53 protein-coding genes (1 of these 53 running past the window's edge) are annotated in these 57,226 nt (G+C 65.2%); 23 read left to right on the plus strand and 30 right to left on the minus strand.

What is annotated here, in order from left to right:
* From EP380_RS14800 to EP380_RS14820, 5 genes are all read left to right on the plus strand, one after another.
* Positions 1-172, plus strand: the final stretch of a protein-coding gene (locus EP380_RS14800; RefSeq protein ID WP_127599156.1) for a hydantoinase B/oxoprolinase family protein. It extends 1,589 nt beyond the left edge of the window; 172 of the gene's 1,761 nt are visible here — the last part of the coding sequence; its start codon lies beyond the left edge, outside the window; its stop codon occupies positions 170-172.
* 130 nt (positions 173-302) lie between these two features.
* Entirely contained in the window at positions 303-1,409 is a 1,107-nt protein-coding gene (locus tag EP380_RS14805; protein WP_164749870.1) for a sugar ABC transporter substrate-binding protein, read from the plus strand.
* Positions 1,406-2,956, plus strand: coding sequence for a sugar ABC transporter ATP-binding protein (locus EP380_RS14810; protein WP_127599158.1), 1,551 nt, complete (start codon positions 1,406-1,408; stop codon positions 2,954-2,956). The genes EP380_RS14805 and EP380_RS14810 overlap by 4 nt, the downstream gene beginning before the upstream one ends.
* Entirely contained in the window at positions 2,943-3,905 is a 963-nt protein-coding gene (locus EP380_RS14815) for an ABC transporter permease (protein ID WP_106571884.1), read from the plus strand. Before EP380_RS14810 ends, EP380_RS14815 begins: the two co-directional genes overlap by 14 nt.
* Positions 3,902-5,152: a M20 family metallo-hydrolase gene (locus tag EP380_RS14820; RefSeq protein WP_127599159.1), complete on the plus strand. Its 1,251-nt coding sequence runs from the start codon at positions 3,902-3,904 to the stop codon at positions 5,150-5,152. The genes EP380_RS14815 and EP380_RS14820 overlap by 4 nt, the downstream gene beginning before the upstream one ends.
* A gap of 122 nt (positions 5,153-5,274) precedes the next feature.
* On the opposite strand, the gene EP380_RS14825 is transcribed toward EP380_RS14820, so the two are convergent.
* From EP380_RS14825 to EP380_RS14860, 8 genes are all read right to left on the minus strand, one after another.
* Entirely contained in the window at positions 5,275-6,267 is a 993-nt protein-coding gene (locus EP380_RS14825) for an LLM class flavin-dependent oxidoreductase (protein ID WP_127599160.1), read from the minus strand.
* Between the two features lie 12 nt (positions 6,268-6,279).
* Complete coding sequence (locus EP380_RS14830) at positions 6,280-6,774, minus strand: (2Fe-2S)-binding protein (protein ID WP_106571887.1); 495 nt, start codon at positions 6,772-6,774, stop codon at positions 6,280-6,282.
* Positions 6,771-7,595: an FAD binding domain-containing protein gene (locus EP380_RS14835; RefSeq protein WP_127599161.1), complete on the minus strand. Its 825-nt coding sequence runs from the start codon at positions 7,593-7,595 to the stop codon at positions 6,771-6,773. Before EP380_RS14835 ends, EP380_RS14830 begins: the two co-directional genes overlap by 4 nt.
* Entirely contained in the window at positions 7,592-9,934 is a 2,343-nt protein-coding gene (locus EP380_RS14840; RefSeq protein WP_127599162.1) for a xanthine dehydrogenase family protein molybdopterin-binding subunit, read from the minus strand. Before EP380_RS14840 ends, EP380_RS14835 begins: the two co-directional genes overlap by 4 nt.
* 34 nt (positions 9,935-9,968) lie before the next feature.
* On the minus strand, positions 9,969-11,288 hold the full coding sequence (locus EP380_RS14845) for a TRAP transporter large permease (protein WP_106571890.1): 1,320 nt from the start codon (positions 11,286-11,288) through the stop codon (positions 9,969-9,971).
* Positions 11,281-11,772, minus strand: a complete 492-nt coding sequence (locus EP380_RS14850) for a TRAP transporter small permease subunit (RefSeq protein ID WP_106571891.1) — start codon at positions 11,770-11,772, stop codon at positions 11,281-11,283. The genes EP380_RS14845 and EP380_RS14850 overlap by 8 nt, the downstream gene beginning before the upstream one ends.
* Positions 11,773-11,833: 61 nt before the next feature.
* Positions 11,834-12,901: a type 2 periplasmic-binding domain-containing protein gene (locus tag EP380_RS14855; protein WP_164749871.1), complete on the minus strand. Its 1,068-nt coding sequence runs from the start codon at positions 12,899-12,901 to the stop codon at positions 11,834-11,836.
* Positions 12,902-13,007: 106 nt separating this feature from the next.
* Positions 13,008-14,285 carry a threonine synthase gene (locus EP380_RS14860; protein WP_127599164.1) on the minus strand — a complete coding sequence of 426 codons (1,278 nt, stop codon included), beginning with the start codon at positions 14,283-14,285 and terminating at the stop codon, positions 13,008-13,010.
* Positions 14,286-14,433: 148 nt separating this feature from the next.
* Between EP380_RS14860 and EP380_RS14865 the strand changes: the two genes are divergently transcribed.
* Positions 14,434-15,231: an IclR family transcriptional regulator gene (locus tag EP380_RS14865; protein ID WP_164749872.1), complete on the plus strand. Its 798-nt coding sequence runs from the start codon at positions 14,434-14,436 to the stop codon at positions 15,229-15,231.
* A gap of 35 nt (positions 15,232-15,266) precedes the next feature.
* On the opposite strand, the gene EP380_RS14870 is transcribed toward EP380_RS14865, so the two are convergent.
* Positions 15,267-16,475: a M24 family metallopeptidase gene (locus EP380_RS14870; protein WP_164749873.1), complete on the minus strand. Its 1,209-nt coding sequence runs from the start codon at positions 16,473-16,475 to the stop codon at positions 15,267-15,269.
* 218 nt (positions 16,476-16,693) lie between these two features.
* On the opposite strand from EP380_RS14870, the gene EP380_RS14875 reads away from it, so the two are divergent.
* The 8 genes from EP380_RS14875 to EP380_RS14910 all read left to right on the plus strand — a co-directional run bounded on the left by EP380_RS14875 (position 16,694) and on the right by EP380_RS14910 (position 26,472).
* Positions 16,694-17,698, plus strand: a complete 1,005-nt coding sequence (locus tag EP380_RS14875) for an LLM class flavin-dependent oxidoreductase (protein ID WP_127599167.1) — start codon at positions 16,694-16,696, stop codon at positions 17,696-17,698.
* A 42-nt stretch (positions 17,699-17,740) separates the two neighbouring features.
* Positions 17,741-18,421, plus strand: coding sequence for an NADPH-dependent F420 reductase (gene npdG / locus EP380_RS14880; RefSeq protein WP_127599168.1), 681 nt, complete (start codon positions 17,741-17,743; stop codon positions 18,419-18,421).
* Positions 18,421-19,197, plus strand: a complete 777-nt coding sequence (gene cofE / locus EP380_RS14885; protein WP_238719880.1) for a coenzyme F420-0:L-glutamate ligase — start codon at positions 18,421-18,423, stop codon at positions 19,195-19,197. Before npdG ends, cofE begins: the two co-directional genes overlap by 1 nt.
* On the plus strand, positions 19,194-20,171 hold the full coding sequence (gene cofD / locus EP380_RS14890) for a 2-phospho-L-lactate transferase (protein WP_127599169.1): 978 nt from the start codon (positions 19,194-19,196) through the stop codon (positions 20,169-20,171). Before cofE ends, cofD begins: the two co-directional genes overlap by 4 nt.
* Positions 20,168-20,866: a 2-phospho-L-lactate guanylyltransferase gene (cofC, locus tag EP380_RS14895; RefSeq protein ID WP_127599170.1), complete on the plus strand. Its 699-nt coding sequence runs from the start codon at positions 20,168-20,170 to the stop codon at positions 20,864-20,866. Before cofD ends, cofC begins: the two co-directional genes overlap by 4 nt.
* Positions 20,863-23,319: a 5-amino-6-(D-ribitylamino)uracil--L-tyrosine 4-hydroxyphenyl transferase CofH gene (gene cofH / locus EP380_RS14900; RefSeq protein ID WP_127599171.1), complete on the plus strand. Its 2,457-nt coding sequence runs from the start codon at positions 20,863-20,865 to the stop codon at positions 23,317-23,319. The genes cofC and cofH overlap by 4 nt, the downstream gene beginning before the upstream one ends.
* Before the next feature lie 121 nt (positions 23,320-23,440).
* On the plus strand, positions 23,441-25,015 hold the full coding sequence (locus tag EP380_RS14905; RefSeq protein ID WP_127599172.1) for a Re/Si-specific NAD(P)(+) transhydrogenase subunit alpha: 1,575 nt from the start codon (positions 23,441-23,443) through the stop codon (positions 25,013-25,015).
* Between the two features lie 14 nt (positions 25,016-25,029).
* Positions 25,030-26,472, plus strand: coding sequence for an NAD(P)(+) transhydrogenase (Re/Si-specific) subunit beta (locus EP380_RS14910; protein ID WP_127599173.1), 1,443 nt, complete (start codon positions 25,030-25,032; stop codon positions 26,470-26,472).
* 75 nt (positions 26,473-26,547) lie between these two features.
* On the opposite strand, the gene EP380_RS14915 is transcribed toward EP380_RS14910, so the two are convergent.
* From EP380_RS14915 to EP380_RS14930, 4 genes are all read right to left on the minus strand, one after another.
* Positions 26,548-26,925, minus strand: coding sequence for a RidA family protein (locus EP380_RS14915; RefSeq protein WP_127599174.1), 378 nt, complete (start codon positions 26,923-26,925; stop codon positions 26,548-26,550).
* Between the two features lie 186 nt (positions 26,926-27,111).
* Complete coding sequence (locus tag EP380_RS14920; RefSeq protein ID WP_158264380.1) at positions 27,112-27,828, minus strand: GntR family transcriptional regulator; 717 nt, start codon at positions 27,826-27,828, stop codon at positions 27,112-27,114.
* A gap of 243 nt (positions 27,829-28,071) precedes the next feature.
* Positions 28,072-28,566: a DUF4149 domain-containing protein gene (locus tag EP380_RS14925; protein ID WP_127599176.1), complete on the minus strand. Its 495-nt coding sequence runs from the start codon at positions 28,564-28,566 to the stop codon at positions 28,072-28,074.
* A gap of 1 nt (position 28,567) precedes the next feature.
* Positions 28,568-29,038 carry a group III truncated hemoglobin gene (locus tag EP380_RS14930; RefSeq protein ID WP_127599177.1) on the minus strand — a complete coding sequence of 157 codons (471 nt, stop codon included), beginning with the start codon at positions 29,036-29,038 and terminating at the stop codon, positions 28,568-28,570.
* A gap of 213 nt (positions 29,039-29,251) precedes the next feature.
* Between EP380_RS14930 and folE the strand changes: the two genes are divergently transcribed.
* The 5 genes from folE (at position 29,252) to EP380_RS14955 (ending at position 32,409) form a co-directional block, all read left to right on the plus strand.
* Positions 29,252-29,926 carry a GTP cyclohydrolase I FolE gene (gene folE, locus EP380_RS14935; RefSeq protein ID WP_127599178.1) on the plus strand — a complete coding sequence of 225 codons (675 nt, stop codon included), beginning with the start codon at positions 29,252-29,254 and terminating at the stop codon, positions 29,924-29,926.
* Positions 29,927-30,007: 81 nt separating this feature from the next.
* Positions 30,008-30,439, plus strand: coding sequence for a DUF5602 domain-containing protein (locus EP380_RS14940; protein WP_106571908.1), 432 nt, complete (start codon positions 30,008-30,010; stop codon positions 30,437-30,439).
* Positions 30,436-30,957, plus strand: a complete 522-nt coding sequence (locus EP380_RS14945; protein WP_127599179.1) for a plastocyanin/azurin family copper-binding protein — start codon at positions 30,436-30,438, stop codon at positions 30,955-30,957. Before EP380_RS14940 ends, EP380_RS14945 begins: the two co-directional genes overlap by 4 nt.
* A gap of 28 nt (positions 30,958-30,985) precedes the next feature.
* Positions 30,986-31,687, plus strand: a complete 702-nt coding sequence (locus EP380_RS14950; protein ID WP_127599180.1) for an RNA polymerase sigma factor — start codon at positions 30,986-30,988, stop codon at positions 31,685-31,687.
* A complete protein-coding gene (locus EP380_RS14955) occupies positions 31,684-32,409 on the plus strand; it encodes an MOSC domain-containing protein (protein WP_238719881.1) in 726 nt (241 codons plus the stop codon). The genes EP380_RS14950 and EP380_RS14955 overlap by 4 nt, the downstream gene beginning before the upstream one ends.
* 27 nt (positions 32,410-32,436) lie before the next feature.
* On the opposite strand, the gene EP380_RS14960 is transcribed toward EP380_RS14955, so the two are convergent.
* Together EP380_RS14960 and ctaD are read right to left on the minus strand one after the other, a co-directional pair.
* Positions 32,437-33,036, minus strand: coding sequence for a Tim44/TimA family putative adaptor protein (locus EP380_RS14960; RefSeq protein ID WP_127599182.1), 600 nt, complete (start codon positions 33,034-33,036; stop codon positions 32,437-32,439).
* 70 nt (positions 33,037-33,106) lie between these two features.
* The gene (gene ctaD, locus EP380_RS14965; protein ID WP_127599183.1) at positions 33,107-34,702 is read right to left on the minus strand and encodes a cytochrome c oxidase subunit I; all 1,596 of its coding nucleotides are present in this window, start codon (positions 34,700-34,702) and stop codon (positions 33,107-33,109) included.
* A 319-nt stretch (positions 34,703-35,021) separates the two neighbouring features.
* Between ctaD and EP380_RS14970 the strand changes: the two genes are divergently transcribed.
* Complete coding sequence (locus tag EP380_RS14970; protein ID WP_127599184.1) at positions 35,022-35,912, plus strand: LysR family transcriptional regulator; 891 nt, start codon at positions 35,022-35,024, stop codon at positions 35,910-35,912.
* Positions 35,913-35,934: 22 nt separating this feature from the next.
* Here the strand turns inward: EP380_RS14970 and EP380_RS14975 are convergent, their stop codons facing one another.
* From EP380_RS14975 to EP380_RS15015, 9 genes are all read right to left on the minus strand, one after another.
* Positions 35,935-37,110, minus strand: coding sequence for an iron-containing alcohol dehydrogenase (locus EP380_RS14975; RefSeq protein WP_127599185.1), 1,176 nt, complete (start codon positions 37,108-37,110; stop codon positions 35,935-35,937).
* A gap of 82 nt (positions 37,111-37,192) precedes the next feature.
* Positions 37,193-38,578, minus strand: coding sequence for an aldehyde dehydrogenase family protein (locus EP380_RS14980; RefSeq protein ID WP_127599186.1), 1,386 nt, complete (start codon positions 38,576-38,578; stop codon positions 37,193-37,195).
* A gap of 20 nt (positions 38,579-38,598) precedes the next feature.
* Positions 38,599-39,018: a type II toxin-antitoxin system VapC family toxin gene (locus EP380_RS14985; RefSeq protein ID WP_127599187.1), complete on the minus strand. Its 420-nt coding sequence runs from the start codon at positions 39,016-39,018 to the stop codon at positions 38,599-38,601.
* A complete protein-coding gene (locus tag EP380_RS14990; RefSeq protein WP_127599188.1) occupies positions 39,015-39,431 on the minus strand; it encodes a DUF7662 domain-containing protein in 417 nt (138 codons plus the stop codon). The genes EP380_RS14985 and EP380_RS14990 overlap by 4 nt, the downstream gene beginning before the upstream one ends.
* A gap of 75 nt (positions 39,432-39,506) precedes the next feature.
* On the minus strand, positions 39,507-40,877 hold the full coding sequence (locus tag EP380_RS14995; RefSeq protein ID WP_127599189.1) for a glutamine synthetase family protein: 1,371 nt from the start codon (positions 40,875-40,877) through the stop codon (positions 39,507-39,509).
* 117 nt (positions 40,878-40,994) lie between these two features.
* The gene (locus tag EP380_RS15000) at positions 40,995-42,047 is read right to left on the minus strand and encodes a TRAP transporter substrate-binding protein (protein ID WP_106571920.1); all 1,053 of its coding nucleotides are present in this window, start codon (positions 42,045-42,047) and stop codon (positions 40,995-40,997) included.
* A 119-nt stretch (positions 42,048-42,166) separates the two neighbouring features.
* The gene (locus EP380_RS15005) at positions 42,167-43,489 is read right to left on the minus strand and encodes a TRAP transporter large permease (RefSeq protein WP_127599190.1); all 1,323 of its coding nucleotides are present in this window, start codon (positions 43,487-43,489) and stop codon (positions 42,167-42,169) included.
* Entirely contained in the window at positions 43,489-43,995 is a 507-nt protein-coding gene (locus tag EP380_RS15010) for a TRAP transporter small permease subunit (protein ID WP_106571922.1), read from the minus strand. The genes EP380_RS15005 and EP380_RS15010 overlap by 1 nt, the downstream gene beginning before the upstream one ends.
* A 27-nt stretch (positions 43,996-44,022) precedes the next feature.
* Positions 44,023-44,811, minus strand: coding sequence for an N-formylglutamate amidohydrolase (locus EP380_RS15015; RefSeq protein ID WP_127599191.1), 789 nt, complete (start codon positions 44,809-44,811; stop codon positions 44,023-44,025).
* 146 nt (positions 44,812-44,957) lie between these two features.
* Between EP380_RS15015 and EP380_RS15020 the strand changes: the two genes are divergently transcribed.
* The 3 genes from EP380_RS15020 (at position 44,958) to EP380_RS15030 (ending at position 50,299) form a co-directional block, all read left to right on the plus strand.
* Positions 44,958-45,788, plus strand: coding sequence for a MurR/RpiR family transcriptional regulator (locus EP380_RS15020; RefSeq protein ID WP_127599192.1), 831 nt, complete (start codon positions 44,958-44,960; stop codon positions 45,786-45,788).
* A 194-nt stretch (positions 45,789-45,982) separates the two neighbouring features.
* Positions 45,983-47,164, plus strand: a complete 1,182-nt coding sequence (locus tag EP380_RS15025) for an efflux RND transporter periplasmic adaptor subunit (RefSeq protein WP_106571924.1) — start codon at positions 45,983-45,985, stop codon at positions 47,162-47,164.
* A 15-nt stretch (positions 47,165-47,179) separates the two neighbouring features.
* Positions 47,180-50,299: an efflux RND transporter permease subunit gene (locus EP380_RS15030; protein WP_127599193.1), complete on the plus strand. Its 3,120-nt coding sequence runs from the start codon at positions 47,180-47,182 to the stop codon at positions 50,297-50,299.
* 177 nt (positions 50,300-50,476) lie between these two features.
* Here EP380_RS15030 and EP380_RS15035 read toward each other — a convergent pair whose 3' ends face one another.
* Genes EP380_RS15035 through EP380_RS15060 form a run of 6 tightly spaced genes read right to left on the minus strand, consistent with a single transcriptional unit; the run spans position 50,477 to position 57,191 of the window.
* Positions 50,477-51,652, minus strand: coding sequence for an ABC transporter substrate-binding protein (locus EP380_RS15035; RefSeq protein ID WP_106571926.1), 1,176 nt, complete (start codon positions 51,650-51,652; stop codon positions 50,477-50,479).
* Between the two features lie 26 nt (positions 51,653-51,678).
* Positions 51,679-53,589, minus strand: coding sequence for an AMP-dependent synthetase/ligase (locus tag EP380_RS15040; RefSeq protein WP_127599194.1), 1,911 nt, complete (start codon positions 53,587-53,589; stop codon positions 51,679-51,681).
* 24 nt (positions 53,590-53,613) lie between these two features.
* A complete protein-coding gene (locus tag EP380_RS15045; protein WP_127599195.1) occupies positions 53,614-54,426 on the minus strand; it encodes an ABC transporter ATP-binding protein in 813 nt (270 codons plus the stop codon).
* Positions 54,423-55,211, minus strand: a complete 789-nt coding sequence (locus EP380_RS15050) for an ABC transporter ATP-binding protein (protein WP_127599196.1) — start codon at positions 55,209-55,211, stop codon at positions 54,423-54,425. Before EP380_RS15050 ends, EP380_RS15045 begins: the two co-directional genes overlap by 4 nt.
* Entirely contained in the window at positions 55,208-56,308 is a 1,101-nt protein-coding gene (locus tag EP380_RS15055) for a branched-chain amino acid ABC transporter permease (RefSeq protein WP_106571930.1), read from the minus strand. The genes EP380_RS15050 and EP380_RS15055 overlap by 4 nt, the downstream gene beginning before the upstream one ends.
* A 7-nt stretch (positions 56,309-56,315) precedes the next feature.
* Positions 56,316-57,191, minus strand: a complete 876-nt coding sequence (locus EP380_RS15060) for a branched-chain amino acid ABC transporter permease (RefSeq protein WP_106571931.1) — start codon at positions 57,189-57,191, stop codon at positions 56,316-56,318.
* Positions 57,192-57,226: the final 35 nt, after the last annotated feature.

The following is a 57,226-nucleotide window of genomic DNA, read 5'->3' on the forward strand; positions in this document are numbered from 1 at the left end:
GTGCGGCGGCGGCTACGGCGACCCGCTGGAACGCGAACCGCAGGCTGTTCTCGACGACGTGCTCGACGGCCTGATCGATGCCACCTCGGCGCGCGCCGACTACGGCGTCGTCGTGGACGGACAAGGCGTGGACGAGGCTGCGACGCGGGCGCTGCGCGCCGGCCGCGCCTAGGCGCGGAGCGGACCCGGGCCTACCAGCTGCCAGGACCGTCAGGCCCGCAAAAGGAGACGACCCGCGATGCGGCTCGCATGAGCCCGTCTCGAGGTCAAAGGGGATCCAACGCGTAACAAGGGAGAATGGCATGACACGCCTGAAAACACTGACCGGCCTCGCATCCGCCTTCGTCCTCGCCAGCCTGCTGCCCGCCGCGGCACAGGACGGCGTCGACCAGGCGCGCGCCAATATCGAAGCCTATTCGGGCATTCCCGATTTCGAGGCGCCGGGCGAACCGTTCGACGCCAAATCCTGCATGGCCGGCAAGAAGATTTTCACGATACCCGCCTCCAGCTCGATCCCGTTCATCAAGACGATCAGCGATCACAAGGGCAAGCTCGCCGCCGAGCTCGGCTTCGAGCACATGGAGTGGGAAAATCAGGGCAATCCCACCCAGTGGATCCAGGGCATCGAGCACGCCACCAACAACGGCTACGACCTGGTGAGCCTGCTCGCCGGCGCCGATCCCCGTTTCTTCGAGCCTCAGGTCGCCCAGGCCCAGGCCGCGGGCGTCAAGATCGTCACCTCGCACCTGACCGGGCTGGAACAGGACGCGCCCGCCGGCGTCGATGCCGCGGTGGCGATCGACTACCGCAAGGCCGGCGAATTGATGGCGGACTGGACGATCGCCCGGACCGGCGGCAAGACCAATGCGCTGGTTCTGGTGTCCAACGAGGCGCTGTCGACGGATTCGATCGTCAGCGGCCTGAAGGAAGCCTTCGACACGCGCTGCCCGGAATGCACATACGAGATCGTCAACGTGCCGATCACCGACTGGGCGACGAAGATCCAGCCGACCGTCGCCGGCGCGCTGCAGGCCGATGCCGGGCTGAACTACGTGATCCCGATCTATGACAGCATGTCGAGTTTCGTAACGCCTGCGATCGCCATCGCCGGCCGCACCGACCAGGTCAAGGTCGCCACCTTCAACGGCACGCCCTTCGTGCTCGACCTGATCCGCGCCGGCGACGTGGAGATGGATATCGGCGAGAACCTCGACTGGATCGCGCACGCCATGCTCGACGCCGAGATGCGTCTGTTGTGCGGCAAGGAAACGATCCGCGATTCCAAGGTTCCGCTGCGCGTCTTCGACGCGGACAATATCGGCGAGGTCGGCGAGCCGGCCGACGCGGCCAAGGGATACGGCGACGCCTATGTGGCGGGCTACCGGAAGCTGTGGCAGCTCGCTGAGTGAACGAGCGGCATCCTCCGAGGCTGGCGATCAGGGGACTGTCGAAGTCGTTTGGCGGGGTCCACGCGCTTTCGGGCGCCGACCTTGCCGTGATGCCTGGCGAGATCCACGGGCTTCTCGGCAAGAACGGCTCCGGCAAGTCCACGCTGATCAAGATCCTGTCCGGCTTTCACAAGCCGGACGGGGGCACGCTCGAGATCGACGGAAAACCGGTTCCGCTGCCGATTCCGCCCGGTCGCAGCGAGCGTATCGGACTGTCCTTCGTCCACCAGAATCTGGGCCTGCTGCCCGAGGCCACGGTGCTGGAAAACCTGATCGCCGGCGATCATGAGCGGGTCGCGTCCTGGTTCATCAACTGGCCGGCGGAAGCCGCGCGGGCGCGCCGGCTGTTTGCGGAGCACCACCTCGACCTCGATCCCTGGGCCGCGGTCGAGGAGCTGACGCCGGTCAAGCGCGCCCAGCTCGCCATCATCCGCGCGGCCGACCGCGTCGGCTCGCACAACGAGCAGGCCACGCCGGGACTTCTGGTTCTGGACGAACCGACGCCCTTCCTGCCGATCGAGGACGTTCGCGAACTCTTCGCCATGATGCGCCGGCTCAAACAGTCCGGGGTCAGCATCATCTTCGTCTCGCACGACATCGACGAGGTGATGGAGATTACCGACCGCGCCACCGTGCTGCGCGACGGCCAGGTGATCGGCAGTTTCGAAACCAGCCGCACCGACCGCTCCGAAATCGTCGCCGCGATCGTCGGCCGCTCGATGAGCCAGGCCAGGCTCGTCGGCGATCCGCCCTCCGGCGATCCTCCGGCGGCGTCGGTAGCCGGGCTGCGCGGCCGGTTCGTCGACGATCTCGACCTAAGGGTTGCGCCCGGCGAAATCCTCGGGCTGACGGGACTGATCGGTTCGGGTTACGACGAGGTCCCCTATCTGCTGTCGGGCGCGGCGGCGGCGATGGCCGGAACGCTCGCCATCAACGACGGAAACTACCCTCTGAGACATTTCAAGCCGGCCGAGGCGGTCGCGGCCGGAATCGTGTTCATTCCCGCCGACCGCCAGAAGGCGGGCCTGGCGCTCGATCTCACATTGACCGAAAACGCCATGTTGCCAGCGACGGTGCAGGGTGGCGGTCGCCTGCGGATAGATCATCGCGGCAACAGGACGATAACGGCGGAACTGATGCGCCGCTTCGTTGTGAAGGCGCAGTCGCCGCAGCAGGCGGCCTCGGAACTGTCGGGCGGCAACCAGCAGAAATTGCTGCTTGCGAAATGGCTGCGCCTCGACCCGAAGCTGATCCTGCTCGACGAGCCCACGCAGGGCATCGACGTCGGCGCGCGCCGGGAGATCTACGACCGGCTGCTGGAAGCCTGCGCCCGGGGCGCGGCCATCCTCTGCGCCACATCGGAGTTCGAACAGCTCGAAATGATCGCCCACCGGGTGCTTGTGTTCGAGCGCGGCCGCGTCAAGGCGGAGCTGCGAGGGGCGGCGGTCACGAAATCGTCCATCGAGGCGGCGTGTTACGGGGAGAGCAGAATTCATGCGTCAGTCTAGTGTCGGCTATCAAGTCGAGCGGTTTGGGCTCGTTCTGGTGTGGCTGGCCGTCATCGCGCTCTTCGGCGCCATGCGCCCGGAGACATTTTTGACCTGGTCCAACTTCTCCAGCATCTTCGGCTCAGAAGCCGTGCTGGTGATCGTCACCCTCGGCCTGATCATTCCACTCACCGCCGGCGACTTCGACCTGTCCATCGCCCAGACCCTGACTTTCGTGTCGATGCTGACCGCGATCTTGAGCGCGCGCCTGGGCGTGCCGCTCGTCTACATCATTCCGATCGCGCTCGCCGCCGGCGCGTTGGTCGGCGTGGTCAACGGCACGATCGTGCTGTTTTTTCGCGTTCATTCGCTGATCGTCACGCTCGGGGTGGGAACGTTCCTGCACGGCATCACGCTGTGGATGAGCGACAGCCAGACGATCAGCGGCGTCTCGCGCATGCTGATGCAATACGTGATCATACACCGGATTTTCGGCATCCCGATCAGCTTCTATTACGCGGTCGCGCTGGCCGCGATCGTCTGGTACGTGCTTTCCTACACCGCCTACGGGCAGCAATTGCTGTTTACCGGGCGCGGGCGCGAGGTCGGCCGCCTCACCGGCGTGGCGGTCGGGCGCGTGCGCATGATCGCCTTCGCCGCGTCGGGCATGATGGGGGCGGTTGCCGGCATGCTCTATACCGGCACCACCGGCTCGGCCAATCCGAACTCTGGAACGACCTTGCTGCTGCCCGCCTTCGCCGCGGCCTTTCTCGGCGCGACCTGCATCAAGCCGGGCCGCTTCAACGCGTGGGGATCGGTGATCGCGGTCTATTTCCTGGTGACGGGCATTAACGGGCTTTCGGTTCTTGGCTTCCGCACCTATGTGCACGATCTCTTCTACGGCGGCGCCCTGGTGCTGGCGGTGATGATTTCTCAGCTCGTCAGCGGGCGCAGGGAGAAAACGCTTTGACCGAAATTGCCAAAGATGCCCTGCCCTTGCTGCGCATCAACGCCGATCGGCTGTGGGCACGCCACATGGACATCGCCCGGATCGGGGCGATCGCTGGCAACGGGTCCTGCCGTCTGGCGATGACAGCGGAGGACGCCGAGGCGCGCGCCCTGCTGGCGTCCTGGTGCCGCGACGCCGGTCTCGAGCTGAAAATCGACCGCGCCGGCAACATGGTCGCGATCCGCCCCGGCAGCGATCCGGCGCGCGGCATCGTCGCCTCGGGAAGCCATCTCGACACCCAGCCGCACGGCGGCCGCTTCGACGGCGTCTCGGGCGTGCTGGCAGCCCTCGAGGCGGTGGAGACGCTCAATGACGCGGGCGTCGCAACCGCCGCGCCGCTGGCTGTGGTCAACTGGACCAACGAGGAGGGCGTGCGTTACGCGCCGGGCCTGCTCGGTTCGGCCTGGTATGCCGGACTGCTAACGGATGACGCGCTTTCCGACACCCGCGCCGCCGACGGCATGCTGTTCGACGACGAGGCGCGGCTGCGCGGCTGGCTCGGAAATTCTTCGGAAAAAATCTCGCTCGCGGCATTCCTCGAACTGCATATCGAGCAGGGACCGGTGCTGGAGCGGGAGGAAAAGCAGGTCGGCATCGTCACCTCCGTCCAGGGCCTGACCTGGCTGGACGTGAGGGTTTCGGGCACCGACGCTCATGCCGGCACCACGCCCCTCGATCACCGGCAGGACGCGCTGCTGGCGGCCGCCCGGATGCTGGCGGCGCTCAACGAGGCCGGTCTGGAATGCGGCCCGGCGGCCCGCGTCAGCGTCGGCCGTCTGACAACCGCCACCGATGGGCCGAGCACCGTCGTCGGCGAAGCCGCCTTCGTGATCGACATCCGCCACCCCGACGCCGGAACGCTGGCCGAGTTGACCGCCAGATGCAGCGCGATCTGCGAAACCCTCGCCGCCAAATCCGGATGCACGGCAGCCGTCACCCGGCGGATCCAGGTTTCGCCGACCCAGTTCGACGCACGCTGCATTCGCGCGCTCGAGGCCGGCGCCCGGCGGCGCGGCTACGCCTATCGCAAGATCGCCAGCGGCGCGCTGCACGATGCCGCCAATGTCGCCCAGGTTGTGCCCACGGCGATGGTTTTCGTGCCGTGCCGGAACGGCATCAGCCACAACGTCAACGAATACGCCTCGCCGGAAGACCTGGCCGCCGGAACCAACGTGCTGCTCGACGCCCTGCTTGACCTGGCGCGGTAGCTCAAGCCGGTCTTGCGACGACCGGCCTGTTTCAACAGGGCGGCCGGCAAGAACGTACGAGTGAAGCGTCCTCGCGGCCGACGATCCGGCCGGCCCGAGGATTTCGGTTCGCCGGGCCCCGGCTAGCGCACCGCGCCCCACAGCCGGTGCACCATCGCCTCGTAGTCGAACCGCTCGAGCACCTCGAGGCTCGGACGCAGGCCGAAAATATCGGCTCCCGCCGCCGCCAGGTCCTGAATGCCGGCCCGACATTCCTCGGCCGAGCCGATCACCGCGATCCGGTCGATATAGTCGTCCGGAATCAGGTCCGGTCCGACCTTGGCCGCGCCGCCGCGCATGACGGCGCGGATCTTCTCGACCTCGTCCTTGTCGATCCCCAGGATCCCCGTCACCTTGCTGTGCGAATTGGCGATGGTGCGCGCGGTGATCAGCCGGATCGTGTCGTACATGGCCGATTTCTCCTCGCCGCAAAGGGCAAAGTTCCAGGCCACGATCTTGACGTCGTCCTCCGGCCGGCCGGCGGCGGCCGCCGCCTCGCGGATCCACCCCGTCACCGTCCTCATCGCGTCGGGGCGTCCGACATTGCCGACGATCACGCCGTCGGCGACCTCGCCGGCCATGCGGAAAGCGCGCGGATGGGTGGTGGCGACATAGATGTCGACCGGGTTCTTCGGCTTGAACTCCATATGCGCGTTGTCGAAACGAAAGACGTCGTTTGCCACTGAATGATGTTCACCCGCCAGCACCGCCTTCATCGCCACGATGGCGTCGCGGGTGGTTTCGGTAAAGTCCCCGTCCGGCGCGGCCATCGCCTTGCGTGTCGGTTTCAGCCCCGCGCCGATGCCCAGCACCACGCGGCCCTCGCAAAGATCGGCCACCGTGCCCACGGCCCGGGCGATCTGGATCGGGTGCCGCGTATAGGGATTGGCGATGCCAACCCCGAGCCGGATCGTGGTCGTCTTGGCCGCGATCGCGCCCAAAAGCACGTACGGGTCGCGCATGAAGGTCTCGTCGGGCACCCAGACCATGGGGATGCCGGCATCCTCGGCCCGCTGCACCATCTCGATGACCTCGGCCGCGGTCTGCCGTGGCAATGCGCAAAATGAAAAATCCATACCGTCCTCTCGTTAGGTGGTTCCGGCTTTCGCCGCGGTAGCTTGGCTCTTGGTCTCGATGACACGCGCGATCGCGCGGACGATGCCGCGATAACCGGTACAGCGGCAGATGCAGCCGGCGAGCTCGGCGCGGATCTGCTCGGTATCGGGCCGGTCGTGGCGCAGCACGATGTCGCGCGCCGTGGCCAGCATGCCCGGCGTGCAATAGCCGCATTGAAGCGCGTGCTCGTCGCGGAAGGCCTGGCGCAGCCGGGTGACCACCGGGTCGTCGTCGAAACCTTCGACCGTGGTGACCCGCACGCCCTCGCACGACGCCGCCAGCGTGATGCAGGAGCGCATCGGCATGTCGTCCACCACCACCGTGCAGGCCCCGCAGGCGCCATGCTCGCAGCCGAGATGCGTGCCTTTCAGCGCCAGGTTCTCGCGCAGAAAATCGGCCAGGCTGAGCCGCGGATCGATCTCGGCGCGCACCGGCTCGCCGTTGACGGTAAGCGAAAGCGTGGTCACGACGAAACCTCCTTCATGGCACGGCGCAGGCAGGTGGCATGGATCTGCATCTCGTAGCGGTCGAGATCGGGCTCGCGCTCAGCAAGCGCGGCGCGGATCGTTGCCTCCGCGGCCAGGCTTCCGGACGCGACAGCCCCTTCGAGGGCCTCCAGCCGGCAGGGCCCGCCGACCGCGCTGCTGCCGGCGACGACGCGGGTGAAGCCGCGCGCGGGATCGTGCACCACCGCCGCGATCGCCTCGCCGAAGGCGCCGGCCTTCTTGCGCATCTTACGGTAGGACCAGCGGGCCGAAGGCGACAGTTTCGGCAACCGGATCCCGGTCAGCATCTCGTCCTCTTCGAGCGCCGTCGTGAAAACGTCGACGGAAAAGTCCTCGCTTGCCAGCGCCCGTTCGCCATCGGGACCGGCAAGCTGCACGGTGGCGCCGAGCGCCATCATGGCCACCGGCCAGTCGGCGGCGGGGTCGGCATGGCAAAGGCTACCGCCCAGCGTGCCGCGATTGCGCACGGCGCGATAGGCGATGTCGCGGGCGACGAAGGCGAGCATGCCACACCAGTGATCGCCCGAGGCGCCATCCTCGAGCGTGGCGTGGGTGACGCCGGCCCCGATCAGCACGGTTTCGCCCTCGTCCGAGACGGCACGCAGGTCGGCGATCGCGCCGATGTCGACGAGCGTCTCGGCGAAGGCGACGCGCAGGTTGAGCATCGGCACGAGCGACTGGCCGCCGGCGAGTATCCGCGCACCGCCGGCGCCTTCGGCGAGCGCGGCAACGGCCTCGGCAATGCTGACGGGACGCAGATAGGCGAACGCGGGAGCCTTCATCGCGCGGCCTCCTTCTTGCCGGCGGCGCGGTCCTGGGCATCGAAGATCGCCTGCAGCACCCGGCGCGGCGTGGCCGGCACCGCGCACAGCTCCGCCCCGGTGGATCGAAGCGCGTCGTTGATGGCGTTGACCACGGCGGCCGGCGGGGCGATGGCACCGCCTTCGCCGACGCCCTTGACGCCGAAGCGCGTATAGGGCGAGCGCGTTTCCATATGGTCGAGTCGGATCATCGGAATCTCGCTCGCCGCCGGCACCGAATAGTCGCCAAACGTGGTTGCAAGCGGCTGTCCCTGGTCGTCGAAGGGCACTTCCTCGAACAGCGCCGTGCCGATCCCCTGCGCGACGCCGCCCAGCACCTGGCCGTCGACGATCATCGGGTTGACCCGGGTGCCGCAATCGTCGACCGCGACATAGTCGAGCACCTCCACGGTTCCCAGTTCCGGGTCGACCGCCACCCGCGCGGCATGGGCGGCATAGGCAAAGGGCGCCCGGTCTCCGTCGGGCCGATAGCCGCCGGTGACCTCCAGCCCGTCGCGCAAAAGCTCCTCGGGCAGGTCGAAGGGACGGAAATGCCAGATCACGGCTGCTTCCTCGATCGTCATCGAGGCGCCCGGCCCGACGAGTTCGCCGGCCTCCAACCGCACATCGTCGGCCGTGCACTGCATCATGTGCGCGGCGATCTCCCTGAGCTTAAACGCAAGCTTGTCGGCGGCGGCCGCGACGGCGCCGCCGGTCATGACGATGGCGCGCGAGGCGTAGGTGCCGGTCGAATAGGGCGAAAGCGCCGTATCGCCATGGCGCACCGACACGCGTTGCGGGTCTATGCCCAGCACCTCCGACGCGATCTGCGCCAGCGTCGTCTCCATGCCTTGCCCGTGCGACTGCACACCGACCCGGATCTCGAGGCTGCCGTCCGGCTGCATGAGCGCGGCGGCCTGCTCGAAGCCGGGCATCATCTGCACGCCGATCTGGGAGATTGTGGCGGTGGAGACCGCTGTGTGCTCGGTATAGACGGCATAGCCGGTGCCGATCAGCCTGTCGGGTCCGGCATCTGCCGACACCGCGTCGACCATCGCGCGCGCCCGGCGCAGCGAGGCCGGATAGTCGCCGCTGTCATATTCCTTGCCGGTGATCGCCTTGTAGGGCATCGCCGCGGCGGGCACGAGATTTTCCAGCCGCACCTCGACCGGGTCGCGGCCGACCGCACGCGCCACGGCGTCGACAAGGGTCTCCATGGCGAAGCAGGCGCCGGGGCGCGCGACCGCCCGGTAGGGCGAGAGCGGCGGCTTGTTGGTCGCAACCGTCATCGTGCGCACCCGGTAGCCGCCGATATCGTAGGGGCCGGTCAGGATGCCGCTTGCCTGGATGGCGTCGAAGCCATTGGTGTGGGGCCAGATCGAATAGGCGCCGGCATCGGTGGTCAGCACCGCGTCCAGCGCCAGGATGCGGCCGCGATCGTCGGCATGCGCCGTCATCCGGTAGCGATGCTGGCGCGCGTTGGCGCCGGCGGTCAGGTGCTCGAACCGGTCTTCCAGCCAGCGGACCGGCCGTTTCAGCCGCAGCGCCAGCCAGGCGACGATCACCTCCTCGGGATGCAGGATCGCCTTGTAGCCAAAGCCGCCGCCGACATCGGGCGCCACGACACGTATCTGGCGCTGCTGCAGGCCAAGGCACTGGCAGAGCGCGTTGCGGATCATATGCGGTGACTGGGTGGAGGAATAGACCACGAGCTGGCCGTCTCGGGCATCGTAATGGGCGAGCGCGCCCTTGCCCTCGAGCGGCACCATCGCCTGGCGCGCCATGTCGAGCGTGCGTGTCACCTGGACGGTGGCGCGCGCCACCTGCTCCTCGATGCCGCTGTCGAAGCGGGTTTCCATCGATAGATTCGTGCCCCAGTCCGCGTGCACGAGCGGCGCGCCCTCAGCCATCGCCGCGTCGATCGAGGCCACCACAGGCAGTTCCTTCAGGTCGGGGACCACCCGCTCGGCCAGATCCTCGGCCTGCGCCCGGTTCGGAGCGAGGCAGGTGGCGATGATCTCGCCGACGAAACGCACGCGGTCGAACGCCATTGGCGGGCTGCCTACGATCCGGTGTCCGGCCACGTTGGAGGTGGGGCGGATCGGAACGACGCCATCCATGTCGCGGGCGGTGAAGACCCGCTCGCCGGCCTCTTCCGGTTTTTCGATCCCCACGATCTCGGCATGGGCGAGCGGGCTGCGCACGAACGCCACGTCCAGCATGCGCGGCATCTCGATATCCGCGAGGTAGCGGCCGCGCCCGTGAAGAAAGCGGTCATCTTCCTTGCGCGGGAGAGACGCGCCGACGCCTGTGTCTGTCATGGGATTTTCCTTCGTTCCTTAGCTCCGGTCGCCGTCAGATCCCGACAAAGGAGGTGAGCCACAAGGCGGTCGCCGGAAAGAAATAGACGATCAGCATCACCAGCACCTGGCAGGCCACGAACGGCATCACGCCGAACGCCATCTGGCGATAACTCATGTCCGGCGGCGCGATCGAGCGCAGATAAAACAGCGACGGCGCCATCGGCGGGGTCAGATAGCTGGTCTGCAGGGCGATGATGGCGAGCACCGCGAACCAGACCGGATCGATGCCGGCGGCACGCAGGAGCGGATCGTAGATCGGCACGCAGATCAAAACGATCGAGATCCAGTCCAAGACGAAGCCGAGGATCATGATGATCAAAAGCACGATCAGGATCAGTTCGCCCGAGGACAGGTCCATCGCCAGGATCGTCGACTGGATCAGCTGACGGCCGCCATTGATCTGAAAGATGCTTGTGAACATGGTTCCGCCCACGACGATAAGCATCACCATCGCAGTGATCACCAGCGTCGCGCGCGTCGCCGACCACAGCACCTCGATCGAGAGACGCCGGTAGAACAGTGTCAGAATGATCGTGCCGAGCGCGCCGACGCCGGCGGCTTCGGTCGGCGCGGCGATCCCGGCGATGATCGACCCGACCACCGCCAGAACCAGCGCCAATGCCGGCAGCAGCGAGGTCAGCGTGATCCAGATCTTGTCGCGCATCGGCATCGCGAAGTCCTCGTCCGCGACCGGCGGGCCGTCCTGCGGGCGCAGCGCGCAGCGCGCCAGCGCGTATCCCAGGAAGCAGGCGACCATCAATATGCTTGGAATGATGACCGCGGCGAACAGGTCACCGATCGAAAGCTGTCCCTGCGTGGCGTAGACCACAACGACGATCGACGGCGGGATCATGGTGCCGAGCGAGCCGCCGGCGCAAATCGTGCCGGCGATCAGGTCGTTGGAATAGTTGTATTTCTTCATAGCCGGAATCGCCATCATGCCGACCATGACCTCGACCGCGCCGACAATGCCGGTTCCGGCGGCGAAGATCGCGCACATCGACAGCGCCGCGAGCGACAGCCCGCCCGGCAACCGGCCGAGCCACAGCCGCATCGCCTCGAAAAGGCGCGCCGCGATCCCGGAGCGTTCCAGCATCGCGCCCATGAACACAAACAGCGGGATGGCCGCGAACGTGGGCTGGGAAGCGACCTTGTCGACGAAGCGGTAGAGCTGTGCCGGCGCGATGTCGCCAAAGGCCAGAAGCGCGAAGCCGAAGGCGGTAACGATCAGGCTGAACGCGACCGGCAGGCCCAGCAGAATGAGAAGAAAGAGGGTCGGAAACATCAACCCCGCGAGCAAGGGATCACCCATGACGCCCTGCCGCTTTCAAGCTGGCGCGAAGGCCGGTCACGAGAATCTGGGCTGTCAGCATCACCATGCCCGCCGCCAGCGCGGCGTAGAAGGGCCATAATTGCGGCGCGAACGCGCTGACCGGGTCGACCTCGCCCTTTTCATAAGCGCGCAACGCTTTGGTCACCGCGACATAACTGATCGCCGAAAAAGTCGGCAAAGCGAGTGTGAGAAGCAGTACGGCACCGATGCCGGAGCGCAGGCGATCGGGCAGCATCAGCACGAGGAAGTCGATACTGACGTGACCGTCCTCCTTCAGGCAGAAGGCGGCCGCGCACAAGAACAGCGCGCCACCCAGCATATAGGTCAGGTCGCCCGCCCACAGGGTCGGACTGCCGAACACGTAGCGGCTGGCGACCTCGAAGATCATCACCGCGATCAGCAGAAAGACCATGATGCCCGCGAGGAAGGCGAAGCCGGCCGATAGTCTGTCGATGAGTTTCATTGTGACTTCCTGCTGGAAGGCCGGGCCCGAAGCCGCATAGCGCGACCTGGGCCCGGTCCGGTCATTTCCGATCCAGGTGCTTGTAGGAAGCGCCGTCGGCGTAGAGATCCTGATAGGCGAAGTAGCTGTCGCCGATCTTCTTCATCCACGCATTGCCGCCCGCCGTCTGCTCCTCGGCCTTGGCTGCGGCCCATTTGCGGCCCGCTGCGGTGATCGCCTCGGTGACTTCCGCCGGCAGTTCCTGAAGCTTGTTGTTGCCCGAGCGCAGCTCCTTCATCGCGACCAGGTCGGCCATGCCCGACTGCAGGTAGCTTTCGAACACGGCGAGTTTGGCCGCCGCGGTCACGATTTCCTTGAGATCGTCGGGCAGTGCGTCCCATTTTTCCGCCGTGACGATGAATTCGTTGATCCCGGCGGGAAAATGAAGACCCGGCGTGATGATGTACTCGGCCGCATTCTCCAGTCCCGCGATCTGATTGTCGGCCGGCCCGGACCATTCGGCAATGTCCACCCCGCCACGATCGAGCATCTGGTAGACTTCGCTGCCGGTCACGAAGACCGGCGCGGCTTCGAATTCCTCCGACAGGATGGAAGCCCACGAGCCCGCGGCGCGGAACTTCAACCCCTTCAGATCCGCGACGCCTTCGATCGGCTTGTGCGAATGCCAAAGCTCCGTGCCGACAACGCCGCCGACCAGCGAATGCAGACCGAGCGTGTCGCGCTTGAACTGGGTCAGCAGGTCCTGCCCGCCGCCCTCGTAAAGCCAATAGAGCATGGTTTCCGGCCCCATGCCGCCGGGATGGCCGGCATAGAAGCTGTTGGCCGGATCGGCGTTGACCGCGTAGAGCGGCGTGATCATGGCCGCATCGGCGGTCCCGTCGAGCACCGCCTCGTAATTCTTGGTGGCCGGCGCGAGCACGTCGACCGGATAGGGTTCGATCACCAGCCGGCCCTCGGAGAGCTCGTTCACGCGCTTGGTGAAGGGCATGACGATGTTCTTCCACAGACCCCAGGTCTCGCCAGCATAGCTCGACATCCGCCAGGTGATCGGTTCGTCCTGCGCCAGGGCCGGGAGCGTACCGGCAAGAGTTGCGACCGCCACAAGGGCCGCCTTTGTCCACCGTTTCATGTGTTGGTTCTCCTGTTGATCCCCTCCGATTGGTTTTTCGGAGGCCATTGGTTCTTTTTCATCTGCGTCCAAAAAATGCTTGCTCTGCTGGTACCCTCCACACCGATCAGATTTCCAGTCCGTAGTTTTCGCGGAGCACGCGTGAAGCGTCCTCGAAGGATCCGTCCGTTTCCGGCAGGCCCTCGCCCGCCCCGTCGACATCCTTCATTCCGCTCGCGGTCGCCAGACAGACCACCGCGCCCGCGGCAAGCTCGGCGTGCCCCGCCTGTTGGCGCAGGCCCGCAAGTCCGGCCGCGGCGGAAAACTCAACCCAAAGCCCCGACTGTGCGAGCCTGGCGCGCGCCGCCTCGATCTCCTCATCGTCCATCGCCAGCGCTTTGCCCCCGCTTTCCAGGATTGCGCGGCGGCCGCGCAGGCCGCCGACCGGCGTGGCGATCGACAGTGCCCTTGTGCTGCCGTTGGGCGACGGCACGCTCGCGACGGGCTGATCGTCACGCATGGCGCGGTGGAGTGGACCGTAGACAGTCGATTCGCACGAATAGAGCTGCGGAACCCGGTCCGTCAGGCCGAGCGCCTTGAGTTCGGCAAAGCCTTTCCACACACCGTAGAGCAGTTCGCCGTAACCGGTCGGCACGAAAACCGACCCGGGCGCGGTGCCGCCGAGATCGCGAAAAATCTCGTAGGCGATCGACTTGTAGCCCTCGATCGCGAAGGGGTGCCCGGTATGGGCTTGCGGGGTCAGGTTGCTGACCGGATGGAAACCCGTCTTGTCCCGCAATCGGGCCATCAGCTCCCAGCGCCGGTCGGACGGTACGGCGAGCGCGGCCGCACCATAGGCGGCGACGAAACGCTGCATGGCGAGCGGTGCGGTGGAACTCGCCAGCACGATGCACAGCAGGCCAGCAGCCGCCGCGTAGGCCGACGCCGACGCGCCATGATTGCCCGAAGAGGCGACGATGACGCCCGGGGCGCCGGCGAGTTGCGCGGCGCTGACGGTGCAGCGGTTGAGGCGGTCTTTGTGGCTCCAGGTCGGATTGCGGCCCTCGTCCTTGACGAAGACGGGGCGGTCTATCCCGGCCCAATCGGCAAGCGTCGCCATTTCGAAAAACGGCGTTTCGCCCTCACCCAGATTGGTTTGCGGCGTCAGCGGCGGCATCAGCGGGGCCCACGCGCCAAGCCCGAGACTGGGACCGGATCGCGGCGCGAGAAACAGGCTCTTATCCAAAGCGGAATAGTCGAAATCCAGCTCCAGCGGCCATGGCAGAGACGGATCGGCGTCCCGGCGAAACTCACCGACCTGCGGCGGAAACAGCGGAAGGTCCACGGAGGGATCGCCCATCGCGGTTTGCCGAAGCGCCAGGGAGTTGGTGTGCGTCGTCTGCATGAGGTCAGGAAATCCAATCGCCTGTAAGTGTTTCTGTTTTTGATTGACCGTTTCGATTACTGGAATGTATTCACATCTTGGGTCAAGTAAGCGGCACCGTCGCCGGCTTGGCCGACAGCCAACCGAGGTCGAAATGCCGCCATCGAACATGTCCCGGACCGACGGGATCGATCCGCGAACGCAACCCAATCTGAACCTGGCGCGCGGGCTGCTCATCCTGGAGGCGTTCGACAGCGAACATCCCGAATGGGGCGTTCGGGACTTGTCGCGCGCGCTCGACGCCAATCCGACGACGATCCACCGGCTTCTGACCACGCTCGAGAATTTCGGCTATGTCGAACACTCCAGGAACTCGCAGCGTTATCGGCTGAGCGCCAAGGTCATGCGCCTGGCCAGCCGCTATGCGGAACAAAACCCGGTGCAGGACGTGGCGCGCCGCGTGTTCGAGGAATTGTCGGGAGAGTTCGAACACAGTTTCTATCTTGGTGTCCTGAGCAATTTCGAGGTCGTCTACACGGCGGTTGTCGAAGGACGCGGCGCGCTCAAGATCTCCACCCATGTCGGCGAGCGCATCCCTTTGCACACCACGGCGATCGGCAAGGTGCTGCTGGCCGCGCAGGACGGCGCCTTCTTCGAACGCTTCATCGCCGCTGCGCCGCTGACCCGGCGCACCGACAAGACCAAGACCACGCCCGAGGCGTTGCAGGAAGATATCGAGGAAGTGCGCCGGTCGGGCTTCGCCGTCAGTCTCGGGGAGAATTTCGAAGATATCGGCGCGGTCGGCGTGCCGCTCTACGACGCCCAGGGCGGCGTCGTCGCGGGCCTTTCGCTCGGCTTTCCGCTGCATCTGCTGACGACCGGCCGCCTCGAGATCACCGCGCTCGTTAAGCTCGCGCAGACGCTGTCGGCGGGAATCACCTACCGGATCGACGGCCGGCTGCCCTGACGACAGGAAATCACCGCGAGACTTGATGGCGGCGTTCACGGCGCCACCACCATCAATTCACGGGTCAACCCGGTCAAAAGCGTGTTCTCGCCGCCCTCGCCCAGCACGAAGGGATCCTCGACATGGATGCCGCCGGTGCCGAACTCGTAGTAGGGCGTCTCGACATTCAGCACCATGCCGGCTTCCAGCACGAGATCGTTGCCGGGCGTGAGGACCGGCTTTTCATAGATCTCCGCACCGATGCCGTGCCCGACATGGTGACGCCGATAATGCGGAATGCCCGCCTGCCGGACGCCGTCGACCATCAGGTCGAAAAGCGCGCCGGCGGTCATGCCGGGGCGGGCCGACTCAATCGCCACATCCTCGCCGTGCTTGAGCGCGGCATAATAGGAGGCCACCCGCGGATCGGGCTCGCCGAAGGAAACGTTGCGCGCGATATCGGACCAGTAGCCGTCGCGCGTACAAGCGACGTCGAACCAGATCGTGTCGCCCTTGCGCAACCGAGTCAGGTCGGGCAGCACCTGCCCGCCGACGCCGTTGCGTCCGAACCGGATCATGGTCAGTTGCGGGGTCGCCTCCTGCGAGGCGATCGCCCGGTTGAACTCGAGCATCATCTCGCGTTCTGTCACGCCCTCCTCGAGCACCGCTGCAACCGCACGGATCGCCTGCTCGGTGGCCGCCGCGGCGCGGCGCAGGCGGCGGACCTCCTCCGCCGTCTTGACCCGGCGGGTCCAGGACAGAAGGTCGGAAGCGTTTGAAAACCGCGCCTCCGGCAACAAGCGCCGGAGTTCCTCGCCGATGCCGGGCTTCATGCCGTCCTCGTCGAGACCGATATGCGCGCGCGCAAGGCCGGCCGCCTCCAGCGCGGAGGCCAAAGCAGCCGCCGGTGCACCCGAAGACGCAAGCTCGACCGACGCCGCCTTGAGCCGCGTCTCCGCCTCCGTCAACTGCAGCGGCCCGTCGTCCCGCATTTCGCGATAAAAGGTGCCGAAGGTCGCCGCGACCTCGACCCCGCTGAAGGAATCGAGCACCTGATCAACCTCGCCGACGCTCGAAACGAGCTTCGCGCCGCCGGTCGCGCCGGCGGTCACGAAGGCGAAGCAATTGCCGAAATAAGGATGGATCTTCAGGGAGACGCTGCCGATCCCCGTGAAGTAGCGGACGTTCTCGAACGTGGCAGCGACAACCGCGTCGACTTTGTTTTCCGCCAGAGCGCGGTCCAGACGTTCGCGGTTCAACAGCATGCATTTTCTCCAACCGATCGAGCGTACCGATTTTCGGAACGCCATTTCGATATTTTTAGGTTAGAGGACGCTATCCTGACATGTCAACATCTGTTATCACGAACTTCAGTTTTGCAAAATTGACCTACACAAGCTTGACAAAGGAAATTCCGCACCTGATGATTTTCGCAACAACGTTCCGATTATCGAATTATCTGCGGAAATAAGGAAGCGAAGCCATGAAAGTAAGCGTAGGCCTGCCGACCGGCATGGAAGGCATGATGTACCCGGTGCCGTTTGCCGGAGTTCATGACCTGGTGGACATGGCCAAGCGGGCAGAAGCCTTGGGCTACGATTCCGTGTGGGGCAACGACCACATGACGACCCAGCAATATGTCCGCGAGGAATTTTCCCAGGCCCCCAATTTCTGGGAGATCCTGTCGACCTACGCCTATATCGCCGCCGAAACGACGTCGCTGCGGTTGGGCACCGGCATGCTGGTCCTGCCGATGCGGCGCGACATCGTGGTGGCGGCCAAGCAGATCGCCACGATCGATCATCTAAGCCGCGGCCGGCTGGAAATCGGGATCGGCATCGGCGCCTACCGCGAGGAGTTCGAGGCGCTGCATCCCGGCTGGAAGGTTCATCGCGGCCGTATGGTCGAGGAGGCGTTCCAGGCGCTCGATCTTCTCTACAACCAGCGCTCCGCCAGTTTCAACGGCGAGTTCTACAAGTTCAACGACATCGAGATGTACCCCAAGACGTTCCAGCCCGTCCTGCCGACCTATGTCGGCGGCAACAACGTCAACGCCCTGCAGCGCACGGTCGACTACGCGACCGGCTGGCTGCCGGCCTGTCTGGAGGTCGAGAAGCTGCGCCAGAACGTCGAGAAACTCCACGCCCTGGCCGAACAGAAAAACCGCGACCCCAAGCAGATCGAGGTGGCGCCGCAATATGTCGTCTATGTCGGCCGCACCCGCGAACAGGCCGTCGCCCGTTACCAGGAAAGCCAGATGCACAAACATCTGGTCTCACTCTCGCAATCGACGCTGAAGGACCAGGGCGAAGTCCGGCACGAGGACATCAACCTGATCGGCACGCCCGAGCAGGTGATCGAGAAGGCGCAGGCGCTCAAGGCGGCCGGCGCAACCCACCTGCTCGGGCTGTACTTCGCCGTCAACACCCTGCCGGAGCTCTACGACCAGATGGAAATCTTCGCCAAGGAAGTCGTGCCGCACATCTGAGGCGACCTCCCACTTCCCGCGCAAGGCAAGGACATTCAAGACATGAGTGAGATAAAGAACATCGCTATCGTGGGCGGCACCGGCGCGCTGGGCGGCGGGCTGGCCATGGCTTGCGCCCGCGCCGGGCTTGCCGTCTTCATCGGGTCGCGCGACGTAGCGCGGGCCGAGGCGGCCGCCGCCGAGATCGCCGAAAACACAGGTGCGAAAGTCGTCGGGCTCGACAATGTCGCTTGCGCGGAGGCCGGCGAGATCGTGGCCATCACCGTGCCCTCGGCCAACCATGTCAGCACGCTCGAGACCATCGCCGACAAGGTCGCCGGCAAGATCGTGCTCGACACCACCGTGCCGCTGGTGCCGCCGAAAGTTGCGCGCGTCCAGATGCCGGCGGAGGGCTGCGCGGCCAACCGGGCAGCCGCCACGCTCGGCCCGCAAGCGCGGCTGGTAACCGGTTTCCACAGCGTCTCGGCCCAGAAGCTGCGCAAGGGCGAAAAGATCGAAGGCGACGTGTTGCTGTTTTCCGACGATGTGGCTGCCCGCGAGACGATCGTGGCGTTGGCGGACCGGATCGGCCTGCGCGGCGTCCATGCCGGGCCGCTCGCCAACTCGGTCGCCGCAGAGGCGCTGACGTCTGTGCTGATCGGCATCAACAAGCGCTACAACATTCCCGAAGGCGCCGGCATCGTCGTCACCGGAATCCGGGACAAGGCCGCCGAACGGGCGTGATGACCGGGATGGCCCCGATCGAGATCCTGAAGCTGGCCGGCCTGCCGATAATCGGGCCGGACAGCGATCTCTGCGCGGAAATCGCGGGTGCGATGGAGCGCAGCGCGATCGCCTTGCAGGACGGCGACATCGTCGTGGTGGCGCAGAAGATCGTCAGCAAGGCGGAGGGCCGCAAGCGAGCCTTGAGCGACTACGTTCCCTCGCCGGCCGCGCGCGACCTCGCCGGCACGGTGAACAAGGATGCCAGACTGGTCGAGGCCGTCCTGTCGGAAAGCCGCGCCGTCATCCGCGCCGTCCCGAACGTGCTGATCGTCGAGCACAGGCTCGGGCACATCATGGCCAATGCCGGCATCGACCAATCCAATGTCGAAACAGACAGCGCAGACGGCGAGACGATCCTGCTCCTGCCCGAGGATCCCGACGCCTCCGCCTGCGCGCTGCGCGACCGGCTTCGCCCGCACGGCGTCGAGCGCATCGGCGTGGTCATCTCCGACAGTTTCGGCCGGCCCTGGCGGATCGGCACGACGGGCGTTGCGATCGGCGTCGCTGGCGTGCCGGCCGTCATCGACCGGCGCGGCGAAAAAGACATGTTCGGCCGGGTGATGCAGGTGACGGAAGTCGGCTTCGCCGACGCGGTTGCCGCCGCCGCGTGCCTGGCAATGGGCGAAGGCGCGGAAGCGATCCCGGCCGCGATCGTTCGCGGGCTCGACTGGCACGCCGGCACGTGCAACGCCAGCGACGGGCTGCGCGATCCGGAAAGGGACCTCTTCCGATGAGCCGCACCGTTTCCTCACCCACTGTCACCGGCCGCGTCGTCGCGCTGTGCGGTGGCATCGGCGGCGCCAAGCTGGCGCTCGGCCTGTCGCACGTGGTGCCGGCCGACAGGCTGACCATCATCGTCAATACCGGCGACGATTTCCGCCATTTCGGCCTGCATGTCAGCCCCGACATCGATACCGTCACCTATACGCTCGCAGGCCGCTCCAACCGCGACAACGGCTGGGGCCGCGACGGCGAGAGCTGGCGTTTCATGGAGGCCGTCAAGGAACTGGGCGGCGAAAGCTGGTTCGCGCTCGGCGACACCGATCTCGCCACCAAGGCCGTGCGTACCCAGCGTCTGGCACAGGGCGCGCGGCTGACCGAAATCACCGGCGAGATCGCCCGCGCCCTCGGCGTCGGCTGCACGATCCTGCCGGCGACGGACGACGCCGTGGCCACGATCATCGACACCGAGGAGGGCGCCCTGCCCTTCCAGCACTACTTCGTCGGCCAGCGCTGGCAGCCACGGATTCGCGGCCTGCGGTTCGAAGGCGCCGAGCGGGCGCGTCCGACCCGGGAGGCGCTGGCCGCGTTAGGCGCCGAGCCGCTGGCCGCGCTGGTGATCTGCCCGTCCAACCCCTATCTGTCGATCGATCCGATGCTGGCCATCCCCGGCCTGCGCGACGCGATCCGCGCCGTCCGCGCACCGGTTGTGGCGGTGTCGCCGCTGGTCGGCGGCAAAGCCGTCAAGGGTCCGCTTGCCAAGATGATCGGCGAACTCGGTCACGCAGCAGCGCTGCAGACGATCGCCGATCATTATGCCGACTTCCTCGATATCCTGATCGCCGACGAGGCCGACAGCGGCGCCGCGGTGACCGGCCCGAAAACCCTGTTCGCGCCAACGCTCATGCATGGCCTCGAGGAGTCCGTCGCGCTGGCCCGCACGGTGCTCGCGGCAGCCGGCGCCCACGCAGCGGACGCGCAATCATGAGCCGCGGCGCCTGGGCCCTGTTACCCGTCAAGGAGGGCGCGCGGGCGAAGTCCCGGCTCGCCGGCATCCTGACGCCGCCGCAGCGCGCCGACCTGCAGCAGGCCATGCTGCTCGACCTGCTCGACGGGCTGCGCGCGTCCCAGCTTCTGTCCGGCATCGCGCTCTGCGGTCCCGATCCCGCGACGGCGACGCTGGCCGCGCGATCCGGTCACACCTTCATCCATCAGCCCGCCGGCACGGACGGGCTCAACGCCGCCGTCGCCTTCGCCACCCGCGCCCTGGCGCGCAGCGGCGCGCGAATCGTGGCCGTACTGCCCGCCGACCTGCCGCTCCTGGACGGCGCGGAACTGGATCTCGCCATAACAGCCGCCGCGCTCTCAGGCGCCTGCGCGGTCGTGCCGGACCGGCGCTGCACCGGCACCAACGGTCTCGTTTTTCCGGCATCGACGCCGCCCGAATTTCGCTTCGGCCCCGACAGTTTCCGTCGCCATCTCGGCCGCCCCGACGACCGGCGCATACCGCCCAGGCACGGGCTTCGCCTCGCCTCGCTGGCCTGCGACATCGACCTGCCAGACGACTTTGAGCGGTTGCGCGCCACGCCATCCGGCGACAGAGGCCACCGGTCACGCGCCCTGGCACGCGCCGTGCAACAAAAAAGCCAGGCCCAAAGCCCGACAAAGGAGATTGCGCAATGACCACGCCGCCAATCGCACAGTGGAGCGAGCGTATCATCAAGGGGGGCATGCTCGACGACGACGAAGCCCTGCTGCTTGCCGCGTGCGGCGACCTCGAAGGCCTGACAGAAGCGGCCAGCGCCATCCGCGATGCCGGTCACGGCGACGTCGTCACGGTCTCGCGCAAGGTGTTCATTCCGCTCACCCAGCTCTGCCGGGACGTATGTCATTACTGCACCTTCGCGCAGGCACCGCGAAACTGCGGCGCGGCCTTCCTGACGCCCGATGAGGTGCTGGCGATCGCCGAAGACGGCGTCAAGACAGGCTGCGACGAGGCCCTGTTCACGCTCGGCGACAAACCCGAGCTGCGCTACCGGATCGCCCGCGATGAACTGGCCGCGCTCGGCTACGAAACCACTGTCGACTATCTCGCCGCGATGGCCGACATGGTGCTGCGCAAAACCGGCCTGCTGCCCCATATCAATGCCGGTGTGATGAGCGAGGACGAAATCCGCGCACTGCGCGCGGTTTCGGTATCGCAGGGCATCATGCTGGAAACCGCGTCCGAGCGGCTGAGCGAACGCGGCGGGCCGCATTTCGGCTCACCCGACAAAAAACCCGCCGCAAGGCTGGCCACGATCGCAGCGGCCGGCCGCGCCAAGGTGCCGTTTACCAGCGGCATCCTGATCGGCATCGGCGAGACGAGGCGCGAGCGCGTCGAGGCGCTGCTCGCCCTGCGCGCGCTCCACGCTGAACACGGCCACATCCAGGAAATCATCGTCCAGAACTTCCGCGCCAAGCCCGGCACCAAAATGGCCGATGCGCCCGAGCCGAGCCTCGACGACCAGCTCTGGACCATCGCCGTCGCCAGGATGATCTTCGGGCCCGACATGGCGATCCAGTCGCCACCCAATCTGCGCGCCGAGGGGCTGAAGCCGCTGATCGACGCTGGCATCAACGATTGGGGCGGCGTCTCGCCGGTCACCCCCGATCATGTCAATCCGGAAGCGCCTTGGCCGGAGCTCGAACGGCTCGCCGCCGAGACCGCCCGCGCCGGCAAGACACTCGCGCCGCGACTGGCCGTCTACCCGGCCTGGCTGGACGCGTCCGGCACTTGGTTGGCGCCGGAACCGCGCAAGGCCGCTTTGCGCCGTCAGGACACGTCGGGCCTCGCCCATGAAAGCGGCTGGCGCGTCGGCCGGAGCGAACGCGGCCATGATTTCCCGGCCGCCGCCACCGTACCTTCAAATACCGCCGCCGCCATACGCGCGATCGATCTGGCCGTCGCCGGCCGGCCGCTCGGCGAAGAGGCGATCGTGTCGCTTTTCGAGGCGCGTGGATCGATGGCCGATGCTGTCATCGACGCCGCCGACGCGCTGCGCCGCGAGACGGTGGGCGACACGGTTGGCTACGTGGTGACGCGCAACATCAACTACACGAATGTGTGCACCTATGGCTGCCGGTTCTGTGCCTTTTCCAAGGGCCGGACGGCCGCGCATCTGCGCGGCAGTCCCTACGATCTGGACTTATCGGAAATCACCCGGCGGGTCGGCGAAGCCTGGGAGCGCGGTGGCGTCGAGGTCTGCATGCAGGGCGGCATCCACCCCGACTATACCGGCGAGACCTATCTGGAAATCTGCCGCGCCGCCAAAAGCGCTGCCCCCGGCATCCACGTTCACGCTTTCTCGCCACTCGAGGTCAGCCACGGCGCGCAATCGCTCAACATTCCGGTACGCGAATTCCTCGAACGGCTGAAGGAGGTCGGCCTCGGCAGCCTGCCGGGCACGGCGGCGGAAATCCTCGACGACGAGATACGCGCGGCGCTCTGCGCACAAAAACTATCGACGGAGGACTGGCTCGGCGTAATCGAGGCCGCGCACGAAACCGGCCTGCGCACCACGGCCACCATCATGTTCGGCCATGTCGAGCGCTATCGGCACTGGGCACGGCACATTCTGCGCATCCGCGCCCTGCAGGAACGCACCGGCGGCTTCACCGAATTCGTGCCGCTGCCCTTCGTGCACATGGAGGCGCCGATCTATCTCAAGGGCGACGCCCGCCAGGGGCCCAGCTTCCGCGAAGCGGTGATGATGCATGCCGTGTCGCGCCTGGCCCTGAACCCGGTGATCGCCAATATCCAGGTCTCCTGGGTGAAGATGGGCGAGGCCGGAATCGCCGCCGCGCTGCGGGCGGGCGCAAACGATCTCGGCGGCGTGCTGATGGACGAATCGATCAGCCGCGCCGCCGGCACCCGCCACGGGCAGGAGTTCCCGCCGCACCGCATGGAAGAGACGATCCGCGCCGCCGGCCGCAACCCGCGCCAACGCACGACGCTCTACGGCACCCCGAACGAGGTGCAGCAGCGCCGGTCGCGTCAGGCGCCGCCGCTGGCCGAGCGCGTCCAGGCGCCGGCGCTCAAACGTGCCCGCATCGGCAGCCGGCACGCCCTGGCCGAAGCCGAGATGGCTGGCTGAACGGCGCTCTTTCCGGCCGCACCGGCCTACGGCCGGCGCACAAACCGCTCCAAACCACGGCCGCGGGCCTGTCGGAGTGTCGTGATCTTCGCCGCCTCCACCAACAATAAGAGGACAAAAAATGAAAATCGGAACGCCAAGGGAGGTACTTGACGGCGAGGCGCGCGTCGCAATGACGCCGGACAGCGCCAGGATGCTGCAGAAGCTCGGCTTCGTCTGCGCCATCGAGACCGGCGCCGGCGAGAACGCCGGCTTCAGCGACGCTGCCTATGAAGAAGCCGGCGTCGAGATCGTCAAATCGGCCGAGCGCCTGTGGGCGGATGCCGACCTCGTCGCCAAGGTGCGTCCGCCCACCGGGACCGAGGTCGCCCTGCTGAGCACGGGCAAGGTGCTGATTTCCTTCTTTCATCCGGCCCAGAACGAGGCGCTGATGCGCCAGGCCGCCGACACGGGCGCGACCGTGGTGGCGATGGACATGGTGCCGCGCATCAGCCGCGCCCAGAAGCTCGACGCGCTGTCGTCGATGGCCAACATCGCCGGCTATCGCGCGGTGATCGAGGCCGGCAACAATTTCGGCCGTTTCTTCACCGGCCAGGTGACGGCCGCCGGCAAGGTGCCGCCGGCCAGGGTACTGGTGGTCGGCGCCGGCGTCGCCGGCCTCGCCGCGATCGGCACCTCCACCGCGCTCGGCGCGATCACCTACGCCTTCGACGTCCGCCCCGAAGTCGCCGAACAGATCGAATCGATGGGCGCGGAATTCGTCTATCTCGATTTCAACAGCGACCAGCAGGACGGATCCGCCAGCGGCGGTTACGCCGCGCCGTCCTCGCCCGAATTCCAGGCCAAGCAGCTCGAGAAATTTCGCGCGCTCGCGCCTGAGATCGACATCGTCATCACCACCGCGCTGATTCCCAACCGCGATGCGCCGGTGCTGTGGACCAAAGACATGGTCGCGGCGATGAAGCCCGGCTCCGTCATCGTCGACCTAGCCGCCGAACGCGGCGGCAATTGCGAACTGACGGTCAAGGAGGACAAGATCGTCACCGACAACAAGGTGACGATCATCGGCTACACCGACTTTCCAAGCCGCATGGCAACCCAGGCCTCGACGCTTTATGCTAACAATGTCCGCCAGTTCGTGTGCGAACTCGCGCCGACCAAGGACGGCACGCTGGTTCACGACATGCACGACGACGTCATCCGCGGATCGACCGTCGCCCATCAGGGCGCCGTGACCTATCCGCCGCCGCCGCCGAAAGTACGGGCGATCGCGGCAGCACCGCGCAAGGACAAGCCGAAGGAGCCGAGCCCGGAAGAGAAGCGGGCGCTCGAAGTTGCCGCCTTCCGCGCCCAGACGCGGCGCCAGGCCGGCCTGCTCGTCGCCGGGGCGGTCCTGATCGCCCTTGTCGGCGCGGTCGCGCCGGCCTCCTTCATGCAGCATTTCATCGTCTTCGTGCTCGCCTGCTTCATCGGCTTCCAGGTGATCTGGAACGTCAGCCACGCGCTGCACACGCCGCTGATGGCGGTGACCAACGCCATCTCGGGCATCGTCGTGCTCGGGGCGCTTCTGCAGATCGGCTCCGGCGATTGGCTCGTCGTGACACTCGCGGCGATTTCGATGCTGATCGCCAGCATCAACATCGTCGGCGGCTTTCTGGTCACGCGCCGCATGCTCGCCATGTTCCAGAAATCCTGAGGCGGAGGCAGCACATGTTCGCACAACCATTGGTTACCTCCGCCGCCGTCGCGGCGAGCGTACTTTTCATCCTGTCGCTCGGCGGGCTCTCCAACCAGGAAAGCGCCAAGCGCGCGGTCTGGTACGGCATCGCCGGCATGGCGCTCGCCGTGGTCTTCACCGCGCTCGGGCCAGGTGTCAGCAATTACGGGCTGATGCTGGCCATGGTGCTCGTTGGCGCCGCGATCGGCACGGTCGTCGCCAGGCGGGTGGAAATGACGCAGATGCCGCAACTGGTCGCCGCGCTGCACTCCTTCGTCGGCCTCGCCGCCGTGTTCGTCGGGCTCAACGCCGAGATGGAGCGGCTGCGCGTCGCCGGCTTGCGCGCGGCGGGCGAGAGCCTCGACGACCTGGCCGCCTTCGCCGCCAGGCTCGCCACCAAGACGCCGACCGAGATCGCCTTTCTTCAGGTTGAAGTCGTGCTCGGCGTCTTCATCGGAGCGATCACCTTCACCGGGTCGGTGGTCGCCTTCGGTAAGCTCGCCGGCAAACTGGACGGCAAGCCCGCGCAACTGCCGGGCGGACATCTGCTCAACGCCGCCGCCGCACTCGCCTGCGTGGTGCTGGCGGTGTATTATCTGGCGTTCGGCGGCATGCTGCCCCTGATCGCCATCACCGTGCTGGCACTGTTCATCGGCTATCATCTGATCATGGGGATCGGCGGCGCCGACATGCCGGTGGTCGTCTCGATGCTCAACTCCTATTCGGGCTGGGCCGCGGCCGCGATCGGCTTCACGCTATCCAACGACCTGCTGATCGTCACCGGCGCGCTGGTCGGCTCCTCGGGCGCGATCCTGTCCTACATCATGTGCAAGGCCATGAACCGGGCCTTTGTGTCGGTCATCCTCGGCGGCTTCGGCGGCGCCAGCGGCCCGCAAATGACGGTCGAGGGCGAAATGGTCGCCACCACCGCCGACGAGGTCGCCGTCGCGCTGGACGACGCCGACAGCGTGGTCATCGTGCCGGGTTACGGCATGGCGGTCGCCCAGGCGCAAGGCGCGGTCTCCGAACTCACCCGCAGGCTTCGCGCCAAGGGCAAAGAGGTGCGCTTCGCCATCCACCCGGTCGCCGGCCGGCTGCCCGGGCACATGAACGTGCTTCTGGCCGAGGCCAAGGTACCCTACGACATCGTTCTGGAGATGGACGAGATCAACGACGATTTTTCCGACACCGACGTCGCGATCGTCATCGGCTCGAACGACATCGTGAACCCGGCAGCCCAGGACGATCCGAACTCGCCGATTGCCGGCATGCCGGTCCTGGAGGTTTGGAAGGCCGGTACCGTCATCGTGTGCAAGCGCGGCCAGGGAACCGGCTATTCCGGCATCGAGAACCCGCTGTTCTTCAAGGACAACGCCCGCATGCTTTATGGCGACGCCAAGAAGTCGATCGACGAGTTGCTGACCAAGACCGGCTGAGCGGTTTCCGACCGCCAACGAAAAAGGCCCGGCGCGGCGGCCGGGCTTTTCTTGTGCGCGCGAGCGCGAGACCGGTCAGTCGAGCTCGATCACGGCTTCGACTTCGACCAGCGCGCCTTTCGGCAAGGCCGAGACCTCGTAACAGGCGCGAGCCGGATAGGGTTGCGCGAAAGCCTTGCCGTATTCCTCGTTGATGGCGGCAAATCCTCCCAAATCGGTCAGAAGGATGGTGGTCTTGACCGTACGCGAGATGTCGCTGCCGGCTTCCTTGGCGATCGCCGCGATGTTGGCCAGGCACTGGCGCATCTGGCCAACCGCATCCGAGGCCGCGAATTCGCCCGTCTTCGGGTCGATCGGCAACTGTCCGGAAACGAACAGCAGCGAGCCGGTGCGGACGGCCTGCGAATAGGGACCGATCGCGGCGGGCGCGGCGGCGGTGGAAACTGGCTTCATTCGACTTTCTCCGTGGTTGAGCCGGGCCCTCGTCGACACGAAAGCCCGGGCTGGGTGAACTGGAAGTGCGGGGCGGATGGCGGCAGCGACAACCGTGTCGCGACCGTTGCGGTGGCCCGCGAGACAGCACCCGTTATGACCGTCCGTGCATTGGCCGACCGAACCCGGCCGATCGACGCAACGGCTTCAACGCCCGCTGCCGGCTGCCATGGCCGGGGCGATGTTTGCCTCGCTCAGGCTCGAATACTGGGTGATGCCGTCCATGACCATCTGGCGCACACTGTCGATATGCGCGATCGTGGTTGCGCGCGCCGTCGCCTTGTCGCCCTGTGCCAGCGCCTCGATCAAGGTGTGGTGCTCGGCGCGCACCTCGGTGGGGCGTTCGCGCAGCACGTAACCCAGATGCAGAAGCCGTGTCATCTCGTCGAGAATCTGCTCGAGCAATGTCGTCAGCCGCGAATTGTTGGCCGCGCGCGCGATCTCGAGATGAAACGCCTTGTTGGCGGCGATGAAGCGGGCCTCGCTCTCCACCTCTCCCGGCACGTAGCCATGCGCGCAGCGTGCGTCGAGTTCCAGCAACCGGTCGCGGTCGACCCGGCCGCAGGCCATCTCGCTGATTGCCGGCTCGACGATGCGGCGCAGCTCGAACAATTCGCGCATCGCCTTCAGCGTGACCGGCGCGATCACATGGCCCCGCCGCGGCTGCGGCACGACATAGGATTCCTGAGACAGGCGCGAGAGCGCCGCACGGATCGGAGCTTTTCCGAAACCGTAGAGACCGCAGAGCTTGGTTTCGCTGACCTCCTCACCGGGACGAAGCCGGCACCAGACGATGTCGTCCTTTATCTTCGCGTAGGCCTGTTCGCTCAAGCCGATCCGCGGCAGCGCGTCGGACGTGTTCATAAGTCTGTCGGTCTCCTGTCGAGGCTTCGATTCATGCTTCCTTCTATCACTGACCTTGCACTTTAGGCAAATTGACATGTGCAGAGTAGGAGGCCGCATATGCGACCGTTTCGGCCACGAGCACGCGAAAAGGCGCGGCCGCACCGCCCCGTCCACTGGCAGGGTCGCAGTTCTCGGTTGGGATTCCGTCATACAACACGAACGGGATATGGCAACGCCTCGATGTTGCCCGATGGCGACCAGTCAACGTCCCGGGACTTGGTCCACCGGTCTGTCCAGGCTGGCATTCGCGCCGAGACGCCGCAATCCGGATAGAGCGAGAGCGGCGAGCAAGACCGCCTTGCCGGTTTCAGCCACCGCGTAAAGCAGGTGGTGCCAGCTTGCCGGTTCCGGCTGCCCCTGGATGACGGCTTCGACCCGCGCGTCGAGGGCTGGCAGCAGCCAGATCGCCTCCACCGCGACGAGCGCGAGCACAAACGCGGCCAGCAGCCTCAAGCCGCGTCCGATGCCTGGCAGGCCGACCGCGACCGCGAGCAGCACGGCCATACCCCATTCGACCCGCGAAAACAGACCAAAGGTAACCCGGCCGACCTCGAGTGCGACCGGCAGGTCGAGCGATGGCGCTTCGAACTTGACCGGCGTGGCCAGGAAGGAGACGCCGACGACCATGCCGAGCCACACGGCGGCAACCAACGCGGTCAGGGCCAGGGGCAGTCGGGCAGGCACTCGCGCAGCCATCTCAGCCCTCGCCCGGCGGCGTCGGATCGGTGCCCGCCGCGACCCCTGCCGCCGGCAGGCGGTAAAACATCGCAAGTTTCAGGCTGGTGGCGATCCGCTCGGCCCGTTCGACGAACACGGCCGCGAGCGCCGGTTCGCAACGCTGGGAAACCGTCTGCCGAAAAAGGTCGAGCCAGATATCGAAATCCTCCGGGCGCACCTGTTTCAGCTTGATGTGGGCCGGCACGGGGCGGCCGTGATAGGCTCCGTTGCGCAGGATCACCGAACACCAGAAATCGGTCATCTTCTCCAGATGCGGTTCCCAGGCCTGGCCGATCTCGCCGGCAAAGATCGGCCCCAGGCGCGGATCGGCGCGAACCCGACCGTAAAAATCGCGCACCAGCTGGCCGATGAAGGCCCGGTCGACGCTGTCGGGAACCGCAGGCTCGCGCGGCTGAACCGGCCGGGCGCGCAATGAAAAGCGATCGGACATGGTGCCTCTAAAAGAGATATTTCAAATATAGCTTTTAACGCCCCCGAGGCTGCGCCGCAAGGGCGTGCATGTCGCACCCGCTGGCGACGGCGCGCCCGCCGCGCTTCGCAGACGGACCGGAAAACCGCCGCGTCGGACGGGCGCGGTTTACCGGGAACCTGCGGCCGCATCCCGCATCGAACGGTTGAATGCAACCGACACGGAGAACCGGATATGAATATCACAGCCGACCATCTGCAGCGCCCGACACGCGCCACGACCCTGCCTGAAGACCGCGATTACGCGGCCGCCAAAGCGCAGCCGCGCCGAAGCGACACCCCTGTTCCGACGCGCAGCGAAACCGAGGCCGCCGTGGCGGCGCTGATACGCTGGGCCGGCGACGATCCGGCCCGGCCCGGCCTGGTCGACACCCCGGCGCGCGTGGCGCGCGCGTTCGAAGACTGGTTTGGCGGCTACGGCCTGGTGCCCGACAATATTCTGGGCACCACGTTCGACGAGATCGGCGGCTACGCGGACCCCGTCGAGCTGCGCGACATTGCCTTCTTTTCGTGGTGCGAACACCACATGGCGCCGATCCGCGGCAAGGCGCATATCGCCTATCTGCCCGATCAAAGGGTTGTCGGTATCTCCAAGCTCGCCCGGCTGGTCGATGCCTTCGCACGCCGGCTCCAGATCCAGGAACGCATGACCGATCAGATCGCCGCGGCGATCCAGCGGGTGCTGCAACCGGCCGGCGTGGCCGTCGTCATAGAAGCGCAGCACGACTGCATGCGCTCGCGCGGCATACGGGCCTGCGGGACCAGCTTGATGACGAAAGCCATGTCCGGCGCCTACCGCGAGAATGCGGCTCTGCGCGGCGAATTCCTGGCCTCGCTTCAGTCACGCTGAAAGCGCCGGGAACCTTTTCGGCCCGCACGCATCCAATCGGCATCGCCCCGCGACGGGGCGGAAGATGAAAAGGACAGACCGATGAGAACAATCCTTTCGGGCGCGGTTGCGCTCGCCCTCCTTCTCGCCCCTGCCGCGCCGGCCCTGGCGCACGGTCCCGACGAGGCGGTCGCGAAATCGCCGCCGGCCGCGCCCTACCAGCAGGTGTCGAAGCTGGTGAAACTGCCCGACTTCATCCCCGGCCTCGGCCAGCTTTTCGTCGATCCGGCCAGCCTGCCCGCGGGCCCCTTCCTGGCCTATGATCGCGACGGCGCGCTGGTCAGCACCATCTACATGATCCCAGTCGCCGATCTGAACCCGGACACCACCTTCGACGACCTGGCCGTGCCCGGCGGTACGGTCGACCATGTCGATATCTACTATAATGCCGGTCATCCCGGCGTTGAGGTGCCGCACGCGCATATCGTGTTGTGGCATGTCGCGGCCGGCGAGGAGGCGCGGGTCGGACAATGACGATCAGCAGGCGTCGATTGCTGTGGGCGGGGGGCGGCTTGGCCGCCCTCCTGCCCGCACTCAAACGGCCGGCCCTGTCGGCCGGCATCGTCGAGATCACCATGGGCGGCCGCGACAATGGCGCCCATGTCTGGTTCGACCCGATAGGCGTTCTGGTCGAGCCCGGCCAGACCATCCGTTGGACCAATCGCGACCCGGGAAACTCGCACACCGCCACTGCCTACCACCCGCGAAACGACGATCGGCCACAACGCATGCCTCAGAACGCGGCGCCCTGGAATTCCGATTTCCTGTTGCCGGAAGAATCCTATTCGCTCACCCTCACGCAACCGGGCGTCTACGACTATTATTGCATTCCGCACGAACATGCGGGCATGGTCGGGCGCATCGTCGTCGGTGCTCCGGTCAAGGGCGGATGGACCGAAGACGACAGGGCCGGCGACCTGCCCGAGGTTGCGCTGCGCGCCTTTCCGCGCGTCGACGAGATCATGGCGCGCGGCATCGTGCGGCGCTCGTGACGGCAAAAGGCAACGAAACGAGGTTGTGATGGAACAGCGTCTTTTTACCCGCACCGAACCGGCCCCCGCCGACGACGCAGACCTTGTCGCCCGCGCCAGGAGCGGCAGCGAGGAGGCGGTTCGCCTGCTGGTTAGAAAAAACAACCGGCTCCTGTTTCGTCTCGCGCGCGGTTTCGTGCACGACGACGCCGAAGCCGAGGACGTCGTGCAGGAAACCTATGTGCGCGCCTTCAGCCGGCTCGACGGATTTCGCGGTGAGGCCGCGGTCTCGACCTGGCTGTCCAGGATCGCCATCAACGAGGCGGTCGGCCGCCTTAGAAAACGCCGGCCCATGGCCGATCTCGCCGAGTTGGAGACCGGCGCGGCGGGCCCGGCTGGAGACAATGTCGTCATGTTCCCGATAGTCCCGAGCGCACCCGACCCGGAAACCGAGACCGCCCGCGAACAGATCAGGGCGACCCTGGAACGGGCGGTCGACATGCTGCCGCCCGCCTTCCGCACCGTGTTCATCCTACGCGACGTCGAAGGCATGAGCACCGAAGAGACCGCCGCCCATCTGTCGATCCGGCCCGAGACAGCCAAGACCCGTCTGCATCGCGCCCGGCGCCTGTTGAAAAGAGCGATCGAGAAGGAGCTTTCGGCCAGCTTTGCCGATCTGTTTCCGTTCGACGGCGACAGATGCGCCCATATGGCCGACAAGGTGATCGAGCGGCTGGGGCAAAGCCAGTGATAGAAACGGCAAAGAGCAAAGGCGCGACGTCGGGTTTCGTGGCCGAAGCTGTACTGGTCGGCCAGGTCGCGCCGCTCGGACCGAGGCGGATTGCCAGCGGCATCCGCAAGGCGCCGGTGGCCGGTCCCGTGCGGCTGACCCGCGAGGGGCTGGTCGGCGACCAGCAGGGCGACCGCAAGCACCACGGCGGCCCGGAAAAGGCGCTTCACCACTATCCGACCGACCACTACCCGACCTGGCGCGAACACCATCCCGACACCGTCGCCACCTTGGCTACGATCGGCGCCTTCGGCGAAAACCTGTCTTCGCGCGGCGTCACCGAGGCCGATATCTGCATCGGCGACATCTTTCGCCTCGGCGGAGCGACGGTTCAGGTCTCGCAGGGGCGGCAGCCCTGCTGGCGCCTCAACGAGCGTTTCGGCGAGCCGCATATGGCGCGCCGGGTTCAAGAAAGCGGCCGGACCGGCTGGTATTACCGGGTGATCGAGGAAGGCGACATCGAGGCCGGCATGACGGCCGAGCTGATCGACAGACCGGCCGGGGCCTGGCCCCTGGCCCGGCTGGCGCACACGCTCTACCGCGACACGCTGAACCACGACGCGCTTGCCGAGATGGCCGAACTGGCCGTTTTGTCGACCTCCTGGCGCGATCTCGCACGTCGACGGCTCGCCCGCCGCGCGGTCGAAGACTGGACGTCGCGGCTTTCGACGCCGGCCGGCTGAGCGCAACCGGATTGCCGGCTCGAAAGACTACTCCGTGTCGGTCGCGACGAGCAGCCAGGTGGCGGCGCGCGATCTGTGCTCCCTGCGAAAAGTCCACAGATCCACCGCCTGCAGCAGGCGGGCAGCCTCTTGCCACGGCATGTCCGCGGCATTGGAGCGTTCCGAGACGAAAATCTCCGAACCGAACCGCACCTTGACGATCGCCGCCAGCTCATCGAAGGCGGTGTCGACGATTTCCGCCTGCTGCAACGCGACGAATGTCAGCCACAAATGCCGGCCATTCGCCTCGCGCCGTTCGATCTCCCTGGCGAACACCTCCAGCACGGGTGGATCAAGCAAAGGCGCGAGGTCGTCGATCCTGCCGGCCGCGTAGCTCTTGAGGATGAACTCGTAGGCGCGCCTTGCTCCGCCCAGGAACTGGGCTTCGTTGAAAGCCGCGCCCGCCGCCGCGTTGCACGCAGGCGACATCGCCTGCGACGGCGCCACCGGCGGCGGCAGGCCGGAACTCAACAGCGTTTCCCGGCCATGCTGCTTGTGCCATTCGTGCCAGACAAGCAGATAGGCCCAATAGACGGCCAGAAAGATCACCGGGGCAAGGCTGACGCCGGTCTCGGTCGTCTCGGTCATGACACCACTCCTTCAAGCGACGGGTTCCTCGGGCTGTGTGAACGGCCCGCATCCGCCGCGCGTCCCCGTCTCAGCCAATCTTCGGCAAGCGCTCGAACTGGTGGAACGGCGGCGGCGACGGCAGCGTCCACTCGAGTGTGGTCGCGCCCCCGCCCCACGGGTTCGAGGCCGCCAGCCGTTTGCGCAAGAAGGCATCTGCGACCGTGACGAAGAACACCAACAATCCGAGCGCGGAAATGTAGGACCCGAGCGAGGAGACCAGGTTCCAGCCGGCGAAAGCGTCGGGAAAGTCGACATAGCGGCGCGGCATTCCCGCAAGCCCCAGGAAATGCTGCGGAAAAAACACCAGGTTCACACCGACGAACGTCAGCCAGAAATGTAGCCGGGCCAGCGGCTCGCTGTAGAGATAGCCCGTCATTTTCGGCAGCCAATAGTAGAAGCCGGCGAAGATCGCGAACGCCGCGCCCAGCGACAAGACATAGTGGAAATGGGCGACGACGTAGTAGGTGTCGTGCAGGGCGCGATCGACGCCCGGATTGGCCAGGACCACCCCGGTCACCCCGCCGATCGTGAACAGCATCACGAAACCGAGCGCCCACAGCATCGGCGCGCGAAAGCTGATCGAGCCGCCCCACATCGTAGCGAGCCACGAGAACACCTTGACCCCCGTCGGCACGGCGATGACCATCGACGCGAAAGCGAAATAGCGCTGCGAGGAAAGCGAAACACCGGAAGTGTACATGTGGTGCGCCCAAACCACGAAACCGATCATGCCGATGGCGACCATGGCGTAGGCCATACCGAGATACCCGAAGATCGGCTTCCTGGAGAAGGTCGAGATCACATGACTGACGATGCCGAAGGCTGGCAGGACCATGATGTAGACTTCCGGATGACCGAAGAACCAGAACAGGTGCTGATAGAGTACCGGGTCGCCGCCGCCGGAAGGAAGGAAGAAGGTGGTGCCGAAATTGCGGTCGGTCAGAAGCATGGTGATCGCACCGGCAAGCACCGGCAGCGACAGCAGCAGCATGAACGCCGTCACCAGCATCGACCAGGCGAAAAGCGGCATCTTGTGCAGCGTCATGCCCGGCGCGCGCATGTTGAAGATAGTGGTGATGAAATTGATCGCGCCGAGGATCGATGACGCGCCCGACAAATGTATGGACAGGATGACCAGGTCGACCGCGGGGCCTGGCTGGCCGGAAATCGCATAGGGCGGATAGAGCGTCCACCCGCCGCCATGGCCGTTGGTGCCGGGGCTGCCCGGTACGAACAGCGACAACGCAAACAGGAGAAACGAAACCACCAGCAGCCAGAACGAAATATTGTTCATGCGCGGGAAGGCCATGTCCGGCGCACCGATCATGATCGGCACGAACCAATTGCCGAAACCGCCGATCAAGGCGGGCATGATGACGAAAAAAATCATCACCAGCCCGTGGGAGCTCACGAACACGTTGAAGAGCGCGGGATCGGCAAAGAACTGCAGGCCCGGCTGCTGCAGTTCCATCCGGATGCCGACCGAGAGCGCGGTTCCCAGCACCCCGGCCAGCATCGCGAAGCCGAGATAGAGCGTGCCGATATCCTTATGGTTGGTCGAGAAAAGCCAACGGCGCGCTCCCCGCGGACGATCGTGTGCCTGGCCGGTCGCATATTCGGACATCTCGGGCTCCTGTCGTTCTTCCGCTGCGCATCGACGTCGGCATCGTCTCCGCAAGCGGTCCTGGTCCGGCGAACCGGCCGCGCGCCAATGCCCCCGAGCGCGTGACCGAACGGGGGGAGTGACGTTCCTCCCGTGTGGACCCTGCCCGTTCGGCCACGCCTTGCTGTTGATGCCGGTCGTCCCGGCATTCACCCGTTCGCTATCCGGTTGGAGCTGGTGAAGGTCGCGAACGGAACATGATGAGCCTAGCCCGACCTATCCGAAAGACAAGCGGAATTAAATGCTGGTTAAATGCAAAAATATTGCATTAAATACAGGTATGGACATCGATCGGGCGCGCACTTTTCTGGCAATCGTGCATACGGGCAGTTTTCTGCGTGCCGCCGAACGGCTGCACGTCACGCAGACCACCGTGAGCGCGCGTATCAGGACGCTGGAGGACGAGCTCGGCCGCCGCCTTTTCGTGCGCAATCGCAACGGAGCGAGACTAACCGCCGCCGGAAGCGAGTTCGAGCGCTTCGCCCAGATGTTCGTCCAGGTGTGGGAAGGGGCCAGGCAGCAGCTCGCCGTTCCGAGCGGCCGCGACGGCGTGGTCAGCCTCGGCGCCGAACTCAGCCTGTGGAGCCCGCTGCTGGTCGAATGGATGGCCGAGATGCGCCGCCGTCAGCCCCGGCTTGCGGTGCGCGCGCATGTCGGAATTCCCGACCGGCTGATCGAGGATCTGCGAACGGGCGCACTCGACGTGGCCCTGCTCTATGCCCCCCAATTGCTGCCCGGCTTCAAGGTGGAACTCCTGCGCGAAGAGCATCTCGTTCTGGTGCGTGCCGTCGGCCGGAACGACGAGCCCGCCCCGTCCGAGGACTATATCTATGTGGACTGGGGGGCCGCCTTCTCGGCCCAGCACGGCGCCCATTCTCCGGCTTTCGGCGAGCCCGGCACCTATGTCGGCTTCGGCCCGCTCGGCCTGGCCTATCTTCTCAAGGTCGGCGGCAGCGGTTATTTCCGGCGCGGCATGGTCGCGCCGCTGATCAATGCCGGACAGCTCGAACTGGTCGAGAACGCGCCGCGCTTCACCTATCCGGCCTATGCGGTCTATCCCGAGGACGTCGACCAACGCCCCCAGATCGGCGCCGCCCTGTCGGTGTTGCGCAAGGTCCTGGCCGACGACGCGGCGCAGGCATCGGCCGCTAAACGCAGCACCCCGCGCTGAAGCAGCTAAGACGAGGCAACCGTCAAGAAACGGCGCCCTCGATCGCCGCCTCCAGGATGCTGCGCGCGCCCTCCGTCGTCAGCGCCACCGGATTACCGCCGGCGGTCGGGTCGACGATTGCCATTTGCGCGATCAGCTCCTTGCGGTCCGCATCCATGTCGAGCCCCGCGATCAGATCGCCGAGCCGATGCGGCACCTCGAGACAGTCGCGCAGGGCGAGGACCGTACGAAAAAAACCGTCAAAACCGCCGGAAATGCCGCAATAGGCCGCGAGCCGGGCGATGCGTTCGTCGATCGCCGGGCGGTTCGCCGCCAGCACATAGGGCATGAACACCGCGTTGGTCATGCCGTGATGGGTGTCGTAGAGCGCCCCGACCGGGTGCGAGAGCGCGTGGATCGCGCCGAGCCCCTTCTGGAAGGCTGTCGCCCCCATCGCCGCGGCCGCCATCATCCGCGCGCGCGCGGCAATGTCGCTGCCATCCAAAAACGCCTTGGGCAGGTTTTCCAGCACCAGGCGTACGCCCTCGGCCGCGATCCCGTCCGCCATCGGATGGAAGCCCGGCGCGCAATAGGCCTCCAGACAATGCGCCAACGCGTCCATGCCGGTTCCCGCGGTAATGAAGGGTGGCATGCCGACGGTAAGCTCCGGATCGGCAATGACGACCGCCGGCAGCATTTTGGGATGAAAGATCACCTTCTTGGTGTGTGTGGCCTCGTTGGTGAGCACGCCGGCCCGCCCGACCTCCGAGCCGGTTCCCGCCGTCGTCGGCACCGCCACGATCGGCGCGACGGCCTCCGCGTCGGCACGGGTCCACCAGTCGCCGACATCCTCGAAATCCCAGACCGGGCGAGTCTGGCCGGCCTGGAAGGCGATCAGCTTGCCGAGATCGAGCGCCGACCCGCCGCCAAAGGCGATCACACCGTCATGGCCGCCCGTCGCAAAGGCCGAAACGCCGGCCGTCAGATTGGCCTCGACCGGGTTGGGCTTGACCTCGGAAAAGACGCCGTGAGCGATGTTGGCCTCCGTCAAAATCGCCAGCGCCCGGCCAACCACCGGCAGCCTGGCCAGGCCGGGATCGGTGACGAAGAGCGGGCGGGCAATGCCGGCCATGCGCAGCGCCTCGGGCAACTCCGCGATGCGGCCCGGACCGAAGCGGATCGCGGTGGGAAAACTCCAATTGGCGGTCAATCTGGTCATGGCTGTCGGTTCGCTGGATTGGACGGAAAAGGAAATCTCGCGATCCGCACGCGGCGGGGCCGAGCAACGGACATGCGAAAGGTCACGACACCTCCCGCAGATGATAGCTCTTCGGCCGGGTCAGGTTCTCATAGCCGACCACCGACATCGCCCCACCCTTGCCGGTATCCTTGACGCCGGTCCAAACGAGGCCCGGATCGACATAGTCGCAGCGATTCATGAACACCGTACCCGTCTCGACCCGGTCGCCTATCGCGGCGGCATGGTCGGTGTCGCGCGTCCAGATCGAGGCGGTGAGCCCGTAGGGACTGTCGTTCATCAGCGCGATCGCCTCCTCGTCGTTTCGCACCTTCATGATGCCGACGACAGGCCCGAAGCTCTCCTCGCGCATCACGCTCATCTGGTGGTCGACCTCGGTCAGCACCTCCGGCGCGATATAGGGCGAGCCCGGCAGGTCCCGTTCCACGCGCATGCCGATATGCGCCCGCGCGCCCTTGCGCAGCGCCTCGGCTTTCTGCTCGCGGATGAAATCGGCGAAGCGCGCCTGCGCCATCGGCCCCATCGTGGTCGCCGGATCGAGCGGATCGCCGACAACGTAGTTTTTCGTTTCGGCCACGAAACCGTCGACGAAATCGTCATAGATGTCGGCATGCACGTAGACCCGCTCGATGCCGCAACAGCACTGGCCGGTATTGTAAAAGGCCCCGTCGACCAGATTGGCGATGGCGTGGTCGAGCTTGGCGTCGGGCAAAACGTAGGCGGGATCCTTGCCGCCGAGCTCGAGGCCGAGCGTGGTGAAGGTGCCGGCCGCCGCCTTTTCGATCGCGCGCCCGCCGCCGACCGAGCCGGTGAAATTGCAATGGTCGACCTTGCCGGACGCCAGAAGCCGCTCCGTCTGGCCATGGTTCATCACCAGGTTCTGGAACAGACCTTGCGGCAGGTCAGCCCCGTCGAACGCGGCCTGGAAACGCTCGCCGACCAGAAGGGTCTGCGCGGCATGTTTCAGGATCACCGAATTGCCGGCCATCAGCGCGGGCACGATCGAATTGACCGCGGTCAGATAGGGATAGTTCCACGGCGCGATGGTGAAGACGACGCCCAGCGGCGCGCGTTTGAGATAGCGTCGGAAACCGGGCCTGTCGTCCGGCGGGACGAACGGCTTGAGCGCGGTCTCGGCCAGTTCCACCATATAGCGGGTGCGTTCCTCCACGCCGCCCTTTTCGCCACCGTAACGCACCGGCCGGCCCATCTGCCAGGCAAGTTCCGGCACGATCTCGTCATTCATGGCCAAAAGCGCGTCGAGGAAGCCGAGCAGGTATTTCGCGCGTTCGGCAAGCGGCGTCTGCGCCCAATCCGCCTGCGCAGCGCGCGCTCGCTCCGCCGCAGCATTGATTGCCTGGTCGGAAGCGACTGGCCGCTCTGCGTAAACCGAGCCGTCGACGGGGGATTTCAGCTTCACGGTTTCCAAGGTTTTTTTCCCTACTATCTTTAGCAAGCGAGCGTTCGAACATGGCCCTCGCGCCCATATGCGAGGATCGGCCGATCACTGGTCACCAGGACGAAATCATGGGACCACGCCGTCGAAACCAGCATCCGGTCCATGGGGTCCCCGAGAATCTCTCCCGGCAGGAAGGAAGAGGCGATCATGATCGGTGGCGAAACCGGGCTCAGCTTGGCCTGCATCTGTTCGATGAATCTGTCGAAAAAATCGAGTGGCGCCAACGGCAAGCTCAATTGTCCTTTCGCCACTCCCACGCCCATCTCCCAAGCGGAAATTGGAGAGACGTAGAGGCGGCCATCGTGAGCCGCCTCTGAAATTGCGCGATCGGCTTCAGGATCAAGGCGCGTGTCGTTGGCCACGAATATCATCGCGCAGGTATCCAGAAGAAGGTCGGCCGCCTCAATCATTTCAGCCGGTCCTCGCCAAGATAACCTTGATCCCAAGGCTCGTCGCTAAATGGCTGAGTGACGTCGAACCCCTCTTGGACCTTGATCATGCCCTTCATGAAGCCAAAACACCGATGCCGCGGACGCGGGGACGTCGGCGATCCATTGGAAGAACCGCTTCTGCTTCGCGCTTTGCGAACACGGCGGAACACGAGCTTCTCGCCCACGACATCTACAGATTCCGTCTCGGAACGCGCAGAAAGCCATTCCTTGGTCATGACGTTGTTTCTGAAATTGTTGCTCCACCATGCCCGGCGAGACTTAGATGGCGGTAATTTGCCGTTCAGCACGCGCTCGATATCCGCGAACCTCATCGGGATATAGTCGCGACCCTGACTCTTTAGGAATGTCTGCAAAGGCTCGTACTTGCTCATTGCGTTTCTCCCAGGTCGACGATCACAACAATTCAACCACACATATATTTAGTGTGTTTGTAAGTGTGTCGACCTTCAATATCTCTCGAACCCCCGGTGCAGTTCCCAGTCCGTCACCCGGCGGTCATACTCGAGCTGCTCCCACCGGGCTGTGTGGACGTAGTGCTCGATCACCTCCTCGCCGAGAGCCCGCTTGAGCATTTTCGACTTCGCCATCGTCTCGGTCGCCTCGCGCAGAGTTTTCGGGATCTCCTTGAGCCGCGCGCCATGATAGGCGTCGCCCTCGAAGGGGTCGGCGAGCTCGAGATTTTCCTCCACGCCCGCCAGACCGGCGGCGATCAGCGCGGCGAAAGCGAGATGGGGATTGAGATCGGCGCCGCCGATCCGGCACTCGATGCGAATGCCCTTGGTTCCCTCCCCGCACAAGCGAAAGCCGGCCGTGCGATTGTCGCGGCTCCACACGATCTTGGTCGGCGCGAAGGTGCCGACCTGGAAGCGCTTGTAGGAATTGATGTAGGGCGCCAGGAACCAGGTAATTTCGCGGGCATATTTGAGCTGCCCGGCGACCCAGGCGCACATCAGCGGCGTCATCGTATGGCGGGCGGACTTGTCGAAAAACAACGGCGTCTCGCCATCCGCGCTCCACAGCGAATTGTGGATGTGGCTCGAATTGCCGGCGAGCGCATAGTCGTATTTGGCCATGAAGGTGACCGACTTGCCCATCGCCGTGGCGATATCCCTACAGCCGGTCTTCAAGATCGCGTGCCGGTCGGCCATCTCCAGGACCTCGGCATAACGGACATTGATCTCCTCCTGCCCCGGTCCCCATTCGCCCTTCGAGTTCTCCACCGCAATGCCCGCCCCCTGGAGCCCGTTGCGGATCGCCCGCATCACCGCCTCTTCCTTGGTGGTGAGATGGATGACGTAGTCCTCGATATAGGGCGAGGTCGTGTCGAGATCGCGCCAATTCTTTTCGCGCGCGCTGCGATAGGTCTCCTCGAACAGGTAGAATTCCAGCTCGGAGGCGAAATAGGCCAGCCATCCGCGCTCCCGCAGCCGCGCCGCCTGGCGCTTGAGAATGCCGCGCGGCGAGTGCGGCAGGTCGCCATGCGTGGCGTGATCCTGGATGTCGCAGATCACCAGCGCCGTCTTTTCCAGCCACGGCAGGGGCCGGATGGTGGCGAGGTCGGGCTTGAGAACGAAATCGCCGTAGCCCTTGGTCCAGCTCGCCGCCTTGTAACCCGGCACCGGCTCCATATCGATGTCATTGGCCAGCAGATAGTTGCAGCCATGAGTCTCGCCGTGGGCGCTCTCGACAAAATAGCTGCCGATGAAGCGTTTGCCGATCAGCCGGCCCTGCATGTCGACGGCAGCAGCCAGCACCGTGTCGATCTCGCCGGCCGCGACCGCCCGTTTCAGTTCCTCGAAAGTCATCATTGCCGACATGAAGCTCCCCGCCGGTCGCCCGGCCCGTTTCGTTCTGCCGGGCCCTAGCCTTCTCGGCGGGCCCTTGCGGGTGCGCCGGCCGGGCCGAAAATTCGGTCCGGCCGGCCGCAGCGGCGCCTAGCCGTAGCGGTAGGGCGGGCCCGCCTTGCGCATGGTGTCGCGGTATTCCTTCAAGATATTGACCACGCGCGCGCTGCGATCGCTTTCGGCGGCGATCTCCTCCCACAATTTTTCGGCCGCGTCCTCGACCTGCTGCCATTCGGATTCGGGAATCGTGGTCAGCTCCAGCTTGGTGCCGCCGGTCCTCAGCTTGGCCTCGCCGCCCCAATACCAGTGCTGGCGATAATAGTGCGAGGAATCCATGCACAGCCTGAACAGCGTCTGCAGCCGTTCGGGGATCGCGTTCCAGCGTTCAGAATTCGCGAAGAACGAGCCAATCCAGGCACCGGTGATGTTGTTGGTCAGGAAGTAGTTGGTGACGTCGGCCCAGCCGACCGTGTAGTCCTCGGTGATGCCCGACCAGGCCATGCCGTCGAGCTCGCCGGTCTGCACCGCAACCTCGGCGTCCTCGTAGGGGATGTTGACAGGTACCACCCCGAACTGGCTGAGAAACCGCCCGGCGGTCGGGAAGGTGTAGACACGCAACCCCTTCAGATCCTCCAGGCTGCGGATCGGCTTGGTGGTGTTGAAGTGGCACGGGTCCCAGGAACCAGCGCTGAGCCAGGTGACGTTCTCGACCTCGGAATAGGCTTCTTCCCAGATCTCCTTGAGCCCGTACTGGTTGAACAGCACCGGCACGTCGAGCGAATAGCGCGTCGCCGAAGGGAAATAGCCACCGAACACCGACACGTCGACCGGCGCCGCCATGGAATCCTCGTCGCTCTGCACCGCGTCGATCGTGCCCGCCTGCATGGCCCGGAACAGTTCGCCGGTCGGCACGATCTGGTCGGCGGTATAGAGCTCGATCACCATTTCGCCGTCGGCGACGGTGTTAAAGGCGTCGATCGCCGGCTTGATGACATGTTCGGCGAGCGCGACGCCGGCATAGGTCTGCATGCGCCAGCGGATCGGGCTTTGGGCACGCACATACGGCGTGGCCAGCGTCGTCGCACCGGCGGCGGTGACACCGGCAAGCCCGGCCTTCTTGATGAATTGGCGTCTGTTGTGCATCGTCTCTTCCTCCTGTTCGTTCACCCTCTTCAGGCCGCCCGCGTTGGGCGCCCCGTTGGCTCGCGGTTTTCGGACCTCACCTCCTTTCGCATCGGCTTCACGCTCGAAGACCTCCGTCTTTAGCGAAGATAGACATGCTGCGGCAGCCACAGCGCGATCTGCGGAAACGCCATCACCACGACGAGGCCGAAGACCATCACCGCGACGAACGGAATAATGGACCGATAGATGTCGCCCAGACTGATTTCCGGCGGCGCCATGGCGCGCATCAAAAACAGATTGTAGCCGAAGGGCGGGGTCATGTAGGCGATCTGGCAGGTGATCGTGTAGAGGACGCCGTACCAGATCAGATCGAAGCCGAGCAGCTTGACCAGGGGCACGTAAAGCGGCGCGACGATCACCAGCATCGCCGTATCGTCGAGAAACATACCCATGATCAGGTAGGAAAGCTGCATCAATATCAGCACTTCCCAGGGCGTCAGGCCGAGCCTGTCGACGAAGAAATGCTCGATTGCCTTGACCGCACCGAGTCCGTCGAAGACCGCGCCGAAGCACAAGGCGGCGACGATGATCCACATGAACATGCACGAAACCGCCAGTGACTTGCGCACCGTGTCGTGCAAGACCGTGCGCGTCAGCCGGCCCTTGACCAGCGCGGCCAGCGTCGCCGCCACCGCGCCGACGGCGGAGCTTTCAACCAGGCTGGTATAGCCCATCAGGAAAAGCCCGGTCATCATGAAGAAGATGAAGAACGGCAGGATGCCGGCCTGCAAGAGCCGCAGCTTCTCGCGCAGCGAGACATTGCGCTCGTCGGCCGGCAGAACCGGACCGAGATTGGGCTGCAGCCAGCAGCGCACGGCGATATAGACGATGAACAGACTCGCCATCAAAAGGCCGGGAAAGACACCGGCCAGCCAGAGCTGGCCGACCGGCTGGCGCGCGATCATGCCGTAAAGCACCAGCACCACGCTCGGCGGCACCAGGATGCCGAGCGAGGACCCGGCCTGGATGACGCCGGTCACCATCACCTTGTCGTAGCCGCGCCTGAGCAGTTCGGGCAGCGCGATTGTCGCCCCGATCGCCATGCCGGCGACCGACAGGCCGTTCATGGCCGAGATCACCACCATCAAGCCGATCGTGCCGATCGCCAGCCCGCCGCGCACCGGCCCGAACCAGACATGGAACATCTTGTAGAGATCGTCGGCGATGCCGGATTCCGACAGCATGTAGCCCATGTAGATAAAAAGCGGCAATGTCAGCAGCGGATACCATTTCATCAGCTTCATCGCCGCCGAGAAGCCGAGTTCGGAGCCTCCTGTCCCCCACAGAAGAAGCGCGAAGATCACCGCGACGAAACCGATCGCCCCGAAGACGCGCTGCCCGGTCAGAAGCAGCACCATCATGGAGGAGAACATGGTGACGGCGATCAGTTCGTAGCCCATCAGAACTCCTCGCCGCGAAGCCGCGCGACATCGCGGAAGAACTGGGCCAGCGCCTGCAGGATCATGAAAACGATGCCGACACACATCACGATCTTGATCGGCGCCATATAGGGGGCCCAGGCCGAATAGCTCTTCTCGCCATAGTGCAGCGCGTAGCTGGTGCTGGAAAACCCGCCATAAAGCAGCATGGCGAGATAAAAGATCAAAAACAGGATGGTGACGGCGTCGATCGCGGCGCGCCGCCGCAGGCTCCAGCGGCCATAGATCAGGTCCATGCGCACATGGGCGTCGTTCTGCAACGACCAGCCGCCGCCGAGCATATAATAGCCGACCATCAGGAACTGGGCCATTTCCAGCGTCCACAGCGGCGGGATCGCCACCGCCTTCATGATGGAGGAATACAAAAGCACGCCCATGATCGCGAAGATCAGATACATCGCAAACAGGCCGACGACCCGGTTGACCGCGTCGACGACGCGCACGAACCGCTTCACCGGCTCAGGCATTGCGGGCCTCCGCCTTGGCCGGTCCGATCATTGCCGGTACGCCCCCTTGCGCGCTGCGTAGCCCATGCCGGCCAGTATGTCGTAAAACCGCCCGGCCCACAGGCGCTGCCCCTCCTCGGTCGCGATCTCATCATTGCGGATTTCAATCATCGCACAAGGCAGGTTTCGCGTACCAGCATGCCGTGCAAGCGAATAATAGACGCCGTCCGACGGTGCATAAGGCCGATTGTCGCCGACCGCGACGTTCGGCAGCCGCCCCAGACCGGCCAGCATCGGTTGCGCCATGCGCCGGTCGGCATCGTGCACGATGCCGACATGCCAGGGTCTGGCAACGCCACGATAGACCGGCGTGAACGAGTGGACAGACACCACGGCAATCGTCCGGCCGGCCGCAAGCCGCTCCTCGATCAGCCCGGCGACGGCGGCATGAAACGGCGCGTGCGCCATCGCGATGCGCCGCGCGCGACCCCTGGCATCCAGGCCGCGATTGCCGGGCACCGGCGTCGTTTCGCTGATCTCGGGCACGAGGTCGGCCGCGTCGGGCAGGCGATTGCAGTCGGCTACCAGCCGCGACACGGTCGATTCGATCAGCGCGGCATCCAGCCGCGCCGCCATGGCGCGCGCGACCGCGGCCGCGCCCGGATCCCAGGCGATGTGGCTTTGCAAGATGTCGGCGGACAGGCCGAGACCGGCCAGTTCGGCTGGAACGCGGTTGGAGGCGTGCTCGCACAAAAGCACGAGCGGACCCGGTGCCGAACGCCCGCTAAGGCGGACCGGATCGAACGTCTCCGCAAGCTGCGACGGCGCCGCTCCCATTGTTTGCGCAGATCCCCTTTTTTCGTAACGTATCGTACGTTTTTATGATGTTGCGCGTTGGTGAATGATTTCATACATATTTCGCGGACGTGTCAAATGGCTTTTCCGTCGGCGGCAAGGCGGCGCGCCGCAAACAGGAGGGCGTCTTGGCCACAAGCATTGCAGAGCTGATCGCGGATCGGATGGATGCCATGCCGACCGGCGAAAAGCGCGCCGCGCAGACGCTGATCGCCAATTATCCGCTGATCGGGCTGAAGACCGTCGCCGACTTCTCGCACCAAGCCGGCGTCAGTTCACCGACCATTCTGCGCTTCATTGCCAGGCTCGGGTTCCACAATTACGCCGAGTTCCAGTCCGCCCTGCAGGACGAGCTCGCCGCACAGCTCCAGTCCCCGCTCACGCGCACGACACAGCCCTCGCCCGCGCGCGGCAGGACGGCGCAGACAGTGGACGCGACGCTGGAAAACATCCGCGGAACGTTCCAACACGTCTCCGACCGCCAGATCCGCGACATCGTCGCACTGTTGTCGAACCGGCGCTGCGGCATCCATTTGGTCGGCGGTCGCTTCACCGACCCGATCGCCCGCTATATGGCAGCCCACCTGACCATCGTCCGCTCAAACGTGTCCCATCTCGCCGGTCAGGAAAGCAATTGGCGCGACCGGCTGATCGACATGGGCAAGCGCGACGTGCTGGTCGTCTTCGACATCCGCCGCTATCAGGACAGCCTGCTGCGCTTCGCCGAAATGGCGGCCAAGCGCGGCATTCACATCGTCCTGGTCACGGATCAATGGCTGTCACCCATCGCCCGCTTCTCGCGCCACGTCATTGCCGGGCGCACGGCGGTGCCGTCAGCCTGGGACTCTTCGGCCGCCTTGTTCGTGATCGCCGAAATCCTGATCGGCGAACTCACCCGCGCCTTGGAGACCGAGAGCCGAGGGCGCATCCGCGAGATGGAAGCGCTGCGCGGCGGCTGAGATCGGCGCCGCAAAGGCGATAAACATGGACAAGATTTAACATTTTTCGGCGTGCAGGCACGCCGGAGAATTGTCATAAAGACAGCCTATTGACCGTTTGCGAGGCCGGTCTCGCTTGCGCGCGCTTTTTTGGCGGCGACATGAGAGCGAGGGCAAGCCACAATGGCACATGTCCGGCGGTCCCGGAGTGATGGATGTCGATCTGGAAGCAAATCGCGCTAACCCTGCTGGTGCTGCTTGTCGCGGCGGCGATCTGGGCGCGTTTTTTCCCCGGCGCCGACCAGCAGCTCGCACGCTGGGGTCTCGACTGGGGCCCCGGCGCGGCGACCGACGGCGGGAGCGGGCGCGACAGCGGTCCGGCCAGCGGCCGCGGCGGCCGCCCGCCGCAAGGCGGCGTCGTGACCGTGGCCGTGCTCGAAAGCACCATCAACGACCGTCTCGTCGCCATCGGCACCGGGCGGGCAGCGCGGTCGGTTACCGTGACGCCCTTCGCCAGCGGCCGCATGACCGAATTGCTGGTCGAATCGGGATCGATCGTCGACGCCGGCGACGTGATCGCCCGGCTCGACGCCGAAGCCGAGCAGATCGCGTTTGACCGGGCCCGCATCGCGTTGCGCGATGCCGAAGCCCGCCTCGAGCGCGTGCGCGCGCTTCGTGCCTCCAACACCGCCAGCGCGGTCCAGGTGACCGATGCCGAGCTCGCCGTCGACAATGCGCGTCTGGCGCTGCGCGACGCCGAACTGGAACTGTCGCGGCGCTCCATCGCCGCGCCGATCGGCGGCACTGTCGGCATCCTGCCGATCGCCGCCGGCAATTATGTCACCGCGCAAAGCGAGATCGCCTCGATCGACGACCGCTCGGAAATCCTGGTCGATTTCTGGATTCCCGAACGCTATGCCGGCACCGTCACGGTCGGCTCGCCGCTGACGGCCGCCGCCATTGCGCGTCCGGGCGAAACCATTCAAGGCAGCGTCAGCGCGGTCGACAACCGCATCGACGCCGAAAGCCGCACGCTGCATGTCCAGGCCCGCCTCGACAACAGCGCCGACAGGCTGCGCGCCGGCATGTCGTTCCACGTTTCCATGCGTTTTCCCGGCGACACCTATCCCGCCGTCGACCCGCTGGCCGTGCAATGGGGCGCCGACGGCGCATTCGTGTGGGCGGTGCGCAACGGCCGCGCAGAGCGCGTAGCGGTACGGATCGTCCAACGCAATGCCGACAGCATCCTGGTCGACGCGCCGCTGGCGCTGTCCGACGCCGTCGTCACGCAAGGTATCCATGCCGTACGCGAGGGCGCGGAAGTGCGTCTGGCAAGCCGCGACGGTGAAGCCGCGGCGCCTCAGACCGGGACTTCGCGCCCCGCCAGCGGGTCGTAGGGCGGGTCACGGGCAATGAGTACAAAAACCGATCCCGAACTCGGCCTGACGGCGCTCTTCGTCCGCCGGCCGGTTCTCGCCTTCGTGATGAACACGCTGATCGCGGTGGCCGGCCTCGCCGCCCTGCTAGGCGTGGAGATCCGGGAACTGCCGGAAGTCGACCGGCCAGTGATCACCATCCGAACCGAATATCCGGGCGCCTCGGCCGAAACCATCGATCGCGAATTAACCGGCCTGATCGAGGGCGCCGTGTCGCGCATCGCCGGCGTGAAATGGATTTCGTCCTCGTCCTCTTTCGGCCGCAGCACGGTGACGGTCGAGTTCAACGACAGCGCCAATATCGACACCGCCGCCTCCGACATGCGCGATGCCCTCGGCCGGATCGCGCACGAACTGCCCGAGGACGCCGACGCCTCACGCATTATCAAGGCGGATTCCAACGCCCAGCCGGTCATGAGGCTCGCCGTCACCTCCGCCACCATGTCTGTCCAGGACATGACCGTGCTGGTGGAGGACGAGATCGCCGACCAACTGGCCTCTGTTGCCGGCGTGGCCGATGTCCAGATCTATGGCGAACGCGACAAGATCTTCCGCATCGACATCGATCCCGCCCGGCTGGCCAGTCTCGGCCTGACCGTCGGCGACATCCGCAGCGCATTGTCGTCGATGGCCTTCGACGCCCCGGCTGGCTCGCTGACCAGCAACACCCAAGACCTGATCGTGCGCGCCTCCGCCACGGTCGCCACGCCCGAAGCGTTCGAGAAGATCGTGGTTAAGGGCAATACGCGCCTCGGGGATTTCGCCTCCGTGACCCTGGGCAAGGATCTCGGCGAGACCCAGTTGCGCGCCAACGGCAAGACCGGCATCGGCATGGGCGTGATCCGCGCGGCCCAGTCGAACACGCTCGAGATATCGGCCGGCATCCGCGAGGCGGCTGAGCGCATTCGCGAGAACCTCCCGGAGGGTGTCTCGATCGACGTAACCAGCGACGACGCAACCTTCATCACCGGCGCCATCCATGAGGTCGAGATCGCGCTCGGCATCGCCGTTTCGGTGGTGCTTTTGATTATCTTCCTGTTCCTTTGGGATTTTCGCGCCACGATCATTCCCGCCGTGGCGATCCCGGTCGCGCTGGTCGGAACGGTGGCCGCCATCTATCTGGTCGGCTTTTCGATCAATATCCTAACACTGCTCGCGCTCGTTCTGGCGACCGGCCTCGTGGTCGACGACGCCATCGTGGTGCTGGAAAACATCGTCCGGCGGCGCAATCAGGGTCTCGGCCCGCGCGCTGCGGCCGTACTGGGCACAGAGGAAGTGTTTTTCGCCGTCCTGGCGACCACCGCCACGTTGATCGCGGTGTTCGTGCCGCTGTCCTTCCTGCCCGGCCAGACCGGCGGCCTGTTCCGCGAGTTCGGCTTCGTGCTGGCGATCTCCGTTTTTCTGTCGTCGCTGGTGGCGTTGTCGCTGTGTCCGATGCTCGCCTCGCGCTTTCTGCGCACCGGCGAGGAGGCGCAAAGCCAAGGCGCGATGGGATCGCTGGGCCGCGGCCTATCCAAACTGTATGCACGGATGTTGCGCGTGTGCCTCGACGCGCCGCTCGTCGTCGTCGTCGTTTCCGCCCTGATCGCCGGGTCGGCGGCCCTGCTCTATCCGACCATCAAGTCCGAACTGACGCCGCGCGAGGACCGTTCTCTCGCCTTCATGCGGGTGTCCGCGCCGCAGGGCGTCAGCCTCGACTATTTCGCTGACCAGATGCTGCGGATCGAGGCCCTGCTCGCGCCGATGCAGGAGCGCGGCGAGATCGAAAGCACGTTTTCCATCGCGGGCTCCGGCGGGTCGTCCAACGGCGGCTTTCTGGTGATGCGCCTGGCGCCGTGGGACGCGCGCCAGCGCTCCCAGCAGGAAATTCTCGACGAGGCAAACGCGCTGGTCGCTCAGGTGCCGGGCGTGCGCGCCTTCGCCTTCCAGCCCAACAGCCTGGGCATACGGGGCGCCGGCAGCGGCCTGCAATTCGCCGTCGCGGGCGCCAATTACGCCGTGCTGAACGAAACCGCCGCCGCGATCGTGGCCGAGATGGAAAAGGATCCGCGCTTCCGCCAGGCGCGCCTGTCCAGCGACACCACCCAGCCCCAACTCGCCGTCAGGATCGACCGCGAGCGGGCGAGCGATCTCGGCATCGAGATCGCCGGCATGGGCGAGGCCCTGCAGGCCATGCTCGACGGGCGTAAGATCGGCACCGTGTTCATCGACGACCGCAGCTTCGACGTGAAGCTGGTTTCCACCATCAATCCGATCAACGATCCCACCGATCTGGAAAACATCTTTTTGAAGACGCGCGACAATCGCTTCGTGCCGGTCTCCACCATCGCCACGCTGACCGAAATGGCGGTACCGCCGTCGCTGTCGCGCGAGCAGCAGATGCGCGCCGTTTCCGTCACCTCGGCGCTCGACGCCGATTTCGCGCTCGGATCGGCCTATGAACGCGCCTTGAAGATCGCCGAGCCGCTGCTGCCACCCGGCTACCGTATCATCCCGCTGGCCGAAACCGCCACGCTCGGCGAGCAGTCGGAAAGCATGATGACAACCTTCGGCTTCGCGATCGTCATCATCCTCCTGGTGCTGGCGGCGCAGTTCGAAAGCTTCGTCAGCGCCGTTATTATCATGGCGACGGTGCCTCTGGGACTCGCCTGCGCGGTCTTCGCCATGCTTTTGACCGGCACAACGCTCAACGTCTACAGCCAGATCGGCCTGGTGCTGCTGGTCGGCATCATGGCCAAGAACGGCATTTTGATCGTCGAGTTCGCCAATCAGCTTCGCGACCGCGGCCAAAACGTGCGCGAGGCGATTGAAAACGCCGCCAATGTCAGGCTGCGCCCGGTGATGATGACCATGATCTGCACCATCGTCGGCGGCGTGCCGCTGGTGATGGCCAGCGGCGCGGGCGCCGAAGCGCGCGTGGCGCTGGGCTGGGTGATTGTCGGCGGCCTCGGGCTGGCGACGGTTTCGACCCTGTTTCTGACGCCTGTCGCCTATCTGGTGCTTGGCCGCTTCGTCACGCCCAAGGCCCAGGAAGAGGCCCGGTTGCACAGGGAAATCGAGCAGGCGCAGCGTCCGGCAGCGACGCCAGGCGAATAAGCCCTTCGGATCCAGCGGCGCCGTTCTGCGTTTTACCGAAGCGCGGATCGGCGCTCGAACATGTTGCTTTAACGCTTTTCCGGACGGCGAACCGGCTTCCGCTTCGCCTGGAAACGCTCACATAAAAGAGGCCGCGCGAAGATTATCGCGCGGCCTTCGTCGTCTGGTTTCTGTCGATCAGTTCGAGGTGGACGGATCGATACGGCCGACCTCAACCCATTTGTCGCCCACGATCTTGGAGATGATGATCAGCTCGCCGCCCTGGTGGTCGGGGCCGACATCGACGGGAACGTCGTTGATCACATCCTCGAACTTCACGCCTTCCATGGCCGTACGGAAACTCTCCGACGTCAGGTCCGGACCTGCAGCCTCAAGCGCCATGACCAGCGTCTTGGCCGCTCCGTAGCCGAGCTGCGCGGCCGTGTCCGGCGCATTACCGGTATAGGCCTCGTAGCTTTCCGCCCACTCCTTGACCTCGGGAACATCGAGCCTGGCCTCGAAATCGACCCAGCCGGCCGCCGCGTAGTAGCCTTCCGTCACTCCGCCGGGCACCTTGGCAACGGCGGTGTTGAAGCCTGCCGACGAACCGATGAAGGCGACATCGGTCCAGCCAAGCTTCTTGGCCGTGCCGAAAGCGACGATGGTCTGACGCACGCCGAGCGCCGTGGCGACGATATCGCAGCCCGCATCCTTCAGCTTCTGGATCGAGCCGACGAAATCCTGCTCGTCGGGCTTGTGGGTGGTCTCGGCCGCCCAGGTCAGCCCCAGCTCCTCGGTCTTGCTCTTGGCGCCCTCCTCGATTTCCTTGCCGAAATCGGACGGGATGTACATTGCGCACACTTCCTTGGCGTCGTCCTGCTTCACCAGGAACTCCACGCCCGCCCGGATCTGATCATAATAGGACGAGAAACCGGTATATTTATAGGCGATGTCGCCTTCGATCATCTGGCGCGCGGCCGTCAGCGGCGACACGTTGGCCACTTCTTTCGCTTCCATGATCTTGAAGCCGGCGATGTTGTGCGGCGTGCCCAGATTCAGCAGCATGGCGAACACCTTGTCGGAATTCACCAGCTTGTTGAAGTTCTGCACCGCCTTGGGCACCTGATAGCCGTGATCCTCGACCACGAAGCGGATCTTGCGTCCGTGAATTCCGCCCTGTTCGTTGACTTCGTCGAACACCTGCTGCGCCGCCTTGATGGCGCCGACATTGAAGGCGGCGAACACGCCGGACAAATCACCGTTGGAGCCGAGCACGATCTCGTCGTCGCTGACGCCCTGGGTGGCGTTGGCGGCCGAGGCCATCCCGGCCGCCAACGCGGCGGCGAGGATGGATCTGGTCAGTGTCTTCCTCATGGGTATTTCCTCCTTGGCTATGATATTCAGGTTTCGGCATGGCCGGGCTGGCCATACATGTCGTCGATCAGTTTCTTGTGTTTTTGTTCGACGAAACTGCGCTTCAACTTCATCGTCGCGGTCAATTCCTCATCCTCCGCCGTCAGCAGCACGTCGATCAAGCGGAAATCCTTGATCTGCTCGACACGGGCGAATTCGGCGTTCGTCTCCGCGACGATACCGGCGATGAGATCGCGCACTTCCTGCGCCGCGCACAGCGACTTGAAATCGTTGAACGGCACGCGCCTTTTCTGCGCGAATTTCTCGACATTCTCCTGATCGATCATGATCAGGCTGGTCAGATATTTGCGCTTGTCGCCGATGATCACCGCATCGGCGATGAAGGGCGAGAATTTCAGCCGGTTCTCGACCTCCGCCGGCGTAATGTTCTTGCCACCGGCGGTGATGATGATGTCCTTGACCCGGCCGGTGATCGTCAGGAACCCCTCATTGTCGAGGCGTCCGACATCACCGGTCTTGAGCCAGCCATCCTCGGTGACGGTCTCGGCGGTCTTGTCGGGCTTGTTCCAATATCCCTTGAAGACATTGGCGCCGCGATATTGGATCTCGCCTTCGGGCGAGAGCCGGATTTCGCCGCCCGGCACCGGCTGGCCGACCGTGCCGGTCTTGTTGCGCTCGATCAGATTGACCGAGATCACACCGGCGCTTTCGGTCATCCCGTAGCCTTCCAAAACGGTGATGCCGACGGCCCGATACCATTTCAAAAGCGCCGGCGAGATCGGCGCCGCGCCTGTCGTCCCGCGCCGCAGCCGGTCGAACCCGAGCATGCGGCGCAGATTCTTGAGCACCAGGAAATCCCAGATCGCGTAGGAAAGCCGGTTCATAGCGGAAACCGTCTCACCGGCCTCCAGCGCCTCGGCGCGCGCCATACCGGACGCCAATGCGCGACGGAAGGCCCATTTGCCGAGCGGCGTGGCTTCGTTGGCCATAATGGTGACGCGGGAGTAGATTTTCTCCCACACGCGTGGCACCGCCGTGAACACATGCGGCGAAACCTCGCGCAGATTGTCGAACACGGTTTCGGGGCTCTCGGCGAAATTAACCGTCGAGCGCAGCCCGATCGGCGTGAAGACGCTGATCAGCCGTTCCAGGATATGGCACAACGGCAGGAAGCAGACCTGCTCGTCGCTTTCGTCGACCGGCAGGGTCAGCACCGCGCCAGCAATCGACACGACGATGTTCTCGTGGCTGATCATCGCGCCTTTCGGCGGGCCCGTGGTCCCGGACGTGTAGACCAGGATCGCGGTGTCGTCGGGTTTCGAGGTAGCGATCTCTTCCTCGAAACGGTTCGGATTCTGTTTCAGGAAATCCCGCCCGAGCCGGTAAAGCTCGTCGAGGAAAATGACCCGGTCGTCGGAAAACCCATGCAGACCGTCGGCATCGTAGACGATGACCTTGGCAAGCCCCGGCATCTCGTCCTTGACCGACAAGAACTTGTCGAGCTGCTCGTCATTTTCCACGAACAGGAAGCGGCTGTCGGAATCGTTGACCAAATATTGCAGTTGCTTGGCCGAATCGGTCGTGTAGACGCCTGACGCGATGCCACCCACCGACTGGACCGCAAGGTCGGTGTAGATCCATTCCTTGTTGTCCTCCGACAGGATCGAGACCACTTCGCCGCGTTTCAGCCCGAGCGAGAGCAGGCCCAGTCCGATCAGGCGGGCGTGTTCGTAAAAATCCTCCCACGTATAGGACAGCCAGATGCCGTACTGTTTTTCGCGATGCGCGACGCGGTTGCCCAGTTCCTGGCAGCGCTGACGAAACAGCTTCACCAGCGTGTCGCAACCGTCGAACACATAGGGACCCTTTGACAGGTCCGCATTGAAACTGTGTCCGTTAACCGTCTGTTGCGGAGGCAGTTTTTCGGCAATCGTCATTGCTTCCTCCCGTCACGGCGCGCCTCAGCGCCAGGTCTTTTTCTGTTTCCAGCGCTTCTGGCCGCGCTGCGTCTCCTGCTGGACGCCGAGATAGAATTCCTGCACGTCCTTCGACTGCAGCAGGCGCTTGGCGTCGTCGGCCATGACGATGCGCCCCAATTCCATCACGTAGCCGTAATCGGCCACCTCCAGGGCAACCTTGGCGTTCTGCTCGACAAGCAGCATCGTCACCTTCTGCTCGCGGTTGAGGCGGCGGATGATCTTGAAGATCTCCTTCACCAACAGCGGCGACAAGCCGAGACTCGGTTCGTCGAGCAGCATCAGGGTCGGACGGGCCATCAGGCCGCGGCCGATCGCCAGCATCTGCTGCTGGCCGCCCGACAGCGTGCCGGCGGCCTGTCGGCGCCGCTCGGCCAGGATCGGAAAATAGGAAAACACCATCTCCTCGTCGCGGTGCACCTCGCCCGTGTCGTTGCGGGTGAAGGCCCCCATCCTCAGATTTTCCTCGACGGTGAGCAGCGGGAAAACCTCGCGCCCTTCCGGCACGTGGACGATACCCTTGCGCACGATGCTGTCGGGGCTGGCGCCGGCGATGTCCTCGCCGCGGTAGACGATCTGCCCCTTCTCCGGGTCCATGACGCCCGAAATGGTCTTCATCAGCGTCGTCTTGCCGGCACCGTTGGCGCCGAGCACCGTCGCGATCTGGCCCTCGCGGACCTCGAGGCTGCAACCGCGGATCGCCATGATCGGCCCGTAATAGCTTTCCAGGTTGCGCACCGTCAGCAAGGCCTGTGGCGCCTGGTCGGGATGTGCCTGTGCTGCCGTGGCGCCGCTCATGCGACCTCCCTTTCCGCCGCCTCATCGGCCGAGCCGATATAGGCCTCGATCACCTTTGGATCGTTCTGGACTTCCGCCGGCGTGCCAAGGGCCAGCATCATGCCATCGGCCAGTGCAAGCACGCGGTCGCAAACCGAGGAAACGAGATGCATGTCGTGCTCGACCATCAAGACAGTGATGCCCATCTGAGTCTTGATGTCCTCGATCCAGAAGGCGACGTCCTGGGTCTCCTCAACCGAAAGACCGGAGGCCGGCTCGTCGAGCAGCAGCAATTTCGGTTCGATGGCGAGCGCCCGCCCCATCTCGACCACCTTGCGCACCCCGTAGGGCAGGCCGGCGATCATCTTCTCGCGATAGGGCTGCAGGTCGAGAAAATCGATCACCTTCTCCACAGCCGTGCGGTGACGCCGCTCCTCTTCGCGTACGAAGGGCGTGAACAGCAGTTCGGAGACGAAATTGGAATGGCGGTGGCGATGCCGACCGACGAGCAGGTTCTGCAGCACGGTGGCCTGCTCGAACAGCTCGATGTTCTGGAAGGTGCGCGCAATGCCCAGCCCGGCGATCTCGTGCGGCTGGCGCGTTAGGATGCTCTTACCGTCGAAGCGGATGTCGCCCTCGGCCGGCTCGTAGAAGCGCGAGATCAGGTTGAAGATCGTCGACTTGCCGGCGCCGTTGGGCCCCACCAGCGCGAAAACCTCTCCCGCCTCGACCGAAAACGAGACCTGATTGACCGCCACCACGCCGCCGAAGCGAAGCGTGACATTGTCGATTTCAAGCAGGCTCATCGCATGCGCTCCGTCTTGAGATAGCTCTTCTGGCGCCTGAACATGTCGCGGCGATAGAACGGAAACAGCTCGAAATAGGTTCTGATCTTAACCCAGCGGCCGTAAATGCCCATCGGTTCGAACAGGATGAAACCGATCAGGATGGCGCCGAAGATCGCCGCTTCCAGCCCCGGTATCGCGATCGAGCCGCTGCCGATCAGGCCGGCGACGAAATCGCGTCCCATCGCGATCGCCTGCGGCATCAACGCCACGACGACAGCACCGAAAAAGGCGCCGTGGATGGAACCGAGCCCGCCGATGACGATCATCATCAGAAGCTGGATCGAGATGATGATGTTGAAGGTCTCGTTGTTGAAGATGCCGGCGAAATGGCCCATCAGGGCCCCGGCCAGGCCGGTGATCGCCGTCGATATGCCGAAGGAAACCGCCTTGGTGCGGGCGATGTTGACCCCCATCGCCTGGGCCGACACTTCCGAATCGCGCACCGCGGCGAAGGAACGGCCGAGCGGCGAGCGCAACAGGTTGCGATAGGCCAGCACGACCAGGATCGTGACGATCAGCACCAGCCAGTAGAACCGCTCCGGGTTGCCGTAACGATCGATCTCCAGTCCGAAAATGCTGATCGTCGGCGCGAACAGGCCGACCACGCCGTTGGTCAGCGGCTCGGCGATGACGATCAAATCGTCGGTCAAGATGGAGATCGCCAAGGTGCCGATGGCGAGATAGATGCCGTGCAGCTTGGTGGTGGGGATGGCGATCAGCACGCCGGCCAGCCCGGCGATCACGCCGGCCAGCGGAAAGGACAGGATGAAGGGCAGGCCCAGCCTTTCCTGCAACAGCACATTGGCATAGCAGCCCACCGCGAGGAAGGCCGCATGGCCGAGGCTCGCCTGACCGGTCTGGCCGACCAGGATCATCAGCCCCATGCCGGCGATCGCCCAGATCAAAAGATTGGTCATCTCGCCGAGCCAGAACGTGTCGAAAAACAACGGCAACAGGATCGCCAGCGCGGCCAGGAGCAGATACCACGCCGCCTGGACGCCATGCCGGAAATAATTGATGTCGGCGTCGTAGGATGTCTTGAAGACGATTCTCATGGCCGCGCTACACCTTCTTCCGGTGGACCTGGGCGAGAATGCCGTGCGGTCGGAAGATCAGGATCAGGAACAGCAGCAGGTAAGGCATGATCTGCGAGTAGCCAGCCGCGATGTAATAGGACGAGAACGGCTCGATCAGCCCGACGATCAGCCCGCCGAGCAGCGCACCAGGCAGCGAGCCGAACCCGCCGATCACCGCCGCGGCGAAGGCCTTGATGCCGAGTAGGCCGATCGAGGGATCGATCGACCCCTTCGAGGCGAACAGGATGCCGGCGATGGCGGCGACCGCGCCGGCGAGCGCCCAGATCAGCGAATGAACGCGCATCACCGGTATGCCCATATAATAGGCCGCGAGCTGGTTCTGGGAGGCGGCCTGCATGGCGACGCCGAGCTTGGTGCGGTTGAAGTAGAAATAGAGCGCGACGGTGAGGATCAGCGTGACGGCGATGATCATCACCTCGTCGAGGCCGAGCACCAGCCCGCCGAAGCGCACGTCCTTGCCGGCGATCGGCGATTCCAGCGAGATCGGCTCATGGCCCCAGATCAGCCCGGCGAAAAAGCGCAGCACGAAGCCGAGCGCGATGGTGAGGATGACGATCGCGATCTGCGACTGGCCGAACATGCGCCTGAGCACGAACAGGTCGAGCAGATAGCCGAAGGCGCCCATCACCACGATCGCGATCGGCACCGACAGCCAAAACGGCCAGCCCAGAAATTCCTGGTTGGTCAGGCCGAGCGCGATGAAGGCACCGAGCATCATGAAGTCGCCCTGGGCGAAGTTCACGGCTTCGGTCGCCTTGTAGATCAGGACGAACCCCAACGCGATCAGGCCGTAGACGCACCCATTGGCGAGGCCGCTTACAACAAGCTGCAAGACGTCCAAGACGTTCTCCTCCCATCATTGCCACGGTCTTTGCC

Origin of the sequence: Nitratireductor alexandrii (assembly GCF_004000215.1) — a bacterium.
In the GTDB taxonomy this organism is placed as follows: Bacteria; Pseudomonadota; Alphaproteobacteria; order Rhizobiales; family Rhizobiaceae; genus Mangrovimarina; species Mangrovimarina alexandrii.

Excerpts from the sequence above, each read along its gene's own strand:
- EP380_RS14805 (WP_164749870.1), top strand. The coding sequence starts at position 303 with ATGACACGCCTGAAAACACTGACCGGCCTCGCATCCGCCTTCGTCCTC.
- EP380_RS14815 (WP_106571884.1), top strand. The coding sequence starts at position 2,943 with ATGCGTCAGTCTAGTGTCGGCTATCAAGTCGAGCGGTTTGGGCTCGTT.
- EP380_RS14825 (WP_127599160.1), bottom strand. The coding sequence starts at position 6,267 with ATGGATTTTTCATTTTGCGCATTGCCACGGCAGACCGCGGCCGAGGTC.
- EP380_RS14835 (WP_127599161.1), bottom strand. The coding sequence starts at position 7,595 with ATGAAGGCTCCCGCGTTCGCCTATCTGCGTCCCGTCAGCATTGCCGAG.
- EP380_RS14840 (WP_127599162.1), bottom strand. The coding sequence starts at position 9,934 with ATGACAGACACAGGCGTCGGCGCGTCTCTCCCGCGCAAGGAAGATGAC.
- EP380_RS14845 (WP_106571890.1), bottom strand. The coding sequence starts at position 11,288 with ATGGGTGATCCCTTGCTCGCGGGGTTGATGTTTCCGACCCTCTTTCTT.
- EP380_RS14850 (WP_106571891.1), bottom strand. The coding sequence starts at position 11,772 with ATGAAACTCATCGACAGACTATCGGCCGGCTTCGCCTTCCTCGCGGGC.
- EP380_RS14855 (WP_164749871.1), bottom strand. The coding sequence starts at position 12,901 with ATGAAACGGTGGACAAAGGCGGCCCTTGTGGCGGTCGCAACTCTTGCC.
- EP380_RS14860 (WP_127599164.1), bottom strand. The coding sequence starts at position 14,285 with ATGCAGACGACGCACACCAACTCCCTGGCGCTTCGGCAAACCGCGATG.
- EP380_RS14865 (WP_164749872.1), top strand. The coding sequence starts at position 14,434 with ATGTCCCGGACCGACGGGATCGATCCGCGAACGCAACCCAATCTGAAC.
- EP380_RS14870 (WP_164749873.1), bottom strand. The coding sequence starts at position 16,475 with ATGCTGTTGAACCGCGAACGTCTGGACCGCGCTCTGGCGGAAAACAAA.
- EP380_RS14875 (WP_127599167.1), top strand. The coding sequence starts at position 16,694 with ATGAAAGTAAGCGTAGGCCTGCCGACCGGCATGGAAGGCATGATGTAC.
- npdG (WP_127599168.1), top strand. The coding sequence starts at position 17,741 with ATGAGTGAGATAAAGAACATCGCTATCGTGGGCGGCACCGGCGCGCTG.
- cofE (WP_238719880.1), top strand. The coding sequence starts at position 18,421 with ATGACCGGGATGGCCCCGATCGAGATCCTGAAGCTGGCCGGCCTGCCG.
- cofD (WP_127599169.1), top strand. The coding sequence starts at position 19,194 with ATGAGCCGCACCGTTTCCTCACCCACTGTCACCGGCCGCGTCGTCGCG.
- cofC (WP_127599170.1), top strand. The coding sequence starts at position 20,168 with ATGAGCCGCGGCGCCTGGGCCCTGTTACCCGTCAAGGAGGGCGCGCGG.
- cofH (WP_127599171.1), top strand. The coding sequence starts at position 20,863 with ATGACCACGCCGCCAATCGCACAGTGGAGCGAGCGTATCATCAAGGGG.
- EP380_RS14905 (WP_127599172.1), top strand. The coding sequence starts at position 23,441 with ATGAAAATCGGAACGCCAAGGGAGGTACTTGACGGCGAGGCGCGCGTC.
- EP380_RS14910 (WP_127599173.1), top strand. The coding sequence starts at position 25,030 with ATGTTCGCACAACCATTGGTTACCTCCGCCGCCGTCGCGGCGAGCGTA.
- EP380_RS14915 (WP_127599174.1), bottom strand. The coding sequence starts at position 26,925 with ATGAAGCCAGTTTCCACCGCCGCCGCGCCCGCCGCGATCGGTCCCTAT.
- EP380_RS14920 (WP_158264380.1), bottom strand. The coding sequence starts at position 27,828 with ATGAACACGTCCGACGCGCTGCCGCGGATCGGCTTGAGCGAACAGGCC.
- EP380_RS14925 (WP_127599176.1), bottom strand. The coding sequence starts at position 28,566 with ATGGCTGCGCGAGTGCCTGCCCGACTGCCCCTGGCCCTGACCGCGTTG.
- EP380_RS14930 (WP_127599177.1), bottom strand. The coding sequence starts at position 29,038 with ATGTCCGATCGCTTTTCATTGCGCGCCCGGCCGGTTCAGCCGCGCGAG.
- folE (WP_127599178.1), top strand. The coding sequence starts at position 29,252 with ATGAATATCACAGCCGACCATCTGCAGCGCCCGACACGCGCCACGACC.
- EP380_RS14940 (WP_106571908.1), top strand. The coding sequence starts at position 30,008 with ATGAGAACAATCCTTTCGGGCGCGGTTGCGCTCGCCCTCCTTCTCGCC.
- EP380_RS14945 (WP_127599179.1), top strand. The coding sequence starts at position 30,436 with ATGACGATCAGCAGGCGTCGATTGCTGTGGGCGGGGGGCGGCTTGGCC.
- EP380_RS14950 (WP_127599180.1), top strand. The coding sequence starts at position 30,986 with ATGGAACAGCGTCTTTTTACCCGCACCGAACCGGCCCCCGCCGACGAC.
- EP380_RS14960 (WP_127599182.1), bottom strand. The coding sequence starts at position 33,036 with ATGACCGAGACGACCGAGACCGGCGTCAGCCTTGCCCCGGTGATCTTT.
- ctaD (WP_127599183.1), bottom strand. The coding sequence starts at position 34,702 with ATGTCCGAATATGCGACCGGCCAGGCACACGATCGTCCGCGGGGAGCG.
- EP380_RS14970 (WP_127599184.1), top strand. The coding sequence starts at position 35,022 with ATGGACATCGATCGGGCGCGCACTTTTCTGGCAATCGTGCATACGGGC.
- EP380_RS14975 (WP_127599185.1), bottom strand. The coding sequence starts at position 37,110 with ATGACCAGATTGACCGCCAATTGGAGTTTTCCCACCGCGATCCGCTTC.
- EP380_RS14985 (WP_127599187.1), bottom strand. The coding sequence starts at position 39,018 with ATGATTGAGGCGGCCGACCTTCTTCTGGATACCTGCGCGATGATATTC.
- EP380_RS14990 (WP_127599188.1), bottom strand. The coding sequence starts at position 39,431 with ATGAGCAAGTACGAGCCTTTGCAGACATTCCTAAAGAGTCAGGGTCGC.
- EP380_RS14995 (WP_127599189.1), bottom strand. The coding sequence starts at position 40,877 with ATGTCGGCAATGATGACTTTCGAGGAACTGAAACGGGCGGTCGCGGCC.
- EP380_RS15000 (WP_106571920.1), bottom strand. The coding sequence starts at position 42,047 with ATGCACAACAGACGCCAATTCATCAAGAAGGCCGGGCTTGCCGGTGTC.
- EP380_RS15005 (WP_127599190.1), bottom strand. The coding sequence starts at position 43,489 with ATGGGCTACGAACTGATCGCCGTCACCATGTTCTCCTCCATGATGGTG.
- EP380_RS15010 (WP_106571922.1), bottom strand. The coding sequence starts at position 43,995 with ATGCCTGAGCCGGTGAAGCGGTTCGTGCGCGTCGTCGACGCGGTCAAC.
- EP380_RS15015 (WP_127599191.1), bottom strand. The coding sequence starts at position 44,811 with ATGGGAGCGGCGCCGTCGCAGCTTGCGGAGACGTTCGATCCGGTCCGC.
- EP380_RS15025 (WP_106571924.1), top strand. The coding sequence starts at position 45,983 with ATGTCGATCTGGAAGCAAATCGCGCTAACCCTGCTGGTGCTGCTTGTC.
- EP380_RS15030 (WP_127599193.1), top strand. The coding sequence starts at position 47,180 with ATGAGTACAAAAACCGATCCCGAACTCGGCCTGACGGCGCTCTTCGTC.
- EP380_RS15035 (WP_106571926.1), bottom strand. The coding sequence starts at position 51,652 with ATGAGGAAGACACTGACCAGATCCATCCTCGCCGCCGCGTTGGCGGCC.
- EP380_RS15040 (WP_127599194.1), bottom strand. The coding sequence starts at position 53,589 with ATGACGATTGCCGAAAAACTGCCTCCGCAACAGACGGTTAACGGACAC.
- EP380_RS15045 (WP_127599195.1), bottom strand. The coding sequence starts at position 54,426 with ATGAGCGGCGCCACGGCAGCACAGGCACATCCCGACCAGGCGCCACAG.
- EP380_RS15050 (WP_127599196.1), bottom strand. The coding sequence starts at position 55,211 with ATGAGCCTGCTTGAAATCGACAATGTCACGCTTCGCTTCGGCGGCGTG.
- EP380_RS15055 (WP_106571930.1), bottom strand. The coding sequence starts at position 56,308 with ATGAGAATCGTCTTCAAGACATCCTACGACGCCGACATCAATTATTTC.